Origin of the sequence: Pleomorphochaeta sp. DL1XJH-081 (assembly GCF_049310885.1) — a bacterium.
GTDB lineage: Bacteria > Spirochaetota > Spirochaetia > Sphaerochaetales > Sphaerochaetaceae > CAYZJV01.
This window is the reverse complement of the sequence record NZ_JBMDYO010000003.1, coordinates 57,672-115,342: the sequence shown is the minus strand read 5'-3', so window position 1 is coordinate 115,342 and position 57,671 is coordinate 57,672. Positions and strand designations below refer to the sequence as shown.

Sequence of the window (57,671 nt, the reverse complement as noted above, 5' to 3'; positions counted from 1 at the left end):
GTTTGACACCCGGTTTATAGTCGGCATTGAAGAGATCGAACGGCGCTTTCGCAGGAATATAGAAGAGTGTAGTGTAGTTGTTGACACCCTCTGCCTGCGTGTGGATGTACAATAGGGGATCTTCGGTATCATATGAGGTATTCTTATAAAATTCATTATAATCATCGGCAGTAAGCTCACTCTTGCTTCGTCTCCAAAGAGCAGCTGCACTATTTACCTTCTCGACCTTATGTTCGGTTCCCTTTTTCTTTCCCTTGTCATCATATTCATCCTGATCGTATTCCAGATAAATTGGGAAGGCAATATGGTCAGAATACCTTTTTATCAGTCGCTCCAAGGTCCATCGGTTGGCATATTCATGACCCTCTTCATTCAGATAGAGGGTAATGGTGGTTCCCTGGGTATCTCGTTCTGCCTCTTCTAAAGTGAATGATCCTTTTCCAGTGGAGGACCATTTCCATGCCTCTTCAGATCCTGCCTTTTTACTGGTCACTTCAACCTTCTCGGCTACCATGAAACTACTGTAGAACCCAACACCGAATTGACCGATGAGGTTTGAGTCTTTCTTCTGGTCCTCGGTAAGATTCTTCAGGAATTTCTTGGTTCCTGAGCGGGCGATTGTTCCCAAATCATCGGCAAGATCATCGTGTCCCATACCGACTCCGTTGTCTTTCACCACAAGGATCTTCTGCTTTTCATCATCGGTAAATGAAATATCGATACGGGGATCGAACTTTAGATCCTTGAAAGCGGGATCTACCAATGTAAGGTACTTGAGCTTATCCAAGGCATCGGATGCATTGCTCACCAGTTCCCTGAGAAAGATCTCCTTATGTGAATAGAGCGAGTGGATGATGAGGTGTAATAGTTCAGACACCTCGGTCTTGAATTTCTTTTGTTCCATGAGTTCCTCCGAATCGTGTTTATACCAGAGATAAGATAGTGAAATTATTGCCTATCGGCAATGTTCTCATTAACATTTACCCTATTCTGGGCTATGCTGAATCATGCGATTCACCCAACCCACCGCTGCACGACAACTCAACCGTCTCAGGATCCTCAACATCCTTGCCCAACATGAAGGTCTCAGTCGTGCCGATGTCTCACGTCTCCTTGGCTTGAACAAGGTAAGTACTGGCGAGATAGTCGATGCCTTGCTCTCAGAAGGTATGGTTCAAGAGACTGGTACCAGGTCTACAGCCGCAGGGAGACGCCCCATGTCTCTCGCCTTGCAGAAAGAGAGGAAAATGGTTCTCGCCATAGATATAGGGACACGTAATACCTCGATTGCGCTTGTGAATCTCAGTGGGGAGATGCTCAGATTCGAGCGATTCCCTACAGCGAAGGAACCGTCTCCTGAGGAGTTAGCGGCATCGATCATACAAGCCTCATCCAAGTTTCTATCCAGAATGAAAGATCCCAAGGCAGTCAGCGGTCTCGCTATCTCTATTACCGGTATAGTCGAGCCAGCAACGGGTACGGTGCTTCAAGTGTCTGACTGGAAGTGGAAATCTGTACCTTTGTCCTACGCACTGAAAAAACATCTTCCTTTTCCGGTCTTGGTTGAGAACAATGTCCGCAGTATGATCATGGGTGAGCGATGGTTCGCTGATATCGATTCCGATACTTCCTATTTCTATGTGAATTGGGGAGAGCATATCGGAGCCGCTTGGCTCTCTGATGGAAAGATCACCTCCCAAGATTGTCAATTCGGTCATATTCCGATAGGACAATCGGGACATTGTCGCTGTGGTGCCATCGGATGCCTGGAGACCCAGGCGGCAGGTTGGGCTTTGGTTGAACCCTATCCTGAAGTCACTTCTGTAAAACAACTGTGTTCTATGGCTGATAACGATAGTGCTATTGACGGCGAACTGTTGCATGCAGCAGAGTCTTTGGCACAAGGCCTGATCTTCGCATCTGCGCTATTCAGACCAGATAAGATTATCATAGGAGGAGGCATCTCAGCTCTTCCTGAGCGTTACTTTACCACGCTGCTAAGAACCTTCGAAAGAAGAGCTGCTTCGATAATACAAGAGAAGACTTCGATCGAGCGATCAACTTTAGGTGAACGTTCAGGCATCTTGGGAATAGCTGCCATGGGCTTGGATGAATTCATCTTCAAACGCTCTCTTCTCGATCAGCTAAAACATCATCAGGGAGCCTAAAAATACAAAAAACCGCCTCCCCGTTGAGGGGAAAGCGGCACCTCCTTCAGAGCATAAGGAGCGACCTTATGTCCATGCATTCCTAGGCAGCTTCCGCCCTGCCCAAGAGCAACCACAAGTCTGATTATGGCATGGAATTGTCTAGTTGAAAAGTATTATTTTTCAGTAATAATTTACCTATTGGAATACCCTAATCCGTTTCCAACGAAACGGTAATATAGGCGATATAATCGGCCGAAGCAGCGGCTTCTAATGCAGTGTTCAACCCTTCATCAGTAAGCCTAGCACTGAATACCCGGGTAATAGTACTAAGACTATCCGTAGCACTCACAGATATAGCCGTTACACTATTGTTGGGCTTTTCTGTACGTACTGTCTCAGTCTCTTCTCTCTCAAGAATAACAAACGAAATCTGATCGTCAATTTCTTCATTGGTATTTTGGATGGGCTCATACTCGTAGCGGATAGTATAGTTGGTGAGGGTTGTGGGAGGATTGTCGACACGTAACGTCCACTGTCCGATATCAACACCATCTCCAGTAGGCAGCAGCTCTTCGGTAGTGAGCAGGTTGAATGATTCTTCTGTCAATGTGGAGACACTGAAATAAAGCCCGGCTTCAATAAAACCACGGAATACAATCTGCCCAGTTCCAACCGTCTGGGGAACAACCTCTTCTGCAGCAATCGACATGGGAGCAATTAAAACTATGAGTAGTACGAGTATGATTGCCAAATAATGTTTCATAATATGCTCCCTCTATAGCCTATGTATGACAAAGCACCCCGAAGGGTGCCGTGCCTTTGGAGACAATAATGTTAGTTCGTTTCTATCGTAATTGTGACAGTATCCTGGTAACTTCCTTCAGGAGCACCTATTGCCGTGGTAAGACCAGTATTTGTCAATCTGAATCCAATGTTACGCCCAACAGTAGTCGTTCCGGCTGTTGTGGTAATCCCAGTGGTAGCAAGATCACTTTTTTGAGCTCCACCAGTTGTTGCTCCAGCTGCATACTCCAGAAGTACATACTCAATTGAAGTGGTATTCAAATCCAACGTGCCATAATCATATGTAATAGTATATGCATTGGCAGCTTGGTTAGTTGATGTCAGGTCCCAATTACCAATCACATACCCGGCCCCTGCAGGAGCTACTATCGCAGAAAGCAAATCAACATTACTACTATCGGTTTGTGTTACGGTGAATTCAATTGCTCCTGGTGGAATTTCACCATATACAACCAAACTTCCAGTATCTGTATCACCTGTAGTGCCGGTAAGTTCTGCAAAAAGAACGCCACCAACAAAAAGTATTGCAATAAATAAAACCAATGTTTTTTTCATATACGTACCCTCTCTTCAGCCTAGGCTGTACATACAATCTAGTACTGGTTGTTACTTATGTCAAGTGATGATTATATTTTTTTGTAATTATTTTTAATAATTTTAATTATTTATTTTAATTACATATATTTTATAATTTTATATAATATCATACATGCGCCATCATATGACATCTGCACTATCTTTAATATATTACTTTTGAAAATTTATCTATCCCTCAAGTACTTTTAACAGACGAAGCCTTCTATTCCTATGACAAAAGTTTGCTGATTTTGCCTAGATATAAGCATATGTGATGTATTTTTTTAAAGAATTTTTCAACAGGAAGTCTTATTCAGCTTGGAGAGTAAAAGAAATTGTTGTCCTATAGTTTGAGCTGGGGGGGTAGGTGTTGGTATCAGTTCTCTTGATGAAGACAGACCCAGAATTGTCTTCACTCTGATAAATTCCACCAGTTCTTACTAGAGGATAAAACTCTCCTCCCGAGACAATCGTCTCTATACCGTTGTGCACAATATAAGGAATAGAGACGCCAGTTATTTCAGGATCGACAAATGGGGTGTATTCAATAATGAGTTCAAGGTTTGCGCTACTATTGGAGGATGCTGCCCAAGTACCGACCTCAACTCCATTACCGATTGCATCGTACAAAATATCACCTGAATCCAAGGGAATAGCATCCCCCGATCCTGGAGCCGCCCCCAATAACTGGGTTATACCAAGTAATGATTTTGGTGCTACAACACCACTGAGATTAAGCGAAGTCGTTCCCAGCGTGCCTGTTTCCGCAAAGAGGAATGAGCATATCAGCAAGAAAAGGATAACAAGAATTACCGTACGCCTAATTATCATGCCCAAAGTGTACTTACCGCAATAACTTGTGTCAACAGTTAGTTATCTGCGGCTCAAATGGACTTCTCAAGTCTACAAATTACTTAGGTGCTCTGGGTCCAAAGCAACATCCTCGATACTTCTGGGTATGCATAGAATCTCTATCACGCAAGTTTCAAGAATACTGTATTTCAAAGATTGAAAGGGTGTCATTCTCTAAAATTCTCGTTTTTCATCCGAGCTCTCTCAGGTTTCTGTAAATAGGATTTCAATTTTGATATTGTTTCTTATCTCCCACACCTCACGATGTGATATCAACAATTCGTTATCGGGTTCGTCCACACCTACACCCCTTAGGATTTTCACCCAAGAATGATGACATACCCGTCATACAAAGAAAGTGCCCTGCATAGGACACTTTCTTTCAATTTCTTTGTTCACTGCTTAGAGTGCAGTCACACTAAATGTAATATCTGTTTTATAATCTTCTGCCGCTGCATATTCGGTAGATTCTTGGCCAGTTGCTATTTTAACGTATACACTTCCGTTATTCTCATTAGAAGTAGTTAAGAACGCACCATTGTTACCTGTCCTAGCAAAGTCGTCATAGGTAATAGTCGAGGCAGAAAATGTAGAAGTAGTTGAAGCTGCATTTTCAAATGCGACTTCGTATGGGATTGTATAGTCGCCATTAGCTGCAGAAGTGAAAACACCGTCAAAAGTAATCTCAACCGAAGGAGCTGCATCTCCTGTGGTACTAAAAAAACTCCATGTCGCTACTGACACACCTGTCGATCCCCTAAAAGTACTTCCAACATCCAAGGATATTTCATTTCCCTCTTCACCTTCAAGCTGATCAACAGTAAAAGTTGTCTTACTAGCATTAGTTGCATTCAAAGTCAATTCATTACTAGAACCAAGATCACCCGAGTATGTAGTCGCACCAAACACCACACCGGCAACAAGAAGTACCAACAAGATTGCAATAGCCTTTTTCATTTTATAACTCCTATCTTGACTTCAACGTCATTTTATTCATTTTTGTTTCCACCATTTCCAGTGGATGTCCATACATTACTATCACCTTCAACTTATGTCAATAGATTAACAAAATATTTTAGAAAAAATTACACAAAATTTTATAATATTTTATAATTTACTATATTATATTGTTTTATTATTTTTCAACTCATCCCATCTTGTGACATTTTAGGGCCTTTTTACCTAAATCTTCTTACATTAACGCTCACTAACGCTTTAACTTTAAAGCATTTTATACCTAAAAAGTTGTTGCTTATGTCAAATGATTGGGCAAACCTCTGACACATCCACAAAGAGAAACCCGGCTTCCGCCGGGCCCCTTCTAGCGCGTTCCTATTGTTTTCTACTGAAGGTACCCTGCGAGGGTATCAGCATAAGCTGTTAAAACATCTCCCAACTGACTTGATGGTCGTATGGCGTTTTCCTTACCTGCAAGGTGTACGATTCCGCTCACCGGCTGGTTTGCCCATTCCAGAGTATCGTGGATCCCCAAAGGAATATGAACCATCCCCATGGTCTGTGCATAGTGAACCATGGAATCCAAGCAGAAGGCTCCTTCACAGATACTATGCGTACAGCTGGTGAAACAGGCAAAGAATTTTCCTCCTAACTCCCTACTCTCCATGAGTGAGTACGTGGAATCCATGAAAGTCTTCATCTCGGCAGAGACATTTCCGAAAGTCGTAGGGCAACCCATTATGACCATCCTACTCTTGAGTAACGTAGATTCATTGGCTACAGGCAAAGCCTGGATATCTTCATAAAAATCATTGGCTGTATCGGCCTTGTTAGCCCAGATGTGCAAATCCGGATCTTCCACTCGATACAAACGAGCATCGACATTGCGCTGTGTGAGCAACTCCTGAAGATAGGTCGCAATGATGTAGCTGTTACCGTTGACGCTGTGGACTATGATGGAACATCTATTCATGAAAAGCCTCCTCCTGATGGTATAGCACCATGCTATAAGACCAATATACTATGGTGAAGCCTCAACACCAAGCGTTAAATCGACCTTCACGCTCTGAGACAAAAATTCGGGTCCCATATGCCTGACTCAAGACATCCTCGTTCAAGACATCTTCCTTTGGACCATCTGCAATGATTTTCCCCTCCTTCATTACTACCACCCGACCTATCGGTTGGATTATTTCAGAAAGGTCATGGGTAACCAATATCAGAGTTCGTCCATCCTGTACGAATGCCTCTAGAGAATCTCTGTACATTCGCTTAGCGGGAAGATCCAGATTCGAAACGGCCTCATCCAATAGCATGACCTCGGGATTATGAACCACAGCCCGGGTAAGCAACACCCTTCGCGCCTCCCCTGAGGAGAGCGTTCTCATCGGCTTTTCTTTCAGATGGAACACTTCCTGATCTTTTAGACATTGATCCGCCATATCTACCATATCGCTGGTCACCTGATGATGGAAATCGAGTCCGATACTACTGAAAAACCCTGACAAGACGATATGCCGAACAGAAAAGGTAGTATTGCACATATATTGCAGCGACTGAGAGACTATTCCCATCCTCTTTCTAAGCTCTAGGACTCTCCAACGCTCTTGACCGAAGATCAAGCGTTTGCTCTCTGGAGCCCATAACGGATGTACCTCCTGACTTATCACCTGTACAAGAGTTGATTTCCCAGCTCCATTGGAACCAATGATTGCAACATGCTCAGTCGGATACACATCGAGAGAAAGAGAGTCGACAATAGGTCTTCCACTTCTGCGGACAGTGATATTACGTAAGGATATGATTGGTTCAACGGACATCGAAAAGCCTCCACGTACCCATCAGAATAGGGGTAAGAGGAGGCTTCTTGCAAGAGATAACCAGCCTATGCGAAAGCGAACTTGGTCCTCTTTTCAGCATGTGATTCAATGCGTTTCTTCAAATTGGTCAGATTCACCAAGACTAGGGCTACAGCCAAATCTGTTTGACCGCTTTGCAGAGCTTCTGCAATATAGAGATATTCACGGACCTTCTTCTCGTACTCTTCAATAGTAACCGCAGAATAGGAGAGACTTTCATCAAGCAATGGAGAGAGGTTCTCGTAAATGGCATCCAATATGATATTGTCGTTCGAACGGACCAATACCGTATGGAAAAGACCTTCATATCTGCGGAACTCTTCCATAGCATACTGGTCATGAACCCTGATCCCCTGCAAGGACTCATCCATCTTTCCTGCAGATAAGAGCAGTTCCTTCACAATTTCTTTTCGTCGAGGATTACGGGTAAAATCACGTGCAGCGGAAACCTCGACACTCGTACGGACCTGAACCAAATCCAACAGCAACTTCGTATCACTACTCCCACTACGGATGATTGAATCTGTTAAAGATTCGACGAATTGGTCTAAGTTATTACATTTAACGGAAGCACGACGTCCTTGGCTTATCGTCAGCAACCCCTTCGCTTCAAGCTGTTTGAAAGCCTCTCTAATCGAACGTGAGCTTGCTCCAAACTTGTCAGCCAATTCCTGTTGGGAAGGCAACAGCTCACCAGTGCCCAACTCTCCCGAAAGAATCATTTCTTCGAGATAGTTTGCTATTCTTGCCGACTTGGTCCGGCCTTGGAGAGCACTTTGTGGTATGCGCTCAATAACGTCCATGTAGATGGACCTCCTCATTATTTCCTCAACTTATGACAACTCTTAAAAAGATTCTGTCACAAGTAAACAAGCATATGTACTTCTGTAGTGTACTATACAACAACTTTTTTGGCAAGAGCCACTACAAACTATAATCTAGTGTCATGAGTTTGGTTCTATGTTTGTCAACTCTTGGCACAACCCATCTGTGCAAGGCATACAAAAACGGCAAGGAAAAGCTGTTTTCCCTGCCGTATAAGCTAATGCACGAATTGTTGAATCAGATGATTGTCGCCTCCAACTTACCTCGAATAGCTGTAAGATGGACAAGAGCTAGAGCAACAGCAAGGTCTGTCTGGCCTTGCTCCAAAGCCTCAACAAGGTAGCGGTGTTCCCGTGTACTTTTCTCCAATTCTGCGTATGTATTGGAAATCTGATCCATACTTGAATAAAGCAGAGGAGAGAGGTTTTCATATATAGCAGTAAGTATGACGTTGTCATTGGAATCAATCAATGTTTTGTGGAAGTTGAAGTCGTGGCTATTCCATTGGGCTGCAGCCTCCTGTTCTCCCGACTTCAGACGAGGCAACAAAGCCTCCATCTTCGTAGTCAAGTTATCGAGAGAGCGGACAAGAATACTTCTCTGGTCACTACGGGAAAGCTCCCTGGTAGCGGAGACCTCAACGGTAGTCCTTACCTGCATGAGGTCGAGCAAAAGCTTCTTGTCTGTGGTGTGGTTGCTAATAAGCGTAGATGACAGTGAAGCAACAAACTGTTCAAGATTGTTCGACTTTACCATAGCACGCTTACCCTGACTAATGGTCACCAACCCTTTCGCTTCCAACTGCTTGAAGGCTTCGCGAATGGAGCGAGAACTTGCATTGAACTCTACAGCAAGCTCCTGTTGCGAAGGGAGCGGCTCTCCAGCCTGATATACCTTGGTCAATATCATCTCTTCTATCTGACGAGCTATTTGTGCGGATTTGGTCTCCGAACTGAACGAAGTTATCATGACTTTCAATTCTCCTATATCTGATTCATTATGACATATTTCCCTCGAAAAGAATACTACAAAACAATTTGCTTGCATGTTTTGCTATCTTTGCCCCAATCTTTTGACACAAGAGCCATATCACTACCATGACTCGAATAAAATCAGTGTATCGCCTCAAGCTTAATATTTCGAAAAAGATCTTAAGAACTATGTATAGCCTGTCTACTTTATATTTATATTATATATATTTATGGATTTTAAAATTCTCGATTCGGTATATTCTATTACATCTTCACCTGAGAAAAAACTATTGACACAAGTATCCACGATTGCTACATTATTTTTATGAAAAGAGGGAAAAAGAAGCAAAATGGCGACACACATAGGTATAAACTCTTTATTTTTAGCATCGCACTCTTCGTATCTTTTACCCTAGTTGCAGCTCCTCCACAAAATAGCGACCCTATTTACATGGACTCTGAGATATTGACCCTCAACTCAACAATCCTTGCGGAAACAACATTTCAAATCATTGGCCCCTCTACCATAGACCTGACATTGGGAACAACCCATACTGGCCAATATACCTATGAATCGAACGCTGATATCTATCTAACAATAGCAAGTGAACATAATGAAGGTACCACCATGCGATTGAAACATGAGAGTGCAGAAGCCTTCATCACCTACCTCATGTCTTTCGATTATGGTGACGGCATACTCCAACCAGTTGATCATGGTATACCGAAACCTATGCAAGGTCTTGAGATCAATGGGAGTTTCGAAATTCTGGCCCCCGAAGATGAGATGGCATTGGCAGGAAATTACTCCGATACCATTACCTTCACCTTTGAAACCGAATGAATGGTATGCAAGCAAACTTTCGTTGCCTGCACTCGCTTTATTTGGCAATAGGAAACACTATCAACGATAGTTTCTCGTCAATCGTTCCTTCACCCAAATCTTCCAACGTTTGAACCAACCGGCAGCGAATTTATGTTTGAAGTCACCAGTAGCGTGTTGAATGGTCACCTCTTCCTCCAAACCATGCTTGAGATTATCCCAATGTCGCACTATCCAGAGATACAAATCCCCATAGGTATTTCCGGGAAAAGCTCGTAGAAGACCATCTTCTCTAATCTGCATAACAATGGGAAGAAAGACTGTTTCATACCAAGATTGGGCAGCTTTCTCCAAAGGAATCTCGTATTTCACGTGCTCATTCATGTAGTATTTGTGGACAAGTATATGGTTCACTATTTCGGGATACATACCGGGAGAAGAGAACTTCACTAGATCCATGTCCAGAAAAGAGTCGAAGTTATATTCCTCAACGAATCGCTCCCTTTCATACTGGACCACCCGTTTTATCAGTTGGGTTCTGGTCAATCCTGGTTCGAGAGGTATTTGGGAATCGAGTTCCACCACTTCGGCATCGATAAATTCCACTCCCTGCATCTTAGCAACCGAGACTCGGTGGTTTCCATCACGAACGAAATAATAGTCTCCAAGCTTGTAAACACTTATCGGTGGAAGAGTCACTTGCTTGAGATGAGCTTCATCGATACTTTGCCAACGATTGCGGAGCATCTCTTTTCGAGGATAGAAGGCCAATGTAAAATCATGGTAACGACCTTCGCTACCAATAATATTATTGATAGGAATAGCCATATGGCCTCGATATGTTTCCCGTCGAGGACGTATGAGTTTTGTCACTTCATAAAATGAAAGGAGTTCATTGTTCTTCCATCGTAAAGTGGAAAGCAACTCCTGCATCCTCGCCTTGGAACGGGCCTTGGAGAAATCTTCCCTACTCGTAAAACTGGAGAATCCCATATATTCTCAATCCTTCTCCAAAAGAAAACTTCCAAAAATATTGACTATCTCTGTCTCGCAATAGTGCATGACACGTGGAGAGTTTAAATCAAACAGGTGGATGTGTCCATGTAGTAGATATCGTGGCTTAAACTTTCTCATGAACCAAAGGAAGGCCTTAAATCCCGTATGACAGAGATCCTCTCGATCGCCCAAACCCCTAGGGGGAGCATGTGTTATAAGGATATCCAAGTATCTACCGTAGCGGATCCGGTTATAGAACAGTTTGGGAAGCAACTTAAAGACTCTTAGATACATCTCCAACTCGGTGTATTGGTGTTCCCCATGATTATATCTCATGGAACCTCCTAGCCCAGCCAACAAGAGCCCACTTGCAGGGTCCCTCAGCGCCAAACCATCGATGAAATCGCCACCGACCCCCCAGCCCATACGGGACCGTTCGAATCTAAGGTCATAGGCATCCTCGAGTCCAAAGCGTTTGGTAAATTTCGGAAGATCTTCAACATGATGGTTGCCAAATATAAAGTAGAAAGGCCTATTCAACGAAGATACAATGAATTCGTAATACTTTAGTGGAAGATCTCCTGCCGAAATGACCATATCAACATCACCATATCTTTCAACAACATGGGAAGAGTAGACTAAAGGGTCCTTTTCATCTGCCACACAAAGGATTTTCATCGTTACATCATAGCATAACCACAATCCGCTGCAACAATTTCTCCAGTCATCGCAGAGGATGCACCGGAAGACAAGAAACAAACAAGAGAAGCAATTTCTTGCGGAGAAACTAATCGCCCAAGCGCAGCACGTTGCTCGTAAAGGCGGACGAGATCTGGAGCATGTTCACGTAATGAACGGGCATCCAGTAGCCCCGGAGCTACAGCATTCACACGAATTCCGTAGGGGGCATATTCTGCAGCCAAAGATCTCGTGTAGGCTGCAACAGCCCCCTTTGAAGCATCGTAGTGGGCTGTAAGTCCAAATCCTGGGCGCAGCGCATTGATGCTAGCAACATTGACTACCACTCCTCGACTCTCCTTTAGAACTTCAAACGTAGATCTGAGCACTCGCCAAATACCCTTCAGATTTATGTCCATCACGGCGTCCCAATCTTCCTCTGATAATTGCTGTTGAGATGAAGAAGTGAAAATCCCAGCATTGTTTACTACGATATCGAGCGTGCCAAAACGTGATATGGTCTCATCTACTGCAGACTTGATTACCGTATCGTCCCGCACATTCCCATAGCATGCAAATGAATCTACATGGTCTAGACATGAAAGCCTGTTCGCAAGCAGCTCGGTCCTCTCACGAGACGATTTTGTCCCATAGAGCAGAGCCACCGAAACACCCTGCATAGCCAAAGCGGTAGCTATTGCTCCACCAAGATTACCCGATGCTCCGGTAACTAAGGCACGTTTGCCCTGTAATCCAAAATCCATTATTGAGCTCCTCTTGGTAAGAATTGTAGCAACAAGTCGCTTTCTTCTGGATATCGCATACAAATGCTGCGATCAGCCAAAACGAAATCATCTGGGTGGTATGCCGGATTCATGACTGTGCTACACAGGGCATAACCATGAGTACCGTCAGCAAGTATACGCGATCCCTGCCAACTATTGCCGAGTACAACAGAGACCGATTCCCTCTCTGGACCAAAACCAAGGATCCGAGTCTCTACTACCGATCCAGGATGGATGATTACTTGTTCCACAGGGTCCCCAGCTATCCAAGTCCATACCTCAAGTCCTGCCAGCCAATGGAGTGCTGAAAAGCTCTCCTTCGTCATCAGGTAATAGATAACACTCGAGAGGGGGAGCTCAGATGCAACAAAATTTCCGAGATGTGCGGTCGGAATCCGTTGGGTATCGAGAAAAATATTCCTATAATAACCACCCTCGCCTTCCAAGGGTTCCAATCCAAGTCGAGAAATCAGCTCTTGTGCTTCTACACTGGCCATGCGGCGGTTATAACCTTCACAAGTGCGGAGAAAGTTGACTTTACCCGCTCTCCCGTTTCAAGGACCTCCTCATGGTTCAAGGGTTGGTCCAGAATCCCTGCTGCCATATTGGTAAGGCAAGATATACCCAAGACTTCCATGCCGGCATGTCGAGCTGCGATTACTTCTGGAACCGTGGACATTCCAACGGCATCGGCTCCGCATGCTCGAGCAAAACGGACTTCAGCTGGTGTTTCGAACGAAGGACCAGTAAAAAGTTGGTAAATTCCCTCGCGTACAACGACTCCCAACTTAGAGGCTTGTTCTCTGGCCATTGCCCGTAGTTTTTCCGAATATGCTGTGCTCATATCGAAAAATCGCTCTCCTAACTCAGAAATATTAATTCCACGGAGAGGATTGTCTGGAATCAACTTTATATGGTCGCTTATCAACATAAGATCACCGGGTTGCCATGATGTATTCACACAACCGGCGGCATTAGTGACCAAAAGATTTCGAATCCCAAGTACTCTCATCATTTGTACAGGAAATACTACCGTATCCATGCCATACCCTTCGTAGAAATGGAAGCGCCCTTGCATGACCAGAACTCTTTTGCCTCCGAGCATACCTGCAACCAGACGACCGGCATGCCCTGGTACAGTAGAGACAGGAAAGTGGGGGATCTTGGCATAAGGAACAGCGACAGAATCTTCCAATTCATTGGCAAGATCCCCAAGTCCAGAGCCAAGGATCATCCCAATGGAAACGGGTTCTTCACCAATCATCTGCCTTACATATTCGGCTGCTTCATGTAGCTTCTTCATGATATCACTCATAATTGGACCTCTTATTTGTCAGAAAGGTTCTCCAACAGCCTTCGGGGCTGCAGAGCGTTTCGAGAATGCCACCAGAGCCAGAAGTGTAACCACATACGGAAACACCTTGAAGAATACAGGAGGAATGACTCCCAATTGAGGAATGACCTGGGAAACATTCGCAATCGTCGTAGCAGTTCCAAAGAAGAAGGTAGCCCCTAATATCCCCAGAGGTTTCCATTGGCCGAAAATCAAGGCTGCAATGGATAGGAAGCCAAGTCCTGCAACGGTACCATTAAATTCTCCCGAATAGGTAACCAGGATAATGCTCCCTCCGAGTCCTGCCAAAGCTCCCGACATTCCCACTCCGAAATACCGCATCTTATAGACATTCACACCTGCAGAAGCGACAGCTGACGGGTGTTCACCACAAGCCCTGAGACGCAATCCAAACGATGTTTTATAGAGAAGGAACCATGAAGCCCCCCATACTGCGAGAGCTACCCATGTGCTCCAGTAAGACTGGGTAAAGAATAAAGTCCCTAATCCAGGAATATCTGATAGCAAGGGAATGTCACGACGGACAATTCCCAACATGATACGGACATTTCCACTTCCAGCGATTGTCCTGGCAAGATAGACTGTCAAAGCACTTGCCAACATATTTATTGCAGTACCGCTGATTACCTGGTCAGCCTTCAAATTAATAGATGCAAACGCATGCAACATAGAGAACAATGCCCCTGCGAGTACACCCATGAGCAACCCCAAGGGCAATGCCGCCTCAAGAAGCGTCTGTTCAGTCATGCGGATAGTTAATGCAGAGGCAAAATAGCCTACCAACATCAAACCTTCCAATCCAAGGTTCGTAACACCACTGCGCTCACTGTAAAGGCCTCCTAGAGCAGTTACCAGCAAGGGAATCGTATAGGCGATCGCATAGGGAAGTATTCTACCCACGATCTGTATGGAGGAGACCATCGCCAAGAGGACGAGTCCGATCACTACAATGAGAAGTACTCCCAGACGGGTGGTCAAAAAGCTTTTTCTTGTTGCATCACTCATGGCTCACCTCCTCTATATCCTGTTCTTGGCTGGCTTTCAGCTCTCTTTTGGCTTTTCTTCTCCTTCCCACCATATCCCAGAACCTACTGAAGAGTACGCTGGTTGCAGTGAAGTAGATGATAGTAGCAATAATCGTATCAGCAATTTCAGGGGGAACTTCAGTCATGGCATTCATGAAACCTTTACCTGATTGCAACATGCCAAAGAAAAGTCCGGAGAAGAAAACTCCGATAGGATTGCTTGCACCAAGGAGAGCCACTGCAATTCCATCGAAACCCATCTGAGGCATGACACCTATCTGGATATTCCGAGAATATCCAGTATAGTAGGTCATACCAGCCAATCCGGCTAACCCTCCTGCAATCATCATGGAGATGACCACATTCCTGTTTACCTTTATACCAGCATATTCGGCACAGAACCTATTGGATCCGACAGCCTTCAGTTCAAATCCCAATGTGGTTTTATCGAGGATGAATTTGATCACGAGTACAGCTATAATCGCAACAAAGATTCCGAGATTCATGTATCCGCCACCAAAAATTTTAGTAAGCCAAGGTGATCGTAAGGTCTGCTCTATCGCTATGGACATCGATTCTGTCTCCAACGAAGGACCTTTCAGATAGGCAGGAACGAAATAGTATATGGACCAGTAGGCTATCCAGTTCATCATAATCGTTGCAACAACTTCGTGGACATTAAATTTTGCTTTCAAAATTCCAGGAATGACGCCCCAAAGAGCTCCTCCCAAAAATGCAGCTAGGATAATTACAAGAAGGTATAATGGCCTCGGCAAGAATACATAATGAGCAACTAGTGTCGCACACAAACCTCCTACCAATATCTGTCCTGCCGCTCCAATATTGAAGAGACCAGTCTTAAAGGCAAAGGCAACAGAGAGACCAACCAGAACGAGGGTAATAGCAGTAGCAAGGGTATTGCCAATACGCTCCATATTCATAAGTCCACCACGGAATAGGTAATAGAATCCCTCGAAAGGATTGCTGCCTATTGCCATCATGAGTACTCCACCGGCTATCAATCCGAGAACGACTGCCGAAATGGCTATAAGGAACGCGTTGCTCTTCATTCTCATTGGGCAGCCTCCTTGTTCTTGACGCCAGCCATCATAAGACCGACCTCCTCCTCATTGGTTTCCTTGGTGTGCACGACATCCACCAACTCACCACTATTCATAACGGCTATCCGATCCGATAGATTGAAAATCTCATCCAATTCAAAGGATACCAACAAGACCGCTTTTCCCTTATTCCTATGCTCGACCAATCGTTTATGGATATACTCAATTGCCCCCACATCCAATCCTCGGGTAGGTTGCACGGCAATAATCAGGTCAGGCTCTAGAGCCATTTCCCGTCCAACAATAGCCTTTTGCTGGTTTCCTCCTGAAAGTTTACCTGCATGGGAATGGATTCCTTCTCCAGATCGGACATCAAAAGCTTCACATATATCCTGGGCATGCTTGTCAATCACACCCTGCTGGAGAATTCCTCGCTTACTGAACGGCTCTCTATAGTATTCTTTGATTACCATATTGGCGCCAAGGGATGACGTCATGACCAAACCACGTTTCTGCCTATCCTCAGGAATATGGCCTATTCCAGACTCGTTCCTATCACGGATTGATGCATGAGTGATATCTTGTCCATTTAAAAACACTTTTCCGGAAACAATAGGTCTCAATCCAGTGATAGCCTCCACGAGCTCCGACTGTCCATTCCCATCGACACCAGCGATACCTACAATTTCACCCGCAAAGACCTCTAAAGAAAAATTCTTTACAGCCGGAAGTTTCTTGAAGTTCTGGACATTGAGGTCTTTGACAGCAAGAACAGCATCACCAATCTCCATTGCCTCTTTCACCACCTTGAAATTTACCGGTCTTCCAACCATCATAGCTGCCATCTTTGCCTGCGATGTGGCCTCTACATCGACTACATCTACCAACTTACCCCTTCGAATGATGGTGCATCGATCGCCAACAGCTTTAATTTCGTCCAGCTTATGGGTTATGAGAATTACTGACTTCCCCTCCTTGACCATATTGCGCATGATCTGCATGAGCTCTTCGATCTCTTGGGGGGTCAACACAGCCGTCGGTTCGTCAAAAATTAAAATCTCAGCATCACGGTAGAGCATTTTCAGTATCTCAACCCGTTGCTGCATACCAACGGTGATGTCCTCAATAACCGATTCGGGATTGATACTAAGGCCATACTGCTCGGAGAGTGCCTTGATCTTCTTCCCGGCACTTTTTCTATCAAGGAAGAAACCGCCTTCCATACCAAGGATGATATTTTCGGTAACCGTGAAATTCTGCACCAATTGGAAGTGCTGGTGGACCATGCCGATCCCTAGATCGGTGGCATCATTGGGAGATGCAATATGCACCTCCTTTCCCCGTACTTTGATGGTTCCCCGGTCGGCATGGTACAAACCGAACAGAATGCTCATCAAAGTAGACTTCCCGGCTCCATTCTCACCGAGAATGGCGTGGATCTCACCCTTTTCCACTTGCAAGGTTATGTTATCGTTGGCAACGATACCAGGAAATTCCTTGCGGATATTCAACATTTCTATTACATGACTCATCGGGCGTCAGCCTCCTTGAGAGCACGGTCATACCGTGCATTGTTAAAAGCAAACCTTCATTCAACAAGAGCCGCCTGGAGGGCGGCCCTTGTATTGTTGCTTGAATTTAAACAGCTTTTTTATTTGAAGAGTCCGGGAAGCTGCTCTGCAGCGACCTTGACTTCTCCACTTTTGAGCTTGGCATACAATTCGTCAATCTGACCTTCGACATCGTCGGAAAGGTTTGGATTCTCAACCGGGATACCGATACCGTCGTTGGTAGCATCCAAGTGGAGAACTTCACCACCGGGGAAGGTTCCAGCCAATTCGTGCTCAATCATGTCGTAGGAGGCACGATCGAGATACTTCATAGCACTGGTGAGTATAATAGACTTTCCACTGGGCAAGACACCTTCAGGATACTGGTCTACATCGACACCGACGATCCATACTTTCTCTCCGGCTGTTGCACGAGCCTTTGCTTCGTTGATAGCGCCAACACCAACCCCACCGGCAGCAGCGAAGATTACATCAACTCCCTTGTCATACATGGATGCAGCAATCTGCTGTCCAGCAGCAACGTTGTCGAACGAACCCTGATAGAGAACATTCTCTGCCTTGATTGCAATGTCGGTTCCAAGATTTTCATTGGCATACTTAATACCCTGCTGCCAGCCCCAGTTGAATTTCTGGACTGCAGGAATTTCCATACCACCGATAAATCCGAATTCACCCTCCTGGATCTGCAACGATGCTGCTACTCCAGCGAGGAATCCAGATTCATGCTCTGCCCAATAGACTGCGACGACATTTGGTTCAATCCTGAACACAGAATAGTCGGCCGAGTGGGGTTCACCATCGAGGATGACGAACTTAGCATCGGGATACTTGTCCTGGGCCTCGAAAATCGCGGTTTCGAACTTGAAACCAGGAGTGACAATGAAATGGTATCCGGCGTCATAGAGGTTCCCGATTTCCTTGAGATAATCGGCTTCTGTGGTTCCTGCAGGCTTGAGGTACTTGGCTTCGATAAGCCCCTCTTGCTGTGCACGGAGAATACCTTCCCATGTTCCTTGGTTGAACGACTTGTCGTCAATGGTACCTGCATCGGTAACCATTCCGACCTTGAGCAATTGTTTTCCCGCTTCAGCTTGACCCTGTGCGAACACTACTGAGCCAAGGAGCAACAGTACACAAAAAGCAACTAAAAACTTCTTCATGTGAACTCTCCTTACATACGTATGATAGAGTATTTTAGCCCGCTAGTAGGCTGATGTCAAACCAATCCGAGAAAACAACTGTCCAAATTTTATCAATTGTCCGGAATAATGATTTTAATCCACGACCGAGAGCAACGGTTGGTCGAAAGAAACCGGCCTGAGATTGTCGTTGAGGACCTTCGTCATATACGTCCTATCCAGACCCAAGTCATATACAAGACGTACCAATAGATCCTCGGGCAACAAATTTTGTTCGCAGAACAGATAGATGAGTGCTTTTTCTGCCAAACAACCAGGCTTCAGGGCATTCATGAAAATCTGTGCATCCGGACGTTTTCCGTAACGTTGTTCCATATGCCTATAGAGTGCTGATTCGGAAATAGCATGGGTAAGAGCCCGCATTTCCTCTTTTAATGGTCTCGTATCACCACGAGCAGCCTGTTCACCCAATGGCTTCAGATGGAAGAACGTATACTCTTTTGCAGGAAGGTAGTGGTGCTCATCACATCGCGAACAGTAATTTGGACTCAAAGAGTCATCTTTCTGTGTATCTCCTCCAACGATGATCAAGGGATCGAAATAGAGAGCAGGACACTCCACACCATCGACACGATAGTAACGATAGGTATAGAAAGCATCCTTCATACAATCGGGGTGCTCGCAATAGGCTGTAAGTGGAATCACATCGGTTGCTATGTCGAGCATCAATCGGGCTGTTGAATTGAAGATATCACGACGAAAATTTAGGATGAGAGTGGGAAAAATGAAGAGGATTCCACGTTCAAGGCTATGGTTTCGAACTACATAAGCCAATCTTTCATCAAAAAAAGAGGCTTCATCGATAATGAAGGTTCCTACATCGGGGTGGTCGGCAAGGACCTGCTCCAATCCGAAAGAATCGCGGATCCTAGCAATATTATCACCACAGCGGATATATCCATTCCTATATGCAAGCGCGTCGACAGGATATTCCTTGAATCGCTCTCCATCAATTTCAGAACGGATAAAGAAGACTTTTCTCCTATCGACTCCATTGGTACTGGTTAATCGCCGTATGACATCACTTTTCTTTTGTGCAATCGCCGCATCCCGCCAGACACGGGCAGAAAATTCAGTCTTTCCCGATCCCATGGGTCCAATGACCAATACTCTCCTTCCAGGGAGTGTAAAATCAAAATGGGTAAAGGTCTGATGTACTGTAATGGTAGGAAAGCCTAGACTTTTCAGGAAATCATCGGGTAGCTTCTGTTGTTCCTCAGTACGCGGCATGCGAAGCAGCTCCCTGGACAATTGCGATACCACTGCTGGTGCCCAAACGGGTTGCTCCAGAAGAAATCATGGCAACAGCGGTCTCAAAGCTCCTGACTCCTCCTGAAGCCTTCACACCAATGCCCTCTCCAACTACCGAACGCATCAGAGCGACATCCTGTTCAGTTGCCCCACCAGTCGAAAACCCGGTAGAGGTCTTTACAAAGTCAGCCCCAGCACTGACTGAAAGTCTACAAGCAGTCTGTTTCTCCTCATCTGACAACAAACAGGTTTCTATGATAACTTTAAGAAGCTTATCCCCACAAGCCTCTTTCACCAGACGAATATCCTTCTCAACGGCATCCAGGCGCCCCTCCTTGAGCCAACCGACATTGATTACCATATCGATTTCCTCTGCACCATCTTCAATAGCCTTGGACGCCTCGAATGCTTTGCTCTCGCTCTTCATAGCTCCAAGCGGAAATCCAACAACAGTGCAGACTTTGACCGGACTCTCCTTGAGAAGATTGGAACAGGTTGCGGTCCAGCAACTGTTTACACAAACAGACGCAAACGCATGTTGCTTCGCCTCCTGGCAAAGTTGAATTATCTTTTCTTCTGTGGCATTGGTTGCCAAAAGGGTATGGTCAATATAACTGGCTAATTCTTCGGGCTTCATCATATGTCTATCCTCCATGGTATCGGACCATTGTAGATTACTCCATTACGCTTTTCGGTGCAACTGGACTTTGTCTTGAAGGGTATGTATGATCGGTGGCGACTCTTGATTTTTCCCTATTCACAGGCTACTGTCAACTTCATGATACTTGAAAAAATCGCCGAAAACTATCTTTGGTTCCTTGTCGCCATACTAGCAGTCAACCTCTACCAGAGAAAATTTGCTCCTCGTAGTTATAAGAAACGGACAGCGACTCTGATCCTCGCTTCCCTAGCTATGTTATGGCAAGTGTTCATCGTGATCATTCTCAGCAGAGGATGGCCTCATTGGATGGCAATTCCAGCCCTTGTATTGACAGTATTAATTGCTATTCCATTCAGAAATCGCATACTCCTTTTCAAGACCCATTGCGACAGATGCAACGCTCCTCTTACCATGACCGCAACCATTAATTTCGATGACAACCTCTGTGTAAAGTGTTGGGAAGAAGATCATCCTGAGCAAGCCACCACCGAAGAAACTGAGGAGGAGTCCCCCTCTGAAGTCCCGACCATAGCACAAACTAAAAATGTGGATGATATCGACTGGGACAGCTGGGAACCGGACGAGACCGCTGTACTCTGCTACCTGTTCGATGGTGACAACGTTCTCTTGATACATAAGAAGACTGGTCTGGGAAAAGGGCTGGTGAATGCTCCCGGCGGACATATTGAAGAAGCAGAGACAGCTAGCGAGGCAGCTATGCGGGAGATTACTGAAGAGACAGGTGTCACGGTAAGCTCAGTTGAATACAAGGGCTTGCTCGAATTCCAGTTCACTGATGGCCTAGCAATGCGGGGTCACGTCTTCTTCGCCTACGAACACACAGGAGACATCTGTGAGACAGATGAAGCCGATCCATTCTGGTGTCCTATTGCGGAACTTCCCTATGATAAAATGTGGGAAGATGACCCATTGTGGATTCCTCTCGCTCTGGAAGGCAAAAATTTCATCGGAAGATTCATTTTCGATGGAGAAAAAATGCTCAGCAGTAAACTGATTGAGGTGCAAGAACCTTCGGTATGAATAGGGTGCCATTGGAACTTGCCCCCCTTGGCCTCGGATGCTGGGCTTTTGGAGGCGGTTTCTGGTACGACCAGGAACGTCAGGATTCCATTAAAACCATCCATGCTGCCATTCGATCGGGAATACGACATTTCGATACGGCGCAAGGCTACGGGAAAGGGACTTCTGAACAAATTACCGGACAACAACTGAGACGCTTTTCTCATACCGTTCCCCGCGATTCGTTCACACTTGCAACCAAGCTTTTTCTTCCAAGCAAGAGCGACGAGCTCGAATCATTGGTGCGTCGTTCCCTCCAACGTCTCTGTACACCATATATCGACATCCTCTATATCCATTGGCCAGATTCTTCAAAACCGCTCGCACCCTACTTGAATGAGTTGGATCGGATACGCAAGAAAGGATTGTTCAGAATGCTAGGGGTAAGCAATTTCACCGAAGCTCTCCTTGTCCAAGCCATAAAGACAACCGAAATAGCCTATTGCCAAATGCCCGTGTCCCTTGTATGGATGAAAAGTCTGAGAACTCTTGGGCCCCTCTGCAATGAAAACCAAATCAAAATAGTAGGGTATAGCCCTCTCGCCCTTGGTCTGCTCTCAGCCCGTTATAGGACAATGGATGATTTCAAAATCGAAGATCTTCGCAGAAAACTTTTTCCCTTTCAACAGCCCTATCATCACGATTATCTGCTTCTACTGGACAGATTGATTGAAGTAGCGAAACGGTATGGAACCAGCGCTGCCCTAGTCGCGTTGCATTGGGCAAGGCGGCAACCTGTAGAGACAATACTTACCGGAGCGAGAACTAAAGAACAACTATATTCTGTATTGAAAAGTGATGAACTCTTCATCGACAACGACAGTCTAAGCTCAATCGAAGATGCTGCCGATATCTTGGAAAAGCAGATTCCAGAAGAGGAAGACAATCTCTTCTTCCACCGCTGGTGATTGTGATAGGATAGGTCTATGAAAATTCCCATTTCATCACATATGGCAGAAATTGAAGTAAAACGCTCTCGATTCGTTGCACTGGCAGAGAAGATTGAAGATACCGACTTTATCAAGCAACGAATTTCCCAAGTAAGGGCACAGCACCCCCAGGCAAACCATGTTGTTCATGCAGCGGTCTTAGGAACACGAGGAGACCAGTTCAGCATGAGTGATGACCATGAGCCGAAAAACACGGCAGGTCGTCCAGTGTTGGAGATACTTAAGGGAAGTGGTATAACCAGCATTCTGGTGATGGTAGTTCGCTATTTTGGGGGGACTTTATTGGGCACCGGGGGTCTGGTAAAAGCCTATGGGGATGCTACAAAGGCTGTTCTTGATGGCCTAAAAACAGAAGAACTCATCGAAAAATCTACCATAAGGCTCGTGATTGGCTATGATTTATATGATCAAGTAAAACTCCTTCTTTCCGAGAAAGAGGGACAATCTATAGAGAATTTCGCCACAGAGGTAACAATCCGGTGTACGCTTCCTAGCATACATGTGGATGAGGTGATCTCTCGTATCACCGATTTGAGTAGCGGCAGAGCCAACATCTCGATTGATCAGACCTCGTGAGAATCGACCTGTTCAATATATCGTATAGCGATTGAGAGCGCCTCCTCTACTGCCTTTGGATCAATCGATTCGGGTAAATCTTCGGGAGTGTGATAAACTCCTTTACGTTTTCGATTGTCCCAAGGCATCGCCATCAAGGTGACGGATTCGAAACCACATTTTGCAGATTCCGCTGCATCTGTTCCGCCGGTAAGGAAGGCGATTGGCTGACTGAAGGCATCGAAACCCATTGATTTGGCAATTGCTACACACTTGGTAGCCATCTCTTGTGAGAGTTTCACACTTCCATTTATATCGCTAGTAAGAAAAAAGAGATCTTTGGCATCATATGGGCAGTCAACATTGAAATGGTGGATCTTACCATCCAATACGGAAGTATCGCCATTATGGACATTGAAAAAGGCTCGCGATCCCCTCAACCCAGCCTCTTCTCCGTCGAAGGAGGCGAACACCAATCGTGTATGTTGCAACGGTATCCCCATATCGATATTCCTCCGGAAATACTGCGAGAGTTGTACAGCCATAGCGGATGATATCAAATTATCTCCAGCTCCAGGAGTTCCCTCTTTTCCGACAAAATGCCAAAGCTTGAGAACCCATGGAGATGCGACTGTAAGAGTAGCTGCAAGAAAAGCGATCAAGGGCTTTGGGAACCCAAAGGAGAAAATTCCTCCCGAAAAGAGTTGGTTAACGGTATCGAGAAGGGAGATTAATGTGAGAAGAATGAAGGAACCAAGACCGATACCCACACGCACCATGTAGAGATGCGGTTTTTCTGTAAAGAAATTAAAGACCTTCGCACTATCGTGATGACCACTGAATACCACGGTATGGCGAACCTCGGAGATAGGCTCCATAACACCATAGACATTCACCCCCGTTGCCTTGGGATACCATCGGTCCACGACCTCTCGGTACAAGAAAAACTCATAGGTCATGATGATGATTCCTCCAAAAGAGAGAAGGAGACTCAAGATAGGAAAGGAGAACCAGAGAAAAAGTAGCGCAAACGGATAAATCACCACCAAAATCCTAATCCATCCCAGAAAAGCGTCGGGATGTAGAGAGAAGGATTCACGTTTTACGGTATCACAAGAGGCTTCCAGCGATTGTCCTAAGATTTCTGCAGTCTGTAGACAAGATTCCGAGCCAACCAGTCGGTTTCCGAATCGTTCAATAAGATCGGCTACCATGGAAATGGACTGTTTCGCCATCCGTCCTGCCTGCAATTTTTCCATCTTGATTTTTGCCATGCGATACCTCGTCATTATCATGGCTACAGGGAAGGAGCCTGTCAAGGCGAGAACAGGAATCGATGTCGATGCAAGTTGTGGGACAGCAAGGCAATTCCCCGCTTTACTTGACAAAGAGAAGCCCCATCGCTATAGTGTGAATCCTGATTGGAGAGATGTCCGAGCGGTCGAAGGAGGCGGTCTTGAAAACCGTTGAGGCGCGAGTCTCCGGGGGTTCGAATCCCTCTCTCTCCGCTACTATGCTTTTCCGGTCAGTAGCTAATAAATAGGCTACCTATCGGTAGTTCCCTGGAGAGGTGCGAGAGCGGCCGAATCGGGCTCCCTGCTAAGGAGTTGTACTGGTAACGGTACCGGGGGTTCGAATCCCCCCCTCTCCGTTTTTTTGGTTTTTTTTGAGTTTATCATATGTTTCGTAGCCATAGCTCAGCTGGATAGAGCATCAGATTGCGGATCTGGAGGTCGGAGGTTCGAATCCTCTTGGCTACAATGGCGAGGCCCGCCGGGAGAGATGTCCGAGTGGTCGAAGGAGACGGATTCGAAATCCGTTGTACCGTTTTTCGGTACCGAGGGTTCGAATCCCTCTCTCTCCGCTTCGTTTCTTTCTTTTTTTTTGACCTTGGAGAGATGTCCGAGTGGTCGAAGGTGCACCCTTGGAAGGGGTGTGAGCTCTAACCGGGCTCCGAGGGTTCGAATCCCTCTCTCTCCGTAGATATTCCCCCTTGGTGTTGATGGTAGATTCTGTGCTATCGCTCTTCGCCTAACCCCGTCAGGACCGGAAGGTAGCAGCGGTAAGCGATTGATCGATGAGCCACAGCCAATGTATCGGAGCCAAGGGGGTTTTTCATCCTTTTCAACGAAGATTTCCTTCTCTCCAATTTCCCCGTTATCACCTTCAATCGTTTTCATTATTCCGTTCACATGGTATAGTCTTATTTGTCTGTAGACATTGGAGCGACAATGGCATATGAAGTAACGGCAACCAGAAAAAGGCCCCAACTGTTCGATGGATTGGTTGGCCAACAGTTTGTGGTATCAACCATCAAGAATGCGATTGAACAGGGTAGGACCGCCCATGCATATTTATTCAGTGGTCCTCGTGGAGTTGGTAAGACAAGCTCTGCAAGAATTCTCGCCAAAGCCTTGAATTGTGAGCAGGGACCAACCCCGTATCCATGTGGGGTCTGTTCCCATTGTATTGAAATAACCCAAGGGAACTGTCCCGATGTGATTGAAATCGATGGAGCTAGCAATACCAGTGTAAACGATGTCCGCATAATCAAGGATGAAGTCCTTTTCCCTCCACAAAGTTCTCGTTACAAAGTCTATATCATAGATGAAGTACATATGCTTTCAACCAGTGCGTTCAATGCATTACTGAAAACCATCGAGGAACCTCCCGAGTATGTTGTGTTCATATTCGCGACAACCGAGACCCAAAAAGTTCCGGCGACAATCCGATCGAGGTGCCAACAATTCCATTTCCAGCTGATCCCTCTTGAGGCTATTAAGGATGTTCTGACAGAAACTGCAAATGAAATGGGCATAGAAGCCGATGATGACGCTCTTTTCTGGATCGCTAAAGAATCCACTGGCTCGATGCGAGATGCTTATACCCTATTCGATCAGGTTGTTTCATTCAGCAACGGATCCATCACCTTGGAAAAGATACAACAGAAACTCGGTCTTGCAGGATTGGACAAAATTTCGGCAATAGTGGGTTCCTTATTAGAGGATAGAACAGATACATCCCTGCTTGCATTGCATACCCTCTTGGATTCAGGAGTTTCAGTTGAACAATGCATTAAGGATCTTGCCGAATATATGAGAACGCTTTTGTTGATCAAAAGAGGCGTACTCAACGAATCTATCCTAGGTGTACAAGTATCCCAAATTCCATCAATTGTCCGTGATGCCTATACAGAAGAGCAACTGGAGGCAGCTTTCGAGCTTTTTCTCAAACTCTACCGTGATATCAGATTCTCTCTGAATCCGAGATTTGAGCTAGAACTCGCAATCAGTAGGCTTTCCCATCTCCGCCGTATGGCCTCTTCGGTTGTCCTAGTCCGAAAGATAGAAGACCTCAAAGAATCCCTTATGAATACCGAGCTCCGCGTTGGTGCAGTGCAAAAAGCGGCGACTGTGGTCGTCCAAACCGCAATGCCACAACCCCCAGTAGTAACGACTAGGGAGAAAGATGTCGTAGCAGAACCAGAGCAAACAGAAAAAACTATAGTTAAAGACAAACCGATTGAGCAACCACCCAAGGAAGAGGTAAAACAGTACAAGAAGATTACCATGGAGAGGTTACCTGAGCTTATACAAGAAATGGCTGCTGAACGTGATCCTGCCGGAATCGTACTTAGTCAGGTAGTAGCGGTAAACCATACCGAAGAACTACTCAGTTTTATCTTCGCTTCCAAATATGCGATGGAAAGCGCAAAGCAAAATGAGGAAACGTTGAGAAAGTTGGTTGCTCGACATACTGGATATGATGGTCCTTTGCAATTCAGTAAAGAAGAGACAAATCCGGCGCAAACAAGTACACCTAAGATGAAAACCGATGAAATTGCAAACACCATAGCGACAATGTTTCGAGGTGAGGTGTTGCACCTACAATAGGTAAACAACTGGAGGAACCATGAACCCATTCGATCTATTCAAGAATATGCAAAACATACAATCCCAGATGCAGCAGATGCAATCCAAGCTGGAAGAATTGCGTGCTACCGGAAGCTCTGGAGCCGGAATGGTAGAAATAACGATTAATGGAAAGATGGAAGTACAATCCATCCATATCTCAGAAGAGGTGGTTGATCCATCCGATATCGGTACGCTCGAAGTCCTTGTCGCATCAGCTTTCAATTCTGCGGTAAAAGAGATACAAGACCGTTTGAAGAACGAAGCGACTGCTTTAGCCGGGGGGATGAATTCATGACATCCTTGGAGATCCTTGCCAAACAACTTTCCAAATTACCGGGCATAGGACCAAAGAGTGCTTCCCGTCTTGCATTCCATTTGATTAAGAGCGACAGGGAATACAACAGACAACTTTCCAACCTCATCGCTGAAATCCAGGATCTCGTTTTCCCCTGTTCCATATGTGGCAGTTATACCGAAACCGATCCCTGCCCGATTTGTACTGATGCTTCAAAAGACAGATCTCTCCTCTGTGTAGTTGAAGAACCTCAGGATGTGATCACCATTGTCTCCAGTGGATCATATAATGGCCTTTTCCATGTGCTCGGTGGTGCGCTGTCTCCCCTAGAGGGAATCGGTCCCGACAAACTGGACTTCACCAATCTCATGAAAAGGATAGATGAGGGCACGTTTTCTGAAGTGATTATCGCAACTAACCCCACTGAAGAGGGAGATACGACGGCAATGTATGTTCGCCATCTGTTGAAAGGCAAAGGATTGGCATTGACCCGTCTAGCATCAGGCCTCCCTATTGGTGGAGACCTCGAGTATGCCGACAGGCTCACACTCGCACGATCAATGCGGGGAAGAGTGGAATTCGGAGAATAAAGCGTTTATACGATGTTGCGCTCTTTTTTGATAGTGTCGTAGGCTTCTTGGATAACACGGAATTTCTCAGCCGCAAAGGTAGTGAACTCCTCAGGAAGCCCTTTCGAAGCAATCGAGTCGGGGTGAAATTCCCTACTGAGTTTACGATAAGCTCTCTTAATCTCATCCACTGAGGCATTGCTTTGGAGTCCCAATACCGCATAAGCTTTGGAAGGAGATGCGGCAATAGTTCCATAACGACGCTTTATACTAGCAAGAAGACTGTCTTGGATGCGGAAGATCTTTGCCGCAACGGTAATCAGTCGATCTTCATCCTGGTTGATACTTCCATCGGCAGCCGCTACACGTACCAATATATCTATCATCAACTCCAAGATAGCCGGCTCATGGGCAAAATTCTGATAGAATTGGGTTGCAAACTGATCGAAAGTGCCGCCACCGGTCAAGGCCGCATTGAAAACCCGAAGAGCCGCTTGCCTACTTTGTGGATCCAGCTTCAAATCCTGGGAAATAAACTCCTCAACCTTCTTCTGTTCCTCGGGTAGGAGCCGTCCATCTACAGTTGCCATTCTGGCAAGCATAGAGAAGGCTCCAACGAAGAATATCATCTGAGATTGTTGTTGGGTATTCATCGAAGAGTCTGTCCCGAAGGGAATAGAATGATCCTGTGTTGTCGTGTATACATTTGCCCGGTCGAAGAGATTACCGAATGCGATTCCAGCAATCATCCCCAAGGGCCCTCCAATAGCAAGACCCATAGCTCCACCGATCAATTTTCCCATCCAACCCATGTCTTGGTCCTACAATTTATCGATGAGCATGGAACATTTACCAGAGGGTATGGGAAGGGTCTTCTTTTTCTTCTCATCAAGTATTTCGATGGTGAAATAGTAGAGCTTCTCCGATTCCAACCGAATTTCCCAACCACGAGGTTGTTTATTGCTCAGAATGGTAATCATATTACGTTTTAGGGAAAGACCTTCAATCCCCATTGCCTCGAGTGTTGTCATTGTCCAATCAACCGTCTTTCTTGGGAGGGAAATATCCAGACCAAGAATATCTTCGATCATAAGCGTAATGGTCACCAGACCCGTCATATGAATGAAACGTCTTTTGGGGAAATCGGGAATTTCTTCACATTCGGAAGGCCCCTCCTTTGAGGGTAAATACGCTTCCCATACATCGCCAACCTCTTCTCCATTTGGATGCAAGGTATCGAGGATGAAGTAGAGATGCCGGATGGAACACTCCCGGGCAAATTCGAATTGTCCGTAATGTTCGAGCCCTTTCACCACCATGAAAGTATTGAAAGGAACAACACCACCTTTGTACCCGTCTCCGGATTCGGAATAATCGGGATCACTGACCGGAATGGTTGGGAAAGGATTCTCCGTTCCAAACATATCAGGAGAGGAGAGGTGCGCAATAAAACCATCGGCTCGCTCCTCATTGGGAATCTCAGCCAAGAGCGTCCAATAGGCACCAATATGCTTCCTCTTTATCCTTTTTTCCTTCACATCCAGATCAAAATAATACATCTCCTCGGGATCCCACATCATGCTGTTGATTCGGGTTTTCAAAGAGAAATAGAGCCGTTTATACCGAAAACTCAGTTCTTTATCGTTTAAGATATCTCCAATAGCGGAGAGATAAAGTGCATTGACTGCCAACTGGGCATTGAAATCGACTGGATAATACATGGAATCACGGGGAACATTTCCTAGCATACATGCAGATTGAGGAACTGCATAAAGCCCGTTCTCTCTAAGAAAATTATCCTTAAGCCAATCGAAATGCCGCTCCAATACCGGGACGATTTCCTTGAGACGTTTCTTGTTACCTATCTTATGGTAGAAACCATGCTCCACAAAAGCAAATATCGGAGGGCAAACCCCTTCCGGATTATCTGCAGTGAAGATTGGATTCCCATCCTCAATGGAATAATCGCTTCTGATGGCTCCAGATTCCTCCTGCTTGCCATAGAAATAATCCATCATGGGAAATGGAGAATAGTTCTGGTTGCTATACACAAGGAAGAGAGCAGCCATACAGGTATGGAGCTGGTTGAACGTCTGTTGCCCAGGGTACGAAAGATAATTACCGGAAAAACCATTTTCCTTCGTTCCCTGAGTCCAATATTCGTCTATCCAAACCCAGGTCCGGTCGTACATATCGACAAAATCCTGGTCGTAAAAGTGTACCGACGGTACTATATCCTTAATCAACACCAACTCCTCATTCATTCAATCGGAAAACTACAAAATCACGCACTGTAAACAATACAACGAGATGACGCATTAGTCAAATAATGCCTAGAAATTTCTTATACATTTCAAACCCTTGGGAAACAACTTTACCCGAATGCTCTTACAACCCCTGGAAACCTCTTCTCCATCCGTCTGACACACAAGGACATCCTCCTTGGCTGTGATGGTAATATCGGTTGCCCTGAACATGGAAAACCTATCGGTATCCAATTGGCTTCCAGAAAGGAACTTAACCGCATAGCGAAGGATTTCTTTTCCCGCGATCGGCCTATTGGCATATACTACATCGAGCAATCCATCATCCAACTCAGCGTAAGGCCCCATGATGAAAGTTGAGCCCATTCTTCTCCCATTACACAAAGAAATCTGTTGTGTCTGACAGCTGAACGAACCATGTTCACTCGAGATTTCAACCTCTTGTGCTTTCGGGTAATGGACCAAAATCTTGAGAAAACCTAAAAGATAACTCAACATTCCACTTACATGTTTGAAATCCGATGCCACAAAATTCACCAATGAATCGAATCCAATCCCAACACCATTCACGAAGCAGCGACCTTCATCAAACCTACCGCCCCAGACTTCTCCATAATCGATATAATCATAGGAGTTGGAGACTATAAGCTGACAGGCCTCCTCTACACCTTTCGGAATTCCAGCGAAGTAGGCGAAATCATTACCCCTTCCAATGGGTATCAATCCAATGACTGGAGACTCTTCTAATGATAAGCCCAAGCTCCTCGAAGCCTTCATCGTACCTTCGACAACCTCATTTACCGTACCATCTCCACCTGCTGCAATGATTGTCCGGTAACCGCTCAATACAGCATCTTTTGAGAGGGCAATAGCCTCCATTGGATGCTCTGTGAGCACCATTCGAAACGGTATCGATCGATTGGTGAAGAAGGATTGGATTGCATCCCGTTGCCTCAATGCCCTACCCTTTGCGGCGTTCGGATTCAGGATGATGAAGATCTCGGGCTGTGTTGCGACCTGGGGCATGTACCGATCCTTTGGAAAGATTGACAATCAAGAGCGTATCATACCCTATTTACAGAGGGTTTTCAATCCAATATAGTGCTTTGCATGAATAGAAATAGACCGTTTCTTCCGTTGGACAGGTCGGAAATGGAGCAACGGGGTTGGGATACTGTTGATATCGTCTTCATCAGCGGAGATGCTTACGTGGACCACCCTTCATTCGGAGCTGCCCTGTTGGGAAGACTCATAGAGGCCAATGGATATCGTATAGGTATCGTCGCCCAACCCGATTGGGAAAGGATCGATGATTTCCTCGTATTTGGAAAACCTCGTCTATGCTGCATGATCTCGGCAGGAAATATCGACTCTATGGTGAATCGTTACACGGCAAACAACAAAGTGAGGAACGATGATCCCTATACACCGGGAGGCAAGGGGGGTAAACGTCCGGACCGTGCCACCATCACCTATTGTACAAAAGCTCGTCAGGCATTTGGAAGAGACATCCCGATTATCATAGGTGGGCTAGAAGCTTCATTGCGTAGGCTTGCACACTACGATTTTTGGAGCGACAAGGTTCGTAGAAGTATGTTGTTGGATGCAAAAGCGGACCTACTCGTCTATGGCATGGGCGAACTGCAAACTATGGAAATACTTGAGAGACTCCAATCGGGAAAGAAGATATCAGAGATTACCGATATTCCCGGTACCGCATTCCATCTACCGATAAAAGCTTTAGAGAAGCTGAAACAGGATAGGCAAGAGAGTCCGTTTCTCCAATTGCCCTCGTATGAATCGGTCTCTGAGCGAGACAGACAAAGCAATACTCCAAGTGAATCAGCGAAGTTGGATTATGCAAAATCGGTAGAGAGCCAACTATTACATGAAAATCCGTTCGATCCAACAGTCCTTCTCCAAAACAGCGGAGACAGGGTGGTAGTAGTTAATCCTCCCATGAGGCCACTGACCCAAACTGAATTCGACAGGATCCAGGAACTTCCCTACAACCGGAGATGGCATCCCCGCTACGACAATACTGGGGGTATTCCCGCATTGGATGAAGTCCAGTTCAGTATTACCAGCAATCGAGGTTGCTTCGGATCGTGTTCTTTTTGTGCCATCACAAGTCATCAAGGGCGGATAATAACCAATCGTTCGATAGCCTCATTGGTACATGAGACTGAAGAAATTACACAATTAACCAATTTTAAGGGTAACATCCATGATGTTGGTGGCCCAACCGCAAACTTCCAGGATGTCGCATGCGATCGCCAGAAGACGTACGGACCTTGCCAGCGAAAGTTGTGTCTCTATCCACAACCATGTGTAAATCTTAACGATTCCCACCCTGCTTACATCGAGAGATTGGAAGCGATTGAGAAGGTTCCAAAGGTAAAACGGGTGTTTATCCGTAGTGGAATCAGATACGATTATCTTTTGGCAACAGGTGATAAGAAATCCCAAAATCGGTTTATGGAGCGGTTGGCAAGCAAGCATGTCAGTGGGCAGCTTCGGGTTGCTCCTGAGCATATGGATCCAAAAGCTCTCGATACTATGGGAAAACCTTCAGTCGGTTGGTATGAGCAATTCGTAGAAGAGTTTACAAGAGCATCAAATGAGTGTTCAAAGGAGCAATACTGCCTTCCTTATCTCATCGCAGCTCACCCTGGGACCACTTTGGATGCGGCAATCGATCTTGCGCTATACCTTCATAGAACACACTTCATTCCAGAGCAGGTTCAAGAATTCTATCCTACCCCAGGAACCATCGCCACATGTATGTACTTCACGGGACTGGATCCGCGACCAGGAAAAGGCTTTGCAAAGATTCATGTCCCAAAGGGGAGAGAGAGACACATCCAACGAGCACTACTTCATTATCATAAACCGGAAAACCGGAATCTTGTGAGGGAAGCATTGGAAACAACAGGAAGAAAAGACCTCATTCCGATACTCTTGGGACCGAAGAGATCAACTAGCTTGCCACAAAGAAACAAACGTGGTAAAGCACGTACATGATTGCCATACATCCGTCTCTTCCTGAGGATACTAGGAGAGATTTTTTCTCCAGACTCATATTCCTTTCTCTCCCGATCATGCTTCAGAATCTCTTGATGGCATCGGTTTCTTTTATTGATACCATGATGATAGGAATGGTTGGGGAAGAGGCTATAGCTGCTGTCGGCCTCGCCAATCAGATGTTCTTCTTGATAACCCTTTTTTTCTTCGGCGTCAGTAGCGGTGCAGCGATTTTTGTAGCTCAATATTGGGGAGCCCAGGATCGTCAATCAATGCACAAGGTAATGGGAATCGCCCTTCTAATCAGTTTGGTGGGGGCTTTAGTCAGCTCAATCTTCTCTTTTGTTTTTCCTGAAACTATCATGGCAATTTTTAGTGACGATCCTGCAGTAGTGGCCTTTGGGAAGGATTATCTTAAAGTGGTAGCTGTTAGTTACCTGTTCACTGCGATTGTGATGGTCTATTCCACTTCTCTTAGAAGTACAGGAGATGCCAAGACGCCCCTGTATATTGCTGTACTCTCCATGAGTCTCAATGTAGTGCTCAATTATGTATTGATTCTTGGCAAGTTTGGATTTCCCAGATTGGAGGTAAAGGGAGCCGCATTGGCAACCACTATTGCACGGGGAGTGGAACTTGTTCTCCTGCTTTTGCTGGTCTACGGGAAGAAGCGGGCTGTGGCAGCGTCTATAACTAGCTTGGTCGGATTCAATCGATCGATGGTCAAAAAATACTTCATTACTTGTCTACCGGTCATTCTGAATGAGATGTTCTGGTCCTTGGGAATGACGACCTATAAGATAGCATTTTCCCGTATGGGGATGGAGGTCATCGCTTCGGTGAATGTGAGTGAAGCTATCCAAAATCTTTTCTTCGTAGTCCTGATGGGCATCGCAAACGCCAGCGCGATCATGATAGGAAACCGTATTGGTGAGAATAGGATAGACATGGCGAAGATATACGCCTCCAGATTATTGAATATCGGTCTTATCACGGGAACGTTCCTCGGAGGCTTACTGGCAGTCTTGGCACCATGGCTCTCAATTCCTTTCAATCTCAGCCCTACGGTTGCCCATATGACTTCCCGATCATTACTCTCACTGGGATTGTTGGTGCCAATTAAGGCCTACAATATGGTTTTAGTGGTGGGAGTCCTCCGTTCGGGTGGAGATACACGTTTTTCGATGTTCGCAGAATTGACTGGAGTATGGCTTATCGGTGTACCATGTGCATTTATCGGAGCTATGCTCCTACAGATTCCCATTTACTATCTCTATGTATTCATCGGCTTGGAAGAGGCTTTCAAGCTTGTCGTGGGAGCATTCAGGATAAAAAGTGGAAAATGGATCAATAGACTTACTGAAGATGTCCCCACCCTTCAGGAGACTCTGGCTTGACCGCCCAGATTACCCCACGTATATTCTAGTCAGGAGGTCGAGACCATGGGAACGACCGTATTGACGAATGCCACAATCATCGCCGGATCGGCGAAGCTACAGGATTGTGGTTTATTCATAGATGCTGCTGGTAATATCGGCGACATATTCAACATGAAACGTTTTGGACAGAAAAACTTCCCTCCTGGAACCGAAATTATTGACGTTGGGAAGGCATTTGTCACTCCGGGATTTATTGATACCCATATCCATGGTATTGGTGGTTTCGGCACAGAAGACGCTTCTGTCGATTCTATCCTAGGAATGTCAAAGCGATTAGCCGATTTTGGAGTCTCTGGTTTTTTTCCTACAGTATTCACCGATACGACAGAGAGGATGCTTGCATCAATTGAAGCTATCGTATCGGCTATCGGAGATGAAGAGGGAGCTGAAATTTTGGGTATACACCTAGAGGGACCTTTCATCTCGACGGTCCGCGTTGGGGCTCAAAATCCCGAGGGAGTGAAGTCGGTAGATTTGGAGCTCTTCCGTTCTCTCATTGAGGCTGGCAAAGGGCATGTAATTTCAATGACGGTAGCTCCTGAATTGAAAGGTATGCGTGAATTGGCTATCACTGCAATAAAAGAGGGCATCGTCCTCTTGGCTGGACATACGAATGCTACCTATGAAAATATTATTGAGGGAATGCAAGTCGGTATTCTCCACTCGACTCACTTCTTCAATGCAATGAGTAGGTTGCACCACAGGAACCCCGGAACAGTCGGAGCTATATTGATTGAACAGGATATGCAATGCGAGGTGATCACTGATGGAGTCCATGTCCACCCCGAGCTCGTAAAAATGCTCTTGAAAGAGAAACAAGTCAGGAATGTGGTCTTGGTGACCGATTCACTCAAGCCTACCATGCAGGAGAGTGGAGAGCTGTATGCAAATGGAGAATTGGCCATTCTTGCTAAAGATGGTGCATTTCATAAAGCAGCTGATCCCGATACCATGATGGGATCATCCCTTACCATGTTGTCGGGAATCCGTAATCTCGTGTCCTGGGAGGTCCCTATAGAATCGGCCATTCAGATGGCCACGGCAAACCCAGCGAGGATCTATGATCTCTCCATGATGGGCCGCCTTATTCCAGGATACCTTGCAAATATCACGGTTTTCGATGACGATTTCCATATAAAAGGATTGTTCATCCGTGGTACCATGATTAGGAATAATTTTTAGAACAGCCCCTAGGAGGAGTACATGCCAGCATCCACAACACTATCTGAAAAAGCCATTTCAGGACTGCAACCAGATTCCCTTTGGAACTATTTCCTTGACATCTCCAGAATTCCAAGGGAGTCAGGAAATGAAGATGGGGTGCGTCAATATCTTATTGACTTTGCAAAGGATCATGAATTCTCCTACCACGTAGACAACGTAGGCAATGTCATTATACAGACTCCTGCGACAAAAGGAATGGAGGGTATTCCCTCATTGGCTCTCCAAGGTCATATGGACATGGTATGTGTAAAGGACGTTGGAGTTGAGCATGACTTTGCCAAAGACCCCATTACCCTTCTTCGAGAAGGGGATTGGATTACCGCAAAAGGAACTACACTTGGTGCTGATAATGGTATAGCGATCGCCCTTATTCTAGACCTGCTTTCGGATCCTCAGGCTGAGCATGGACCACTTGAAGCCATATTTACTACTTCGGAAGAGACTGGTCTGGAGGGGGCTTTTGGTCTGGATGCATCATTGATCAAGAGTAGAAAAATGCTCAATCTAGATAGTGAAGAAGAGGGTGTTTTCTATATCGGATGTGCTGGAGGAGTAGAAGTTCGGGGATCGGTCCCATTTGAGACAACACCTGTTTCAGGTGATGATAGGGCTGTTTCCATAACAGTTGATAACTTGAGAGGAGGCCATAGCGGAGGGGAGATACACAAACAACGAGCAAACGCAATCACATCCATGGCCAGAGTCCTTCGCAATATTGCCGATGAAATGCCTATTCGGCTTGCCTCTATCGAGGGAGGGACAAAGAGAAATGTCATTCCAAGCTCTTGTACAGCGACCATAACAATACCCTCAAATTTGGAAGATAAGGCAAAAATCATAGTAAAGACTATATATGAAGACCTTAAAAATGAATTTTCCCAATCAGACCCAGATCTTCGTGTCACTATGGAAACTACAACAAAGGCAGTTGTTTCTGCCCCATCTTTGGAAACGTCTATAACTATGATCAATGCACTTTTCCTTGCTCCTCATGGCGTAGAACGTATGAGTCAGAGAATTGAAGGAATCGTAGAAACTTCGAGCAATCTTGCGGTAATAAGAACTACAGAGAATGCCTTTACCCTTATAACGAGTCATAGATCCTCTCTCATGTCTAGCCGAGATATGGTTGCTAAGAAAGCAATCTTGGCTTTTGAAACAGCTGGAGCAACCTGCAAACTCGAAAATCCGTATCCGGCATGGACGCCTAATCCCGATTTACCTTTGGCAAAATTTTGCGCTCAAGCATGGAAAGAAAAAATGGGTAACCCAGCTGAGGTCACGGCAATCCATGCTGGACTCGAATGTGGAATAATTAACTCTCTGGTACCAGGAATGGATTCGGTCTCTCTCGGTCCGGACCTTGAAGATGTCCATTCAACCAAGGAAAGGGTTTCAATTTCTTCAACAGCCAAGATAGCCCAGTTCCTGAGACATCTCTGCCCTACCATTTCTTAGAGAGGGTAGGTCTGCATCGGTAGCCCCCGACCGGCAAACCGTAGGGGAGCCGGAAAAGCAGGGGGCGTAAAGCCGACAAGGCCGAGGGAGAGGCTTCTCCCCCTCCCCTAGGAAATTATTCTCACTTCCACTCTTTAACACTTGCCGCAAGAGCTTTGGCGACCTCGATAGCTTTTTTCTTATCCTCATTGGAAGGTGCACCTTGGTACTCCACGACCCCTAGGCAATCCCATTTTAGCGCCTGAACGATTGGATCAAATTGTTTCTGTGCACCACCAGACCAGCCGAAGGAACCGAAACGCATCACTTTCCTATTGTTCACATGGCTACGGTCAAGTACATCGAGAATATGATACATAGGGGGGAACATACGATATTCATAGGTTGGCATTCCGATTACAAGACCACTAGAGCGCCAAGCGGAAGCCAGTACATGGGAAGCATGTTCTTTTGGAACCTCATGGAGATGGACTTTCACACCCTCCTCCTCAATAGCCTCCTTGATTATTGGAACCAAGGCTGCCGTATTTCCATACATACTACTCCAGACAAAAGTAATTTCGGGTTCGGCCGGCCCATTCATATATTCAGCAAGTCGGCTATAATGATTAATTACCCGAAAAGGCTCTTTACGCCAGACGATACCATGACTTGGAGCTACCATCTTGATTTCCAAGTCAGCCAACTTTTGGATACCACGTGTCACGAACTGACTGAAGGAAGAGACGATATTGGCATAATAACGTTCGGTCTCAGGAATCAGAAGTTCCCACTCGGCCTCTGTCAATTCATCATCGAAACAATGGTCGTATTGGCCAAAAGAGCCAAACGCATCACAGGAGAAGAGAATCCCATCCTCAGGGACATAGGTCATCATAGTCTCTGGCCAGTGAATATTCGGAGTCTCCTCGAAAACAAGAGTTTTACCACCTAGATCGATACTCTCTCCAGAAGCCACAGCTTGTACATTATCTCGTACGTCATAGAAAGCCTCCACCAGGGGAACAGCCTTTTTCGTGCAGAGAATCTTCATATTGGGATTCTTCTTGCACAAAGCCCCCAAAGAACCAGTGTGGTCGGGTTCCATATGGTTGAGCACGAGATAATCGATATCTGAAAAGTTAAGACCGAGACTCTCCAACTGACTCTCTACCTCACCCACAGCACCTTCCCAGTCCTTCACAAGATCAATGAATGCGGTGGCTTTCGAACCTTGGACAACATAGGAATTGAGCAAAACGCCATGTTCGATAGGCCATATACCTTCAAACAAATCCCTGCTACCAATACGGGCATATACGCGGTGTATTCCGGGAACCAAGACATCGGGTTTCATATTTCCTCCTACGAATATAACTCAGTTATACCACAAATCACTACATCTTGGTAGATTTCATAGAGCCTCAGCCCGAAGCCGAAGTCTGTTCATCTCCTTCTGCCGCTCCCTCCAGTTTGGCATATGGAGATCTAACAGTTGCTTGAATTCGGCTCCATGGTTGAAATGCAGAAGGTGTGCGACTTCGTGGAGTGCAAGGTAATCGACAATAGGACGTGGAAGAAGCAATGACCTCAAAGCGAAACGAAGTTCACCCTTTTGGGAACAGCTACCCCATCTTTTTGGGAAGTTGGCCATATCTACTAGAATTGGTCGTTTGAATTTCGTAGAACCTATTTCAGCAAGCCAGTTAGCTACAAGTCCTTCATAAAGGTGAAGTCCCTCTTCACGATACCAGGATATGATTGCGCGTCTTATTGCTACAGGTGTTGCCCGGGAAGATGCATGAACAACCAGCTTATCTCCTTGACGGGAACACGTTGTCTTCTTAATCTTTCCATAGATTATCTTCAATTCCAAACGCTCTTCCATAAAGTAGAAAACATCTTTGTCTTCGTAGGTGTGTGGCCCGTGTGATCTGGGCAGCTGATCCAAATGCTGGAGTTTCTGTTCGATCCAAAGGGTATGAGTTTCTACAAACTGCCGGATTGTCTCACCTGATACCTTATAAGGTGCACATGCTAGCACATCACCGGTATCGGTGATTCGTAGTGCAATTCTCCGCCTTCGCTTGCTGCGAATGACTCTATACTGTACTTTAGGCTCTGATTTCACTACACTATTTCCTATGAACCAAGCAAATCAAATGAAACTGAATCTTCATCAAAATATTTCATATACCAGAGAGCTTCCGTCTCCAGAAAAGTCTTGCCAAACGACTTTCAACAGATTGTGGACCCTATTGGAGACCCTTCCTGTTGGCTCGGAAGGATGTATATCTTGCGAAGCAATCATGACCGATGAAATCTGTATCGTCAACAGTATTTCTGGCTTCTACAACCCAGTGGGAGACGATGCCGAAATTGTACAATCTATCCCAGCAGGGACCTATCTGTTTCAGCAATTACCCTTTCCTCCATCTGATGGCGAAGCCCTCATGCCAACTCTCAACAGATTCGCCATATCCTTGGATTTCAATGAAGAGCGGAAGTCTGTTCTTTTCATTCGCCTCTATAAAGAGGGCCTTTTCACTGTAGCTATACAATTTTTTGCCCCTATCCATACCAAAGAGGAATAAGAAAAGGTGCAACGAGAGTCATAGCCACCCCATGGGCAATAGCCAGCGGAACCACCGTTTCACCTAAGCTCTTTTTAAGTAGCGGAAGGGTAACATCCATACTGGTAGCACCGGCGATACTGACCGCTGAGAAAGAGGTCCGTGATAGTGTTGCCAACAATGGGATCAAAATGAATGCGAGAGATTCTCTGAAGAGATTGCTGAGGAATGATACTGCTCCCAGTTGGGGATCTCCTAGACCGCTTATGAGAACACCTGAAAGAGAGTACCACCCAAAACCGGACACCAGGGTAAGTGCCTCTCGTAATGAATAGGATGTCAACAGTGGTATCGCCAATGCACCTAGATACGTTCCCACGATAGTCGATACGGGCAAAAGGAGCATGAGAGGCGATTTGACAAGTGAGAGGAGATCGACCTCATGTTGGACCATCTGCATTCCCACAAGAAAGAGAAGGATGTAGAGGACAATAGTGATCATTGAACTGTCGTACCATACGAAAAGATCGGTAAGAGAAGATAAGACTATTCCTGCCACCACGATTGCGATCATAAGTAGAGGTGTCTTCAAACGTCTCCAAGTAATCTGTTGCCGTGCATGTTGAGAGGAGCTTACCCTACGCGATAGAAGCATTCCTAACACGCTTGCGGATACAATGCAGCCTAAGGTGACCAAGACAGTCGAAACCAGGGCATCGAACCCCATACGCATAATCTGGTTTTCGATATCATCAATACTCGCCGTATTTACTCCCATGAGGAAAAGCAGTGAATAGAGGATGACATCCAAAGAGAGTGCTGTGCCTCTATGGAGACGTGACTTTCCTATTCCGTGCGCGACAATCGCACCGAAAGCTAAACTAAGAAACAACTGGGTGAGATACCATAGTGTCTGCATATAGCAACATTAGCCGAAACAAAAAAGTTGCTCAAGCAAGGTTGGCCTTCTTGATGCCGGTTTCTTTCCTCTGGTCCTTGTACCTTTGCCTCAACATGGATATATTTGTAAAATCTCGGAGGAATAACGGTGACCATTGAACGAATCAGCGATACGATGCAACGGATAACTTGTGCAAACGGAAAAGAAATAACCTTGATAGGAACTGCCCATGTATCGCGGGACAGTGTGGATGAAGTTTCCAAAACGATCGATGAAATTGGTCCCGATAGGATTTGTGTAGAACTGGATACCGGTCGATACAAATCCAAGACAGAACCTCAAGGATGGGAAAGCCTAGATATCAAGACAATCATCAAAGAGAACAAGGGATTTTTGATGCTTGCCAACATGGCACTCTCTTCCTATCAGAAGAAACTCGGGGAACAGATGGGTGTATCTCCTGGAGATGAGATCATGCAAGCGGCCTCCTTGGCGAATGAACGGAATATCCCCCTTTCCTTCTGCGATAGGGAGATCCAAGTGACTTTCAAGAGAGCTTGGCGACTCTCCAATGGGTGGAATAAGATCAAACTCATTTCCTCCCTACTTACTGCTGTCTTCTCAAAAGAGGAAATTAGCAATGAGGAAATTGAGCGATTAAAGGAGACCAATGTCCTTCAGTCCATGCTAGACGAGATGGCTAGTGAACTCCCTACGATAAAGAAGGTCCTAATTGATGAACGCGACCAGTACTTGGCATCCAACATCTATATGGCGGAAGGTTCCAAAATTGTTGCGGTTGTAGGAGCTGGTCATGCTCCAGGTCTTGTTGCACATATGGAGAAGTTGGACCGCAAGGAAGTTTCCTCTAGCGTGGAACATATAACGAAGGTTCCCCCGGCATCAAAATCGGGAAAGATTTTTTCCTGGGGAATCGTCGTTGCTCTGCTTGGAATAATTGTCGCTGGGTTCATACGATCAGGATGGGACCAAGGACTTGAGATGTTCCTCTATTGGTTTGGCCTCAACGCCTCACTGACCGGAATCGCTGCTATCCTTTCCCTAGCCCACCCCATAACCATAATCGTATCGATGGCAGCAGCCCCTATAACGGCGCTAAGTCCCACACTTGGAGTTGGTATGGTTGCTGGAATCCTGGAAGCAACCATGAGAAAGCCAAGGGTACGCGATTTTGAACATGTCTCTGATGACATCATGCGTTTCAAAGGATGGTTCACCAACAGGATCATCCATGCTCTCTTTATCTTCATGACTACCAGCATTTTTGCCTCTATTGGGACATTCATTGCTTTCCCTTTGCTGATCAGTAAGTTAGGTTAGTATTAGTAAGGATAGCTAACTAATTATACTTTATAGTGGCTCTATGGAAAGTAATATGCATTTTAGCTACTTCCTGGCGGCTTTTATTAGTTAGGAGGGCTTACTAATTACGACTATCCATGTTATCGATCGTAGCGATAGCTTCATCAATACGATCACAATAAAATATCGAAGCTTTTTGCTTCACGGGCATGGATCGTGGTGCAAGAATCTTTGAAAACCCCATATCCACAGAACCCTTGATTCGCTTATCTCCAAAGCCCACAGGCCTTACTTCGCCAGCAAGGCTTAGCTCTCCCATGGAGACGAGGGAAGGTGGCAACGCTTTACCTGTAGAAGCCGAATAAAGTGCCAAGGCAAGTGGTAATTCGATAGAAACTTCACTCAACTTGATTCCCCCAGCCACATTCACGTAGATATCCTTGTCAGAAAGTTGGACATTCGCATGACGTTCCAAGACTGCACTGACACGGGTAACACGCGCGGTATCGATACGTTCGGAATAGACCCTTGTGTAACCATTTTTTGCAGGAACAGTAAGAGCTTGTATCTCCACAAGAAAGGTTCTAGTTCCTTCAAGTACTGCCGTAAAAGCAATACCAGCAGGTAAATTCCCAGATTTCCGTTCGCTGATAAAGAATCCAGCCGGATCTTTGACCGGAACCAAACCCTTTTCAGTCATGAGAAATATACCGATCTCATCAACTGAACCAAATCTATTCTTAACAGCCCTGACTATACGTACTCCAGAACCAGCGAGTTCGAAATACAATACGGTATCCACGATATGCTCAATAGCTTTAGGGCCTGCGATTTGCCCCTCTTTCGTGATATGTCCAATAAAGAAAATTGAAGACCCCTCATGTTTGGCAGAGTCGACCAATTCCATACTACACATACGCATTTGGTTCACGCTTCCAGGTGCGGAGGGAATCTCACTACTTGAAAGCGTCTGCAATGAGTCTATCACCAATACATCGTAGTGGTTTTTATGCATTTCTCCCAACAGAGGCTCGAGACGTGTATCATTATACAGTGTTACCGTATCAAGAGGGACGCCAATCCTTTGTGCACGAGTTTTCACCTGCCCTGGAGATTCCTCCCCAGAAACATAGAGAACTCGTCTATTCTTGATTGCTCCCAAGAGTTGTAACATTAATGTGGACTTGCCAATTCCCGGTTCTCCCCCAAGCAGAACAGTTCCTCCACGCATGATTCCGCCACCCAATACACGATCAAACTCAGAAATTCCAGAAGAATACCGAAAATCAGACTCTACTTCAATTTCTTTCAAAGTAATAGGTTGCGTTTTGTTAGGATCGCTAACTAATGCAATTTTACCAGATTTTCCAGTTTTTCTCACTACTTCTTCCGAAAATGAATTCCATGAGCCGCAATCAGGACAACGACCGAGCCATTTGTTCTCGACTCGGCCGCATTGAGTGCAAATATATTGGGTAGTATTATCCTTCATGATACCTTAGAAGTCCAACAGTTCTACGTCAAATATCAAATATGAATTAGGCGGAATCACTCCTGGATATCCCTGTTTTCCATACCCTAATTCAGGAGGAATGATCAACGTTCTTTTTTCACCCTTCGTCATCGTTACCAGAGCTTCATTCCAACCTTCGATTACTTGCCCGACAGCGAATTGAGCAGGTTCTCCTCTTTTTACTGAGCTATCGAACATCCGCCCATCCATCAAAGTTCCTGTATAGTGGACGGTAACCATGGTACCTTGTTTAGGACTCTTTTTTCCATCACCGGCTTTTATTACAACATAACGAAGACCCGAGTGTGTGACCTTAGCATCTGGCCAACGATTCTTCAATTCTTTATCCAAGGCTTTCTTCAGTTCTTCCAAACGTCCAGATTCTGCCTCCTGAGCCTTAACTACGGCCTCGGAAAAGCTCTCTTTTGAAACGGTAAAGGCTTCGGCATCTTCTCCAATACGGAGAATCTCGACAGCCTCCATCTTGTCTCCTTGTTCAATAGAATTAACCACGTCCATCCCTTCTATGACTGCACCAAAAACACTATGTTTCCCGTCCAACCATGGGGTAGGGACATGAGTAATAAAGAACTGACTACCGTTTGTGCCTGGTCCTGCATTGGCCATAGAGAGGACTCCAGGGCCGGTGTGCTTCAGATCAGCATCAAATTCGTCGGGGAATGTATATCCGGGGCCGCCGGTACCAGTACCCTGTGGACAACCAGTTTGAACCATGAAATCGTTAATTACCCTATGGAATTTCAAACCATTGTAGTATGGTTTTCCTGGATTGAGCAGGTTTAAAGACCCCTCAGCCAATCCAACAAAATTGGAAACGGTCATTGGGACCTTCTGATAATGCAATGACAATACGATATCACCACGATTGGTCTTGATTTTTGCGTACAGCCCATCTTTTAAACTTTCTGACATCTTATTTCCTTATTATATATAATTTTATAATTCTATCAATTCTTCATTTTGTGCTAGAAGACGATACAATCTATCCAAATCATCCATGGAATGATAATAGATTTCCAGCTTCCCTTTTTTAAGAGTCCCTTTAAGCTGGACTTTAGATCCGACAGCCTCCAAAAATTTTTGTTCCAGAACCATCAAATCTACCGACTTTTCCTTATGGACTTTTTCTGCTTGGGATAGCGTAGCACGTTTCCCTTTGTTCAACTCTCCTGCTAATTTCTCTGCTTCCCGCACCGATATTTCTTTTTCAAGGATCTTCCTATAAAGATACTGTTGATCAGCTGGATTGACAACCGACAAGAGTGCTCTGGCATGCCCTGCTGTAAAACCACCTTCAAGCAGAGAGTCTTGCATTTCATGGGGCAATTGTAGAAGTCTAAGGCTATTGGCAATTGTAGATCGTTTCTTCCCTACCCTCTCGGCAAGTTCCTCCTGTCGGATACCCGCTTGCTCTAGAAGATATAAGTATGCTTTCGCCTCTTCAATTGGATTAAGATTTTCCCTTTGAATATTCTCTATTAAAGATACTTCTAATCGCTGCATATCGGTAAATTTTTTAATAATTACTGGAATTTTCTCTAAACCAACAGCTAAAGCCGCCCGATAACGCCGTTCTCCTGCAATAATGGCATACTCATCGTCACTCGATTTTTCAACTAATAAAGGCTGCAAAATTCCTTGAGTTTGTATAGATTCTGCCAACTCATCAAGAGTTTCAGGATCGAATTGCTTTCTAGGCTGATGTGGATTGGGATGGACCTTATTGATTTCCAAAAGCATCAATTTACCGCCCTCAACTTCAATAGTTTCATTACCCAAGGAGGACTTGAATACATCTTCGAATGAGTAATCATCCATTAAGGAACTAATACCCTTCCCCAATCTATGCTTTTTATTTGTTGTATTAGACACGCTTCATAACCTCCTCGGCTAAGCTTTCATAGCCTTGTGCTCCCGAACAAACATTATCATATAAGTTAATTGGCAAGCCATGTGAAGGAGCCTCTGACAATCGAACATTCCTTGGTATTTTTGTTTCAAATACCTTCTCCGAGAAGTATGCAGTCACATCTTCAACAACATCATTTGCCAATCTTGTACGTGCAGTATACATGGTAAATACTATCCCTAGAATTTCTAGGTGAGGATTCAACTGCTTTTTCACATTCCCAATTGTCCTCATCAACAAATTCAATCCTTCCATTGCAAAATACTCACACTGTAATGGAATAACCACATATTCTGCCCAACACATAGCATTGATAGTTACCAAACCTAAAGAGGGAGGGCAATCAACTAGGATGTAATCCCAATCGTTTTCTATGGATACTAAAGCATTTTTTAAGAAAAACTCCCGTGCTAATTCATTGACAAGCTCGACACTCAGACCTGCCAAATCGATCCCTCCTGAAATAACATAGAGGTTTCTTACAGGAGTATCCTGGTAAGCTTCCTTTGGTGTGCATTTACCCACTATCAGATCATAGCTACCGTTATGATTATTATCTGCTGAAACAGCACTTGATAGATTACCTTGGGAATCAAGGTCAATCAGAAGAACCTTATTACCCTTCTCCGCAAGATAAGCCCCTAGATTCACAGCAGTCGTAGTTTTACCTACGCCACCTTTTTGATTTGAAAAGATTATTTTTTTTGCTACCATATATCCACTATAACCAATGCTTTCCAATCTGTCACCAAGTTCCTTGGGGTATTGACCATCAATTATCGCTCATGTATCTTAACTATACTATTACCGAGGAGGCCAATCGCATGATTGATAAAGTTAAAGCTGCAATCGAAAATATTAGACCCGATTTGCAGAATGATGGTGGCGATATTGAATTCGTAAGCATGGAAGGCAACGACGTAACCGTACGTCTTGTTGGATCCTGTGCCGGATGCCCAATGTCCCAGATGACTTTGAAGAATGGAGTCGAACGCTATGTTCGTAGCGTTGTAGACCCTAACATCAATATCATTTCGGTCAACTAATCTATAATGTTTCACGTGAAACATCTTAATTAAATTTTATATGACACAATGTGATTGTTTCACGTGAAACAGAAAACAGCCACCCAATCCGGGTGGCTGAATTTTTGCTCAACTAAAAGTTCTTATTCTTCTGTACGTTCACTCTCATTGTTATCTTCTTCGGATTCTTCTACAACTTCTTCGTCCTTCTCGGCATCAGTCCGAGCTAGAGCAACGACTGTATCATCCTTTTTCAAGCGCGCTATTGTCACCCCAGAAGCATAAGCCTTTTGCAATGAAATTGTAGCAACTGGAATTCTTATTGATTGACCTAACGATGTAATACAGACGATATCATCTTCATCATTGACAGCGAGAGCTCCAACTATAAATCCAGTCTTATCTCTAAAGGTATAAATCTTTTGTCCCATGGTACCACGTTTGTGCGTCCTGAAGTCATCAAACAAGATTTGCTTCCCTTGACCCTTTTCAGTAATCATAAGGATTCGCCTATCGTCTGAGACTTTGAGTAAACCGGCAACCTCGTCGTCATCAATCAACTTGATTCCTCGGACTCCTCTAGAAGCTCTACCCATTGCTCTAACATCACTGTCGGCAAATCGTAAGCCCTTTCCTTTTCTTGTGATAATCATGCAATCATCACCTTCAGTCACCAACTCACAATTAACTAAGACATCACCTTCATCAAGTATAATTGCAGTGATACCTCTTGTTTTAGCATTTCTAAAGAGGGGGAGGTTAACCTTTTTTGCAACTCCATTTCTTGTTACCATAAGTAAATACAACTCTTCATCGAAGTCCTTGAAGTTGATTATTGATGTTATTTCCTCTCCGTCGTTCAAGGGAAGAATCTTTTTGATACTTTCGCCTTTCGAAGTTTTTGAGCCAACTGGAAGTTCATGGACCTTAATCCAATAAGCTTTTCCATGGTTGGTAACCGCCATAACATATTCGTGGGTAGAGGCAACGAATAGATGTTCAATGAAGTCTTCATCTCGGAGCGTTGCCCCCCTAACACCTCTTCCACCTCTACCTTGACTACGATATTCATCCACCGGAACTCTCTTTACAAAACCACGGTTAGAGATCACAACAACAACATCCTCTTCCTTGATAAAATCTTCAATATTCATTCCACCAAGCTCTTCAAGAGTAATTTCCGTTTTTCGCTTATCTCCATACTTCCCCGAAAGTTCCTGTATTTCTGTCTGGACCACTTTCAGAATCTTGGCTTGATCAGCTAATAAGTCTTTATAATAACTTATTTTATTATTCAATTCCGCCAATTCATTCAAGATTTTTTCTGTTTCAAGATGACTAAGCCTTCCTAGCTTCATATCGATGATTGCTTGCGCTTGGATATCTGTAAGTCCAAAACGCGTCATCAGTTTTGCAGCAGCAACAGTGTTGTCCTCTGCCTCTTTGATGATCTTAATGACCTCATCAATATTATCAAGTCCAATTTTCAAGCCATGTAAGATGTGAGCACGCTCTTCAGCCTTCCGCAAATCAAATCGTGTGCGTCTTTCAACAACCACTTCCCGGTGCATCACGTAGTGCTTGATCATATCGATCAGCCCTACCTGTACTGGACGTCCATCAATCAAGGCCAAATTGTTCACATTGAAGTTTGTTTGCAAAGGTGTATGGAGAAATAACTGGTTCACAACAACCCTTGCCACAGCACCTTTCTTCAAATCTACAACCAGACGAATACCATCACGATCCGACTCATCCCGAACTTCTGAAATGCCAGATATCGTCGCTTTTTTCAATTCAGCGATCCGTTTCACGAGATCTGCCTTATTTACCTGGTAGGGGAGTTCTGTGAAGATAATCTGATCCCTGCTACCCCCTTCGGCTTCTTCAATCTCATATCTTCCACGAATAACTATCTTTCCTCGACCGGTTTCAAAAGCGCTTAAAATGCCACTTCTACCACAGATAATACCTGCGGTAGGAAAATCCGGCCCCTTTATATGTTCCATCAGCTCTTCCAACTGTATGGCTGGATTGTCGATATAAGCAGAGATTGCGGCACATATTTCGGTCAGATTATGAGGAGCCATATTTGTGGCCATACCAACAGCGATACCACTGCTTCCATTAGCCAAAAGAAACGGAAATGCTGCTGGAAGAACCAACGGCTCTTGCAAGGAGTCGTCATAGTTGGGACCAAAATCGACAGTCTCTTTCTGGATATCATTCAACATCTCTTCGCCGATACGGCTCATCTTGGCTTCGGTATACCGCATCGCGGCAGCCGGGTCACCATCAATCGATCCGAAGTTACCTTGAGGTTGTACTACTGTATATCGTAACGAAAAATCTTGGGCTAAACGAACAAGAGCATCGTATACTGAAGCGTCACCATGAGGGTGATACTTACCAAGCACATCTCCAACTATTCTTGCAGCTTTCTTGAATGGCGTGTTGTATTTCAGTCCCATTTCGAACATATCGTAAAGGATTCGTCTATGAACAGGTTTGAGTCCGTCCCGAATATCGGGTAGAGCCCGACTTACAATTACGCTCATTGCATAATTGAGATAGGAGACTTTCATCTCCTCCTCAATATTCGTTTTAATTATTCTACTGGTTTGTTCTTCCATCATGTGTATTCCTAACTATCCTATACATCGAGATTCGAAACATATTTTGCGTTTTCTTCAATGAACCGTTTTCTTGGTTCAACTTCCTCACCCATCAACATGGTAAAAATCGAATCTGCTTCGATTGCATCCTCCAGCGTAACTTGAGTAAGTCCTCTCGTATCGGGATTCATTGTGGTATCCCATAATTGATCAGGATTCATTTCACCAAGACCCTTATAGCGCTGTATGGGAATCTTGTTGATATCACCATCCTTGGCATTTTCCTCAAGAATCCTTTTTCGGGCATCTTCATCATAGGCATAGAAAAATTTCTTTCCGACGGTAATCTTATAGAGGGGAGGCATTGCAAAATAAACATACCCCATCTCAATAAGTGGTCTCATATACCTAAAAAAGAAAGTTAAGAGAAGGGTTCTGATGTGAGAACCATCAACATCGGCATCAGCCATGATAATAATCTTGTGGTATCTGACTTTAGTAGAATCGAAATGGGCTCCAATTCCGGCACCTAGAGAAGCGATAACAGGCTGCAACTTGTCATTGCCAAGAACTTTCTCCTCACGGGCTTTTTCTACGTTGAGCATCTTGCCCCAAAGCGGTAGGATAGCTTGCGTCGCACGATCACGTCCCTGCTTCGCACTACCACCCGCAGAATCTCCCTCAACGATAAAAATCTCACACTTGGCAGGATCTTTCTCTGAACAGTCGGCCAATTTACCTGGAAGTCCAGCACCTTCACTATTCTTACGTATTCGCATCCTAGCATCACGTGCTGCAAAACGTGCTTTTGCCGCTAAAATAGCCTTCTCTAGGATAGCTTCTATAACCATGGGGTATTCATCAAAATAATCGTTGAAACGTTCATAGACCATGGAGGCTACAATCCCCTGGACACGAGGATTCCCCAACTTCATTTTTGTTTGGCCTTCGAATTGCGGATCGGGGATTTTTACCGAAATAACGGCAGTCATTCCCTCCTTCAAATCATCTCCAGTTAGAGAATCATCGAATTTCTTTATGAGTTTGGACTTCTTCAACTGTTCATTCATAACACGAGTCAGCCCACTACGGAACCCGGCAAGGTGTGTACCACCCTCCCTCGTATTGATGTTGTTCACAAAGGTAAAAAGCACATCATCATAACGATCGTTGTATTGCAAGGCAACTTCTACCTTAACATCATCCTTTTGGGACTCGAAATAAACAGGCTCCTCATGGACTACCTTTTTAGAAGAATTCAAGTGGGTGATGAAGGATTTGATCCCTCCCTCAAAATGGAATGTCTGGTGACGGGGAGTTTCACCACGTTCATCGGTGATGGAAATCACGATTCCTTTATTAAGAAACGCCAATTCTCTAAATCTCTCGGTCAGCACACCATAACTATACTGGTCGGATTCCAGGATAGTGGTATCCGCCTTGAACCGTACGATCGTTCCAGTACGTTCCGATTCACCAGTGATTCCAACAGGTTTGACCGGATGACCTTTCTCATATTCCTGATAGTATACCGAAGGATTTCTGTGGACTGTAACTTCAAGCCACTCGGAAAGAGCGTTAACTACGGAGACACCGACACCATGCAATCCTCCGGAGACCTTGTAGGTATCGTTATCAAACTTTCCTCCAGCGTGCAGCTGAGTAAGGACAACCTCGAGGGAACTAATTTTCTCGACAGGGTGAGGTTCGGTTGGAATACCACGTCCATTATCTTCGACACGTATGATATTTCCCTTCTCAATCGTAACCCAGATGGCATCGCAGTAGCCTGCCATAGCCTCATCAATACTATTGTCAACAACTTCATATACCAAGTGATGCAAACCATCCAGACCTGTTGAACCAATATACATTCCTGGCCGTTTCCGGACCGCCTCTAGACCTTTGAGAACTTGAATATTATTCGCGGTATAGGATTGGGAACCAATCCTTCCATTCGCGGAATCATGATGAACCGAAGTGTCAGTAGGCACTCCTTCGAAAACGCTATCAGCCATACTATTATGTCCTTATAAGATATAAAAATGAATTCAATGTATATGGTATCATTTTTTGGAATCTATGTAAAGCGTATCACTTGAATTGCACTCATAAATATATTCTTATATTATATATAATTGATTACTATAGATAATGTTTCTCACCCCCTTTACCATCCGCTCTTGCCAATAGTCATCCGCTGATATAAGATATCAACCATGCCGCAAGAAAAGTGGAACTACAATCCGTTCTGGGACGAGGTCGTCTCACGCATGCAATCAACGCTCTCGGAACAGGAAAGCATTACATGGTTAAACAGAATCTCATATGCCGAATCGAAGGATCATAAGCTAATATTAGCTGTTCCTTCTCTCTTTATTCGTGACTATGTGTCAACACAATACAAGTCCACTATCCAATCGATGTTGAATGAACTTACTGGGGAACAGGTGACTGTGGATTTCATCGTAAAAAAAGTTGCTCCGTCCTCCACTTCCGTCACTGGAGGACATGTCGATTCATCAGAAAAATCTCAGGATTCAAATAGAAACAGCCATGCCAGCACAAAGACGCCGGCACCCATGCCGAAAGCTCAAAAACGCCCCAGAGACCCTAATATAAACAATAGCTACCAATTCGATACATTCGTCGTTGGTGACAATAGTGCATTTGCCTATAACGTAAGTATGGCTATAGCAAAAAATCCAGGAGTCAGTTACAACCCATGCCTCATCTATGGAGGAGTGGGACTGGGTAAAACCCACCTGATCCAATCGATAGGGAATTATATCCAAGACAATACTCCCGAATTGCAAATTGTTTACGTCACTGCAGAGATGTTCACCAATGAATTCATACAATCGATTGGAGAAGAAAAAACTCCTCAGTTCAGGAATAAATATCGCAAGGCCGACGTATTGTTAATTGACGATATCCACTTTTTGCAGAAGAAAGCCTCCACACAGGAAGAGATGTTCCATGTATTCAATAATCTATTCGAAGCCAACAAACAATTGGTATTCACCTGTGATAGGCCTATCAATGAACTTCAGGACATTGCTGACCGCCTCAAGAATCGATTTACGCGCGGAATTAATGTAGATCTTCAACCACCCGATTTTGAAACACGCCTAGCTATTCTACGCCGCAAATGTGAAGGTAAAGCTTGCCATATATCTTCAGAGGTTCTTGAATATATTGGCAAGAACGTCAATACAAACGTAAGAGATTTGGAAGCCAGCCTTACAAAATTAATTGCTTATAGTAATTTATTGAACAAAGAAATCACTCTTGATATAGCACGAGAACAGCTTAAAAGTACCTATTCGATGTCAAAAGACCAATCCATGTCCATCGATTCAATCATTAGAGTGGTAGCCGATTATTTCAATATATCTCCTTATGATATAAAGGGTAAAAAGAGAACCAAGTCTGTTGTTCTTCCTCGTCAGATAGCTATGTATATTTCTCGAACCATAACTGATTTCTCTACCACTGAAATTGGATATGAATTCGGAGGAAGAGACCATACTACTGTCATGCACTCCGTACAAAGAGTTGAAGGTATGATCCAAAGTGATATCGCCGTCAGTAATTCAATACAAAATCTTATCCGACAAGCACAGAGTTTTAAGCGTGAAAAATAGCTTTAATGAAAGGTATCAATACCCCGGGGCAAGCCCCGGACCCTGGAGGCTTCGCCCCCAATTCCGCCCCAAGGGACGGGGTATTTCTCCTTACGTTCCCGGCACTCGCTCGGCAATGTGGCCACGTTGTGGCCCCACTGCCCTCGTTTCGTTGGGGAATAAGCTGGGAAATTCTTGGGGATAAATTGTGCATATATGTGGAAAACTATTTTTGCTTGTGGATTGCTGTGGATGAAAAGTGGATAAACTATGAGTTTCTTCCACAAGAAGTTAAATTTTATGAGAATAATATGTAAAGAATTATTGTCGTTTTCCACAGTATACATGATACTATTACTACGACTACTATTTTTATATAAACCAATAGGAGTAATCAGATGAAGTTCGCCTGCCAAAAAAATATGCTGCTGAAAGAGATAATTTTAGCATTGGATTTCACCTCTCAGAGAAACACCCTTTCCATAGTTTCGAACGTATTGCTCGAGACATATGCTAATACCTTGACCATAAAAGCTACGGATCAAAAAGTTGGTTTTACCACCCAAATACCTGTAGATACTCTCGAAGAGGGATCTACTACGGTTTTTTGTGATAAATTCCTCGGTATTCTCAGAGCATTACCAGATGAGAATATCATCTTTGAGGAGTTTGGCGATAAACTTCTAATCCATCCAGAAAAGAAATCGATTGATTTTGAGCTCCGAACCATATCTTCAGACAAGTATCCAAGCTTGGAAGATTTACCATCTGAAGATTTTTTCTCTATAGGCCAAAAAGATCTATTTGGCATGATTGACCAGACTATCTTTGCCATTAGTGATGACGAGACACGTTATTTCATGAATGGAGTTTATCTTGAACAGGAGGCCGATGGATTAGTCATGGTGGCTACGGATGGAAGGAGACTTTCTTTCATAAAGAGAAAATTCGAACAAGCCATTCCTTCTTTCAATCCGGTTATCATTCCAGCGAAATTTCTTACCTTACTGAAGAAAGCGGGAACTGGCGAAGGAGAAATCTCATTATCGGTAAAAGATTCTATAATGTTTGCCAAATTTGGTAACCAATTGATGTATACCACTTTGATAAAAGGCCAATTCCCTAACTATCGACGTGTAATTCCTGCAAATCAGACCAATACTTGTATTGTTTCTGTGAACGAGATGAATGAAGCACTTAAACGTGTTTCCTTATTGGTAGAAAATAAAGCCAAACGTATATATCTCGATATCGAAGCAGGAGGAATAACCATAAGTTCAGAAGAGAATGATTTTGGACAGGCTAAAGAAATTATCCACTGTGATTATACTGGAGAAAGTTGTCGCCTTGCCATGAATTATTCCTACCTTGTAAGTCCTCTCAGAGTCATAGAAGGTGATTCGTTCGCTCTTTGTTTCACAGAATCGAATCGGGCTGTAACCGTGAAACCTGAGCCTGAAAAAGATTACTTCCATATCATCATGCCCATGCAAATAGACTGATGAAATTTCGTTCGATTGGGTTCCATCACTTCAGGAACCTAGCCGATTCCATGGTTCCGACCGACAAGAAACATATAGTGTTGGTCGGTAACAATGGGCAAGGTAAGACAAATTTTCTGGAAGCCCTTTACGTTCTATGCTACGGATCTTCTTTTCGTGCTTCTAACATCAGGGAAATGTGTACCCATGGGAAACGTGAATTCTCCCTTTCTGCAATTGTTGAAACCGATGGTGGTATAAACCAACAAATTCTTTTTCATTTTGGAGAGGGAAAACGAGAAATTCGAATTGATGGTAAGGAAGTACGGGATAGAAGAGAATTGATCTATAATATTCCTTGTATCGTATTCAGTCACGATGATATTGAATTTATCCGAGGAACACCGGAAAGTAGAAGAAGATTCTTTGATCAGACTATGTCCTTGTATAATCCATTGTTCTTTGATGATCTTCGTCGATATAGATCTGTATTGAAACAAAGAAATGCAGCTATAAAGGAAAATTATCTATCTCTCATTCCCCTATATGATGAACAACTCGCAACGTTAGGGCTTGGTATCCAAAATCAGAGAAAACGTGCAGTAGAAGACTTTAATGGACTATTTGGACCTCTTTTTTCAAAGGTGAGCCAAGGAAGCAAACATATGCATATTGTCTATAAGCCGTCATGGGGCGATTGTGCTACGGTCGATGATGTGAAAGACAAGCTTTCACGGACTTTGGATCGTGATATTCGTATGCAAACCTCTGCAAGTGGCATACATAGGGACCAATTCATTGTTATGGATGATTCAATACATTTCGCCCAGAGTGGTTCAACTGGCCAAATGAGACTTGCATCACTCATTTTCCGTATTGCGCAAGTGGAGTCCTATAGGCAGAAGACTGGTAAAAATCCAATATTGCTCATTGATGATGTTCTTTTGGAACTTGATGTAATGAAGAGAGGACTTTTCTTGGAACAATTAGGAGGCTATAGCCAAGCCTTTTTTACGTTTTTGCCAAAAGAGACTTATTTTTCCGATATTCCACAACAAAGCTACTTGACCTATAGAGTCGAAGAGGGAACCTTTATACCTGAATGAAAGAAAAGACGACCCAAGAAGTTTTGGACATGCTTCTAGCGAAATTACATGTAGACGACTCAAACCCTCTCATATCAATTCATCATGATTGGATGGAAATCGTAGGACCAGACATTGCAATCCATGCGAAAATATTTGATCTACGTGGCAAAGTTCTCATAATTGAAACAGACCATCCTACATGGACTTCTATGGTTTTAATGCGTAGAAGACAGATATTGGGACGGATAAAAGCCCAATTCCCAGAACTCGGAGTTACACAAATCCAAGTTAGGACGAATGCGAATTGAATTCTTGGTAAAGCTGTATACTTGACATGACGTTACTGCGACCTATATACTGCCCCTTCGGGAGAGTGTTCCCATAAAACTGATAAAATCCGCGTTAAGCGATACATATTTGGAGATTTCCCCATGAAGAGAACTTACCAACCAAGTAGAACAAAGAGAAATAGAAAATTTGGTTTCCGCGCACGAATGGCTACCAAGGGTGGGCGTCTGGTCCTAGCAAGAAGAAGGGCAAAGGGCAGGAAGAAGCTTACCGTCTGTGATGAGAAAAAGCCTTACTAAACAAGAAATTGTAAAAAAGAAGCCTGAAATAGATGCGATATTCCGCAAAGGTAAGAAATTCTCCTGCTCTGGGGTGCGATTGCTTGTCGCACCCAATAGCCTCGGTGTGAACAGAATCATTGTGATACCTGTTCGTCACTATGGCAATGCCGTCGAACGTAATAGGATTAGACGGCAAATTAAAGAGATTTGGAGAAATGAGAAACCAGAATTTCAATCAGGCTTCGATTTTGCATTCGTGGTGTATCCAGGGAAGGCTCTAGATTATGCAACACAAAGGAAGCAATTGATTCGTTTGTTCTCACAGGCAAAAGTTTACCTTGCCAACTAGTTCATATACCTTTCCTGCAGATACCTCAATCATGTAATTTATTCAGGAGTGGATATGGACAGAAACACCATCCTTGCAATCGTTCTCTCTGTAGTCGTCATATCGGTAGGTTTGACGATCCAGACTACATTTTTCGCACCGGATCCCGTTGCGGTCGAAACACAGCAGACAACATCCAATGTTGAGGCAGGTGCTGCACCGGCAACTGTGGAACAAGCTGAAAGTATTCCTTTATCGTATGCTCCTACCTCCAATGCATGGAATAGCAAGTTACCTGGATCCTTCGTACAAAGCGGGACTGCAGAAAAGTCCCAGAAATTTACATATGAGACAGACGTCTTTATTGTAGAATTCGATCCTGTAGGAGCTGCCGTTTCCAGCCTCCGGCTGAAAGATCACTTGGATGATGGACAGCCTGTAGAGATGATTTTCAACAATGGGGATTATCCACCAGCATTCTCGCTCTATGCAGGTAATGATTTCAGCAATCCCATTGATGCAACATTCAACTATCGTATAAATCAGGATAAGGTGGAATTTACCCAAACTTTCCAGATGATCGGAGCAGATGGGAATCCTACGGACGAACAGTTCACGCTGGTAAAGACATACCGTTTCGGTCGGTCCGATTATCTGTTTGAGATTACCGTTGAATTCACTAATTCACAGAATAAAGCAATACCGCTCAACTATGATGGCTTTGCCTATACCTTAGCATTCGAACCACAGTTAGGCCCCGAATTCCACGAGAAACCTGATGGGAATTATACTTATAGAAAGTTCTACGTTGAACAAGATGGGAAGAAGTCTACTCCCAAACTTCGTGATGGAGCTTATGAAACCAGTGATTTTATTACTTGGACAGCAATAGCAAGTAAATACTTTTCGCTGATTGGAATTCCCGATGCTACGAGATATACACTCACTTTAAAAGAAGGAATTTCTGAAGATATTCCCTTGGAATCACGGATCTATTTTTCCCGACCGGCATTCAAAACCGCAACTGGAAAAGATACCTTCAGATTCTATGTCGGTCCACAACTGAAACAGCATATGGCTATCTATAATGATGCCGATCAGAACGGGTTCGGCTTGTCAGAACTCCATTTAGAGAAAGCTCTCGACACCAGCTCATGGCTAGGTTGGCTTGAGTCAATTCTTAAGTGGTTGCTTCAGTTCTTCTATGGTTTAGTGCCCAACTATGGCGTTGCCATCATCATGGTAACGATCCTTATTAAGATTTTCTTGCAACCGTTTAGTAAGAAGAGCATGCAATCAACTGCAAAAATGCAGGCTTTGGGACCACAAATGGAAGAACTCAAGGCCAAGTACAAGGATAATCCAACAAAGCTCAACCAAGAGATGGGAGAGTTGTATAAACGTGAAAAAATTAATCCTCTCGGTGGTTGTTTGCCGATGTTGTTCCAGTTCCCGATCTTTATTGCATTGTACGGTCTTTTGAACAAACACTTCGAACTACGGGGAGCCATGTTTATCCCTGGTTGGATAGAAGATCTCTCTCTTCCCGA

At 44.5% G+C, this 57,671-nt stretch carries 55 protein-coding genes, 5 tRNA genes and 1 other RNA gene (2 of these 61 cut by a window edge); 28 read left to right on the top strand and 33 right to left on the bottom strand.

The genetic code is table 11. From position 1 onward, the window contains the following. On the bottom strand, positions 1–904 hold the 5' portion of the coding sequence (gene htpG / locus ACODJP_RS07100) for a molecular chaperone HtpG (RefSeq protein WP_422479951.1). Its footprint begins 962 nt before the window's first position; the window shows 904 of its 1,866 coding nt (coding positions 1–904); its start codon is at positions 902–904; its stop codon lies beyond the left edge, outside the window. A 103-nt stretch (positions 905–1,007) separates the two neighbouring features. Between htpG and ACODJP_RS07095 the strand changes: the two genes are divergently transcribed. Next, positions 1,008–2,168 carry an ROK family transcriptional regulator gene (locus tag ACODJP_RS07095; protein WP_422479949.1) on the top strand — a complete coding sequence of 387 codons (1,161 nt, stop codon included), beginning with the start codon at positions 1,008–1,010 and terminating at the stop codon, positions 2,166–2,168. A gap of 190 nt (positions 2,169–2,358) precedes the next feature. Here the strand turns inward: ACODJP_RS07095 and ACODJP_RS07090 are convergent, their stop codons facing one another. The 8 genes from ACODJP_RS07090 to ACODJP_RS07055 all read right to left on the bottom strand — a co-directional run bounded on the left by ACODJP_RS07090 (position 2,359) and on the right by ACODJP_RS07055 (position 8,992). Continuing rightward, on the bottom strand, positions 2,359–2,913 hold the full coding sequence (locus ACODJP_RS07090) for a hypothetical protein (RefSeq protein WP_422479947.1): 555 nt from the start codon (positions 2,911–2,913) through the stop codon (positions 2,359–2,361). A 71-nt stretch (positions 2,914–2,984) separates the two neighbouring features. Further along, complete coding sequence (locus tag ACODJP_RS07085) at positions 2,985–3,509, bottom strand: hypothetical protein (protein WP_422479945.1); 525 nt, start codon at positions 3,507–3,509, stop codon at positions 2,985–2,987. A 330-nt stretch (positions 3,510–3,839) separates the two neighbouring features. Beyond that, on the bottom strand, positions 3,840–4,361 hold the full coding sequence (locus tag ACODJP_RS07080) for a hypothetical protein (RefSeq protein ID WP_422479943.1): 522 nt from the start codon (positions 4,359–4,361) through the stop codon (positions 3,840–3,842). 423 nt (positions 4,362–4,784) lie between these two features. Beyond that, the gene (locus ACODJP_RS07075; protein ID WP_422479941.1) at positions 4,785–5,339 is read right to left on the bottom strand and encodes a hypothetical protein; all 555 of its coding nucleotides are present in this window, start codon (positions 5,337–5,339) and stop codon (positions 4,785–4,787) included. 385 nt (positions 5,340–5,724) lie between these two features. Further along, positions 5,725–6,312 (bottom strand): flavodoxin family protein, encoded by a 588-nt coding sequence (locus tag ACODJP_RS07070; RefSeq protein ID WP_422479939.1) that lies wholly within the window; start codon positions 6,310–6,312, stop codon positions 5,725–5,727. Positions 6,313–6,373: 61 nt separating this feature from the next. Continuing rightward, positions 6,374–7,159 (bottom strand): ABC transporter ATP-binding protein, encoded by a 786-nt coding sequence (locus ACODJP_RS07065; RefSeq protein WP_422479937.1) that lies wholly within the window; start codon positions 7,157–7,159, stop codon positions 6,374–6,376. A gap of 65 nt (positions 7,160–7,224) precedes the next feature. Continuing rightward, the gene (locus ACODJP_RS07060) at positions 7,225–8,001 is read right to left on the bottom strand and encodes a FadR/GntR family transcriptional regulator (RefSeq protein WP_422479935.1); all 777 of its coding nucleotides are present in this window, start codon (positions 7,999–8,001) and stop codon (positions 7,225–7,227) included. Between the two features lie 259 nt (positions 8,002–8,260). Continuing rightward, on the bottom strand, positions 8,261–8,992 hold the full coding sequence (locus ACODJP_RS07055) for a FadR/GntR family transcriptional regulator (RefSeq protein ID WP_422479933.1): 732 nt from the start codon (positions 8,990–8,992) through the stop codon (positions 8,261–8,263). A 327-nt stretch (positions 8,993–9,319) separates the two neighbouring features. On the opposite strand from ACODJP_RS07055, the gene ACODJP_RS07050 reads away from it, so the two are divergent. After that, entirely contained in the window at positions 9,320–9,838 is a 519-nt protein-coding gene (locus ACODJP_RS07050; RefSeq protein ID WP_422479931.1) for a hypothetical protein, read from the top strand. 60 nt (positions 9,839–9,898) lie between these two features. Here ACODJP_RS07050 and ACODJP_RS07045 read toward each other — a convergent pair whose 3' ends face one another. The 11 genes from ACODJP_RS07045 to deoC form a co-directional block, all read right to left on the bottom strand. Then, positions 9,899–10,810, bottom strand: coding sequence for a transcriptional regulator (locus ACODJP_RS07045; RefSeq protein WP_422479929.1), 912 nt, complete (start codon positions 10,808–10,810; stop codon positions 9,899–9,901). Positions 10,811–10,816: 6 nt separating this feature from the next. Continuing rightward, a complete protein-coding gene (locus ACODJP_RS07040) occupies positions 10,817–11,491 on the bottom strand; it encodes a metallophosphoesterase (protein WP_422479927.1) in 675 nt (224 codons plus the stop codon). A 2-nt stretch (positions 11,492–11,493) separates the two neighbouring features. Beyond that, the gene (locus ACODJP_RS07035) at positions 11,494–12,255 is read right to left on the bottom strand and encodes an SDR family NAD(P)-dependent oxidoreductase (RefSeq protein WP_422479925.1); all 762 of its coding nucleotides are present in this window, start codon (positions 12,253–12,255) and stop codon (positions 11,494–11,496) included. Beyond that, the gene (locus ACODJP_RS07030) at positions 12,255–12,773 is read right to left on the bottom strand and encodes a cupin domain-containing protein (protein WP_422479923.1); all 519 of its coding nucleotides are present in this window, start codon (positions 12,771–12,773) and stop codon (positions 12,255–12,257) included. The genes ACODJP_RS07035 and ACODJP_RS07030 overlap by 1 nt, the downstream gene beginning before the upstream one ends. Beyond that, positions 12,761–13,591 (bottom strand): purine-nucleoside phosphorylase, encoded by an 831-nt coding sequence (locus ACODJP_RS07025; RefSeq protein WP_422479921.1) that lies wholly within the window; start codon positions 13,589–13,591, stop codon positions 12,761–12,763. Before ACODJP_RS07025 ends, ACODJP_RS07030 begins: the two co-directional genes overlap by 13 nt. Before the next feature lie 18 nt (positions 13,592–13,609). Further along, a complete protein-coding gene (locus ACODJP_RS07020; RefSeq protein WP_422480398.1) occupies positions 13,610–14,551 on the bottom strand; it encodes an ABC transporter permease in 942 nt (313 codons plus the stop codon). Positions 14,552–14,627: 76 nt separating this feature from the next. Next, a complete protein-coding gene (locus tag ACODJP_RS07015; protein ID WP_422479919.1) occupies positions 14,628–15,731 on the bottom strand; it encodes an ABC transporter permease in 1,104 nt (367 codons plus the stop codon). After that, the gene (locus ACODJP_RS07010) at positions 15,728–17,248 is read right to left on the bottom strand and encodes an ABC transporter ATP-binding protein (RefSeq protein WP_422479917.1); all 1,521 of its coding nucleotides are present in this window, start codon (positions 17,246–17,248) and stop codon (positions 15,728–15,730) included. The genes ACODJP_RS07015 and ACODJP_RS07010 overlap by 4 nt, the downstream gene beginning before the upstream one ends. Before the next feature lie 119 nt (positions 17,249–17,367). After that, complete coding sequence (locus ACODJP_RS07005) at positions 17,368–18,447, bottom strand: BMP family lipoprotein (protein WP_422479915.1); 1,080 nt, start codon at positions 18,445–18,447, stop codon at positions 17,368–17,370. Positions 18,448–18,561: 114 nt separating this feature from the next. Further along, entirely contained in the window at positions 18,562–19,716 is a 1,155-nt protein-coding gene (locus tag ACODJP_RS07000) for a thymidine kinase (protein WP_422479913.1), read from the bottom strand. Further along, positions 19,703–20,374: a deoxyribose-phosphate aldolase gene (gene deoC / locus ACODJP_RS06995; RefSeq protein ID WP_422480396.1), complete on the bottom strand. Its 672-nt coding sequence runs from the start codon at positions 20,372–20,374 to the stop codon at positions 19,703–19,705. Before deoC ends, ACODJP_RS07000 begins: the two co-directional genes overlap by 14 nt. 141 nt (positions 20,375–20,515) lie before the next feature. Here deoC and ACODJP_RS06990 point away from each other — a divergent pair, with 141 nt between their 5' ends. The 3 genes from ACODJP_RS06990 to ACODJP_RS06980 are packed head-to-tail and all read left to right on the top strand — an operon-like array spanning position 20,516 to position 23,004. After that, positions 20,516–21,439 (top strand): 8-oxo-dGTP diphosphatase, encoded by a 924-nt coding sequence (locus ACODJP_RS06990; RefSeq protein ID WP_422479911.1) that lies wholly within the window; start codon positions 20,516–20,518, stop codon positions 21,437–21,439. Beyond that, positions 21,436–22,386: an aldo/keto reductase gene (locus ACODJP_RS06985; protein WP_422479909.1), complete on the top strand. Its 951-nt coding sequence runs from the start codon at positions 21,436–21,438 to the stop codon at positions 22,384–22,386. Before ACODJP_RS06990 ends, ACODJP_RS06985 begins: the two co-directional genes overlap by 4 nt. 18 nt (positions 22,387–22,404) lie before the next feature. After that, positions 22,405–23,004, top strand: coding sequence for an IMPACT family protein (locus tag ACODJP_RS06980; RefSeq protein WP_422479907.1), 600 nt, complete (start codon positions 22,405–22,407; stop codon positions 23,002–23,004). Here ACODJP_RS06980 and ACODJP_RS06975 read toward each other — a convergent pair. Then, a complete protein-coding gene (locus tag ACODJP_RS06975; protein ID WP_422479905.1) occupies positions 22,992–24,257 on the bottom strand; it encodes a M28 family peptidase in 1,266 nt (421 codons plus the stop codon). The genes ACODJP_RS06980 and ACODJP_RS06975 overlap by 13 nt on opposite strands. A gap of 149 nt (positions 24,258–24,406) precedes the next feature. On the opposite strand from ACODJP_RS06975, the gene ACODJP_RS06970 reads away from it, so the two are divergent. The 9 genes from ACODJP_RS06970 (at position 24,407) to recR (ending at position 27,782) form a co-directional block, all read left to right on the top strand. Beyond that, a tRNA-Ser gene (locus ACODJP_RS06970) sits at positions 24,407–24,491 on the top strand. A gap of 56 nt (positions 24,492–24,547) precedes the next feature. Next, positions 24,548–24,634, top strand: a tRNA-Ser gene (locus ACODJP_RS06965). A 35-nt stretch (positions 24,635–24,669) separates the two neighbouring features. Continuing rightward, positions 24,670–24,743: transfer RNA gene (locus ACODJP_RS06960), tRNA-Arg, on the top strand. A 16-nt stretch (positions 24,744–24,759) separates the two neighbouring features. Continuing rightward, positions 24,760–24,847: transfer RNA gene (locus ACODJP_RS06955), tRNA-Ser, on the top strand. 28 nt (positions 24,848–24,875) lie between these two features. Continuing rightward, positions 24,876–24,963 (top strand) — tRNA-Ser (locus ACODJP_RS06950). A gap of 23 nt (positions 24,964–24,986) precedes the next feature. Beyond that, positions 24,987–25,085: signal recognition particle sRNA small type (ffs, locus tag ACODJP_RS06945), an RNA gene on the top strand. A 129-nt stretch (positions 25,086–25,214) separates the two neighbouring features. Then, positions 25,215–26,876 carry a DNA polymerase III subunit gamma/tau gene (dnaX, locus tag ACODJP_RS06940; protein WP_422479903.1) on the top strand — a complete coding sequence of 554 codons (1,662 nt, stop codon included), beginning with the start codon at positions 25,215–25,217 and terminating at the stop codon, positions 26,874–26,876. A gap of 19 nt (positions 26,877–26,895) precedes the next feature. Beyond that, a complete protein-coding gene (locus tag ACODJP_RS06935; RefSeq protein WP_422479901.1) occupies positions 26,896–27,192 on the top strand; it encodes a YbaB/EbfC family nucleoid-associated protein in 297 nt (98 codons plus the stop codon). Continuing rightward, positions 27,189–27,782, top strand: coding sequence for a recombination mediator RecR (recR, locus tag ACODJP_RS06930; RefSeq protein WP_422479899.1), 594 nt, complete (start codon positions 27,189–27,191; stop codon positions 27,780–27,782). The genes ACODJP_RS06935 and recR overlap by 4 nt, the downstream gene beginning before the upstream one ends. A gap of 5 nt (positions 27,783–27,787) precedes the next feature. Here the strand turns inward: recR and ACODJP_RS06925 are convergent, their stop codons facing one another. The 3 genes from ACODJP_RS06925 to ACODJP_RS06915 form a co-directional block, all read right to left on the bottom strand. Further along, positions 27,788–28,573, bottom strand: coding sequence for a TerB family tellurite resistance protein (locus ACODJP_RS06925; protein ID WP_422479897.1), 786 nt, complete (start codon positions 28,571–28,573; stop codon positions 27,788–27,790). Between the two features lie 9 nt (positions 28,574–28,582). Further along, positions 28,583–30,007: an MGH1-like glycoside hydrolase domain-containing protein gene (locus ACODJP_RS06920; RefSeq protein ID WP_422479895.1), complete on the bottom strand. Its 1,425-nt coding sequence runs from the start codon at positions 30,005–30,007 to the stop codon at positions 28,583–28,585. Positions 30,008–30,094: 87 nt separating this feature from the next. Further along, positions 30,095–31,051: a diacylglycerol/lipid kinase family protein gene (locus tag ACODJP_RS06915; RefSeq protein WP_422479893.1), complete on the bottom strand. Its 957-nt coding sequence runs from the start codon at positions 31,049–31,051 to the stop codon at positions 30,095–30,097. Between the two features lie 84 nt (positions 31,052–31,135). Here ACODJP_RS06915 and ACODJP_RS06910 point away from each other — a divergent pair, with 84 nt between their 5' ends. From ACODJP_RS06910 to ACODJP_RS06895, 4 genes are read left to right on the top strand one after another with little or no spacing between them, the layout of a single operon-like run. Then, positions 31,136–33,049, top strand: coding sequence for a YgiQ family radical SAM protein (locus ACODJP_RS06910; protein ID WP_422479891.1), 1,914 nt, complete (start codon positions 31,136–31,138; stop codon positions 33,047–33,049). Beyond that, the gene (locus ACODJP_RS06905) at positions 33,046–34,446 is read left to right on the top strand and encodes an MATE family efflux transporter (protein WP_422479889.1); all 1,401 of its coding nucleotides are present in this window, start codon (positions 33,046–33,048) and stop codon (positions 34,444–34,446) included. Before ACODJP_RS06910 ends, ACODJP_RS06905 begins: the two co-directional genes overlap by 4 nt. A gap of 45 nt (positions 34,447–34,491) precedes the next feature. Next, the gene (gene nagA / locus ACODJP_RS06900; RefSeq protein ID WP_422479887.1) at positions 34,492–35,670 is read left to right on the top strand and encodes an N-acetylglucosamine-6-phosphate deacetylase; all 1,179 of its coding nucleotides are present in this window, start codon (positions 34,492–34,494) and stop codon (positions 35,668–35,670) included. A 21-nt stretch (positions 35,671–35,691) separates the two neighbouring features. Beyond that, positions 35,692–37,170 carry an aminoacyl-histidine dipeptidase gene (locus tag ACODJP_RS06895; protein ID WP_422479885.1) on the top strand — a complete coding sequence of 493 codons (1,479 nt, stop codon included), beginning with the start codon at positions 35,692–35,694 and terminating at the stop codon, positions 37,168–37,170. Positions 37,171–37,291: 121 nt separating this feature from the next. Here ACODJP_RS06895 and ACODJP_RS06890 read toward each other — a convergent pair whose 3' ends face one another. After that, the gene (locus ACODJP_RS06890) at positions 37,292–38,506 is read right to left on the bottom strand and encodes an FprA family A-type flavoprotein (protein WP_422479883.1); all 1,215 of its coding nucleotides are present in this window, start codon (positions 38,504–38,506) and stop codon (positions 37,292–37,294) included. A gap of 57 nt (positions 38,507–38,563) precedes the next feature. Further along, positions 38,564–39,280, bottom strand: coding sequence for a M48 family metallopeptidase (locus ACODJP_RS06885; protein ID WP_422479881.1), 717 nt, complete (start codon positions 39,278–39,280; stop codon positions 38,564–38,566). A gap of 13 nt (positions 39,281–39,293) precedes the next feature. On the opposite strand from ACODJP_RS06885, the gene ACODJP_RS06880 reads away from it, so the two are divergent. Further along, positions 39,294–39,743 (top strand): hypothetical protein, encoded by a 450-nt coding sequence (locus ACODJP_RS06880; RefSeq protein WP_422479879.1) that lies wholly within the window; start codon positions 39,294–39,296, stop codon positions 39,741–39,743. Here the strand turns inward: ACODJP_RS06880 and ACODJP_RS06875 are convergent. Beyond that, the gene (locus ACODJP_RS06875) at positions 39,721–40,641 is read right to left on the bottom strand and encodes a lysine exporter LysO family protein (RefSeq protein ID WP_422479877.1); all 921 of its coding nucleotides are present in this window, start codon (positions 40,639–40,641) and stop codon (positions 39,721–39,723) included. The genes ACODJP_RS06880 and ACODJP_RS06875 overlap by 23 nt on opposite strands. A 129-nt stretch (positions 40,642–40,770) precedes the next feature. On the opposite strand from ACODJP_RS06875, the gene ACODJP_RS06870 reads away from it, so the two are divergent. Continuing rightward, entirely contained in the window at positions 40,771–41,964 is a 1,194-nt protein-coding gene (locus ACODJP_RS06870; protein WP_422479875.1) for a TraB/GumN family protein, read from the top strand. 103 nt (positions 41,965–42,067) lie between these two features. Here ACODJP_RS06870 and radA read toward each other — a convergent pair whose 3' ends face one another. From radA to ACODJP_RS06850, 4 genes are read right to left on the bottom strand one after another with little or no spacing between them, the layout of a single operon-like run. After that, positions 42,068–43,438: a DNA repair protein RadA gene (gene radA / locus ACODJP_RS06865; RefSeq protein ID WP_422479873.1), complete on the bottom strand. Its 1,371-nt coding sequence runs from the start codon at positions 43,436–43,438 to the stop codon at positions 42,068–42,070. A gap of 6 nt (positions 43,439–43,444) precedes the next feature. Further along, a complete protein-coding gene (locus ACODJP_RS06860) occupies positions 43,445–44,392 on the bottom strand; it encodes a peptidylprolyl isomerase (protein ID WP_422479871.1) in 948 nt (315 codons plus the stop codon). A 24-nt stretch (positions 44,393–44,416) separates the two neighbouring features. Next, entirely contained in the window at positions 44,417–45,298 is an 882-nt protein-coding gene (locus tag ACODJP_RS06855; protein ID WP_422480394.1) for a ParB/RepB/Spo0J family partition protein, read from the bottom strand. A gap of 46 nt (positions 45,299–45,344) precedes the next feature. After that, positions 45,345–46,103, bottom strand: coding sequence for a ParA family protein (locus ACODJP_RS06850; RefSeq protein ID WP_422479869.1), 759 nt, complete (start codon positions 46,101–46,103; stop codon positions 45,345–45,347). Positions 46,104–46,213: 110 nt separating this feature from the next. Here ACODJP_RS06850 and ACODJP_RS06845 point away from each other — a divergent pair, with 110 nt between their 5' ends. Next, positions 46,214–46,435, top strand: a complete 222-nt coding sequence (locus tag ACODJP_RS06845; RefSeq protein WP_422479867.1) for a NifU family protein — start codon at positions 46,214–46,216, stop codon at positions 46,433–46,435. Between the two features lie 122 nt (positions 46,436–46,557). Here the strand turns inward: ACODJP_RS06845 and gyrA are convergent, their stop codons facing one another. Further along, positions 46,558–49,050: a DNA topoisomerase (ATP-hydrolyzing) subunit A gene (gene gyrA / locus ACODJP_RS06840; protein WP_422479865.1), complete on the bottom strand. Its 2,493-nt coding sequence runs from the start codon at positions 49,048–49,050 to the stop codon at positions 46,558–46,560. Positions 49,051–49,067: 17 nt separating this feature from the next. Further along, positions 49,068–51,047: a DNA topoisomerase (ATP-hydrolyzing) subunit B gene (gene gyrB, locus ACODJP_RS06835; protein WP_422479863.1), complete on the bottom strand. Its 1,980-nt coding sequence runs from the start codon at positions 51,045–51,047 to the stop codon at positions 49,068–49,070. A gap of 201 nt (positions 51,048–51,248) precedes the next feature. Here gyrB and dnaA point away from each other — a divergent pair, with 201 nt between their 5' ends. The 7 genes from dnaA to yidC all read left to right on the top strand — a co-directional run. After that, on the top strand, positions 51,249–52,676 hold the full coding sequence (gene dnaA, locus ACODJP_RS06830) for a chromosomal replication initiator protein DnaA (RefSeq protein ID WP_422479861.1): 1,428 nt from the start codon (positions 51,249–51,251) through the stop codon (positions 52,674–52,676). 377 nt (positions 52,677–53,053) lie between these two features. Then, positions 53,054–54,157, top strand: a complete 1,104-nt coding sequence (gene dnaN, locus ACODJP_RS06825) for a DNA polymerase III subunit beta (protein ID WP_422479859.1) — start codon at positions 53,054–53,056, stop codon at positions 54,155–54,157. Next, positions 54,157–55,242, top strand: coding sequence for a DNA replication/repair protein RecF (gene recF / locus ACODJP_RS06820; protein ID WP_422479857.1), 1,086 nt, complete (start codon positions 54,157–54,159; stop codon positions 55,240–55,242). The genes dnaN and recF overlap by 1 nt, the downstream gene beginning before the upstream one ends. Next, positions 55,239–55,532 (top strand): DUF721 domain-containing protein, encoded by a 294-nt coding sequence (locus tag ACODJP_RS06815; protein WP_422479855.1) that lies wholly within the window; start codon positions 55,239–55,241, stop codon positions 55,530–55,532. The genes recF and ACODJP_RS06815 overlap by 4 nt, the downstream gene beginning before the upstream one ends. Before the next feature lie 123 nt (positions 55,533–55,655). Then, a complete protein-coding gene (gene rpmH, locus ACODJP_RS06810; protein ID WP_422479853.1) occupies positions 55,656–55,811 on the top strand; it encodes a 50S ribosomal protein L34 in 156 nt (51 codons plus the stop codon). After that, positions 55,792–56,142 (top strand): ribonuclease P protein component, encoded by a 351-nt coding sequence (rnpA, locus tag ACODJP_RS06805; RefSeq protein ID WP_422479851.1) that lies wholly within the window; start codon positions 55,792–55,794, stop codon positions 56,140–56,142. Before rpmH ends, rnpA begins: the two co-directional genes overlap by 20 nt. Positions 56,143–56,196: 54 nt before the next feature. Then, on the top strand, positions 56,197–57,671 hold the 5' portion of the coding sequence (gene yidC, locus ACODJP_RS06800; RefSeq protein ID WP_422479849.1) for a membrane protein insertase YidC. Its footprint extends 346 nt past the window's final position; the window shows 1,475 of its 1,821 coding nt (coding positions 1–1,475); the start codon lies at positions 56,197–56,199; its stop codon lies beyond the right edge, outside the window.

Excerpts from the sequence above, each read along its gene's own strand:
- ACODJP_RS07095 (WP_422479949.1), top strand. The coding sequence starts at position 1,008 with ATGCGATTCACCCAACCCACCGCTGCACGACAACTCAACCGTCTCAGG.
- ACODJP_RS07090 (WP_422479947.1), bottom strand. The coding sequence starts at position 2,913 with ATGAAACATTATTTGGCAATCATACTCGTACTACTCATAGTTTTAATT.
- ACODJP_RS07085 (WP_422479945.1), bottom strand. The coding sequence starts at position 3,509 with ATGAAAAAAACATTGGTTTTATTTATTGCAATACTTTTTGTTGGTGGC.
- ACODJP_RS07080 (WP_422479943.1), bottom strand. The coding sequence starts at position 4,361 with ATGATAATTAGGCGTACGGTAATTCTTGTTATCCTTTTCTTGCTGATA.
- ACODJP_RS07075 (WP_422479941.1), bottom strand. The coding sequence starts at position 5,339 with ATGAAAAAGGCTATTGCAATCTTGTTGGTACTTCTTGTTGCCGGTGTG.
- ACODJP_RS07070 (WP_422479939.1), bottom strand. The coding sequence starts at position 6,312 with ATGAATAGATGTTCCATCATAGTCCACAGCGTCAACGGTAACAGCTAC.
- ACODJP_RS07065 (WP_422479937.1), bottom strand. The coding sequence starts at position 7,159 with ATGTCCGTTGAACCAATCATATCCTTACGTAATATCACTGTCCGCAGA.
- ACODJP_RS07060 (WP_422479935.1), bottom strand. The coding sequence starts at position 8,001 with ATGGACGTTATTGAGCGCATACCACAAAGTGCTCTCCAAGGCCGGACC.
- ACODJP_RS07055 (WP_422479933.1), bottom strand. The coding sequence starts at position 8,992 with ATGATAACTTCGTTCAGTTCGGAGACCAAATCCGCACAAATAGCTCGT.
- ACODJP_RS07050 (WP_422479931.1), top strand. The coding sequence starts at position 9,320 with ATGAAAAGAGGGAAAAAGAAGCAAAATGGCGACACACATAGGTATAAA.
- ACODJP_RS07045 (WP_422479929.1), bottom strand. The coding sequence starts at position 10,810 with ATGGGATTCTCCAGTTTTACGAGTAGGGAAGATTTCTCCAAGGCCCGT.
- ACODJP_RS07040 (WP_422479927.1), bottom strand. The coding sequence starts at position 11,491 with ATGAAAATCCTTTGTGTGGCAGATGAAAAGGACCCTTTAGTCTACTCT.
- ACODJP_RS07035 (WP_422479925.1), bottom strand. The coding sequence starts at position 12,255 with ATGGATTTTGGATTACAGGGCAAACGTGCCTTAGTTACCGGAGCATCG.
- ACODJP_RS07030 (WP_422479923.1), bottom strand. The coding sequence starts at position 12,773 with ATGGCCAGTGTAGAAGCACAAGAGCTGATTTCTCGACTTGGATTGGAA.
- ACODJP_RS07025 (WP_422479921.1), bottom strand. The coding sequence starts at position 13,591 with ATGAGTGATATCATGAAGAAGCTACATGAAGCAGCCGAATATGTAAGG.
- ACODJP_RS07020 (WP_422480398.1), bottom strand. The coding sequence starts at position 14,551 with ATGGTCTCCTCCATACAGATCGTGGGTAGAATACTTCCCTATGCGATC.
- ACODJP_RS07015 (WP_422479919.1), bottom strand. The coding sequence starts at position 15,731 with ATGAGAATGAAGAGCAACGCGTTCCTTATAGCCATTTCGGCAGTCGTT.
- ACODJP_RS07010 (WP_422479917.1), bottom strand. The coding sequence starts at position 17,248 with ATGAGTCATGTAATAGAAATGTTGAATATCCGCAAGGAATTTCCTGGT.
- ACODJP_RS07005 (WP_422479915.1), bottom strand. The coding sequence starts at position 18,447 with ATGAAGAAGTTTTTAGTTGCTTTTTGTGTACTGTTGCTCCTTGGCTCA.
- ACODJP_RS07000 (WP_422479913.1), bottom strand. The coding sequence starts at position 19,716 with ATGCCGCGTACTGAGGAACAACAGAAGCTACCCGATGATTTCCTGAAA.
- deoC (WP_422480396.1), bottom strand. The coding sequence starts at position 20,374 with ATGAAGCCCGAAGAATTAGCCAGTTATATTGACCATACCCTTTTGGCA.
- ACODJP_RS06990 (WP_422479911.1), top strand. The coding sequence starts at position 20,516 with ATGATACTTGAAAAAATCGCCGAAAACTATCTTTGGTTCCTTGTCGCC.
- ACODJP_RS06985 (WP_422479909.1), top strand. The coding sequence starts at position 21,436 with ATGAATAGGGTGCCATTGGAACTTGCCCCCCTTGGCCTCGGATGCTGG.
- ACODJP_RS06980 (WP_422479907.1), top strand. The coding sequence starts at position 22,405 with ATGAAAATTCCCATTTCATCACATATGGCAGAAATTGAAGTAAAACGC.
- ACODJP_RS06975 (WP_422479905.1), bottom strand. The coding sequence starts at position 24,257 with ATGGCAAAAATCAAGATGGAAAAATTGCAGGCAGGACGGATGGCGAAA.
- dnaX (WP_422479903.1), top strand. The coding sequence starts at position 25,215 with ATGGCATATGAAGTAACGGCAACCAGAAAAAGGCCCCAACTGTTCGAT.
- ACODJP_RS06935 (WP_422479901.1), top strand. The coding sequence starts at position 26,896 with ATGAACCCATTCGATCTATTCAAGAATATGCAAAACATACAATCCCAG.
- recR (WP_422479899.1), top strand. The coding sequence starts at position 27,189 with ATGACATCCTTGGAGATCCTTGCCAAACAACTTTCCAAATTACCGGGC.
- ACODJP_RS06925 (WP_422479897.1), bottom strand. The coding sequence starts at position 28,573 with ATGGGTTGGATGGGAAAATTGATCGGTGGAGCTATGGGTCTTGCTATT.
- ACODJP_RS06915 (WP_422479893.1), bottom strand. The coding sequence starts at position 31,051 with ATGCCCCAGGTCGCAACACAGCCCGAGATCTTCATCATCCTGAATCCG.
- ACODJP_RS06910 (WP_422479891.1), top strand. The coding sequence starts at position 31,136 with ATGAATAGAAATAGACCGTTTCTTCCGTTGGACAGGTCGGAAATGGAG.
- ACODJP_RS06905 (WP_422479889.1), top strand. The coding sequence starts at position 33,046 with ATGATTGCCATACATCCGTCTCTTCCTGAGGATACTAGGAGAGATTTT.
- nagA (WP_422479887.1), top strand. The coding sequence starts at position 34,492 with ATGGGAACGACCGTATTGACGAATGCCACAATCATCGCCGGATCGGCG.
- ACODJP_RS06895 (WP_422479885.1), top strand. The coding sequence starts at position 35,692 with ATGCCAGCATCCACAACACTATCTGAAAAAGCCATTTCAGGACTGCAA.
- ACODJP_RS06890 (WP_422479883.1), bottom strand. The coding sequence starts at position 38,506 with ATGAAACCCGATGTCTTGGTTCCCGGAATACACCGCGTATATGCCCGT.
- ACODJP_RS06880 (WP_422479879.1), top strand. The coding sequence starts at position 39,294 with ATGAACCAAGCAAATCAAATGAAACTGAATCTTCATCAAAATATTTCA.
- ACODJP_RS06875 (WP_422479877.1), bottom strand. The coding sequence starts at position 40,641 with ATGCAGACACTATGGTATCTCACCCAGTTGTTTCTTAGTTTAGCTTTC.
- radA (WP_422479873.1), bottom strand. The coding sequence starts at position 43,438 with ATGAAGGATAATACTACCCAATATATTTGCACTCAATGCGGCCGAGTC.
- ACODJP_RS06860 (WP_422479871.1), bottom strand. The coding sequence starts at position 44,392 with ATGTCAGAAAGTTTAAAAGATGGGCTGTACGCAAAAATCAAGACCAAT.
- ACODJP_RS06855 (WP_422480394.1), bottom strand. The coding sequence starts at position 45,298 with ATGGATGATTACTCATTCGAAGATGTATTCAAGTCCTCCTTGGGTAAT.
- ACODJP_RS06850 (WP_422479869.1), bottom strand. The coding sequence starts at position 46,103 with ATGGTAGCAAAAAAAATAATCTTTTCAAATCAAAAAGGTGGCGTAGGT.
- ACODJP_RS06845 (WP_422479867.1), top strand. The coding sequence starts at position 46,214 with ATGATTGATAAAGTTAAAGCTGCAATCGAAAATATTAGACCCGATTTG.
- gyrA (WP_422479865.1), bottom strand. The coding sequence starts at position 49,050 with ATGATGGAAGAACAAACCAGTAGAATAATTAAAACGAATATTGAGGAG.
- gyrB (WP_422479863.1), bottom strand. The coding sequence starts at position 51,047 with ATGGCTGATAGCGTTTTCGAAGGAGTGCCTACTGACACTTCGGTTCAT.
- dnaA (WP_422479861.1), top strand. The coding sequence starts at position 51,249 with ATGCCGCAAGAAAAGTGGAACTACAATCCGTTCTGGGACGAGGTCGTC.
- dnaN (WP_422479859.1), top strand. The coding sequence starts at position 53,054 with ATGAAGTTCGCCTGCCAAAAAAATATGCTGCTGAAAGAGATAATTTTA.
- recF (WP_422479857.1), top strand. The coding sequence starts at position 54,157 with ATGAAATTTCGTTCGATTGGGTTCCATCACTTCAGGAACCTAGCCGAT.
- ACODJP_RS06815 (WP_422479855.1), top strand. The coding sequence starts at position 55,239 with ATGAAAGAAAAGACGACCCAAGAAGTTTTGGACATGCTTCTAGCGAAA.
- rpmH (WP_422479853.1), top strand. The coding sequence starts at position 55,656 with ATGAAGAGAACTTACCAACCAAGTAGAACAAAGAGAAATAGAAAATTT.
- rnpA (WP_422479851.1), top strand. The coding sequence starts at position 55,792 with ATGAGAAAAAGCCTTACTAAACAAGAAATTGTAAAAAAGAAGCCTGAA.